This is a genomic window from Trichocoleus sp. DQ-U1, assembly GCF_039961925.1.
Lineage (GTDB): Bacteria > Cyanobacteriota > Cyanobacteriia > Cyanobacteriales > FACHB-T130 > FACHB-T130.
Genome location: NZ_JAMPKB010000008.1, coordinates 56,233 through 113,903 on the forward strand (window position 1 = coordinate 56,233; position 57,671 = coordinate 113,903).

40 protein-coding genes (2 of these 40 only partly in view) are annotated in these 57,671 nt (G+C 48.4%); 21 read left to right on the forward strand and 19 right to left on the reverse strand.

Annotated features, from left to right (window positions below; all coding sequences use genetic code 11):
- The 5 genes from NDI34_RS05365 to rpsT all read right to left on the reverse strand — a co-directional run.
- Positions 1 to 3,564 carry the 5' portion of a DNA-directed RNA polymerase subunit beta' gene (locus tag NDI34_RS05365; RefSeq protein WP_190413953.1) on the reverse strand. 510 nt of this gene lie to the left of the window's left edge, so only the first 3,564 of its 4,074 coding nucleotides appear in the window; its start codon is at positions 3,562 to 3,564; its stop codon lies beyond the left edge, outside the window.
- Between the two features lie 225 nt (positions 3,565 to 3,789).
- Positions 3,790 to 5,667 carry a DNA-directed RNA polymerase subunit gamma gene (locus NDI34_RS05370; RefSeq protein WP_190425180.1) on the reverse strand — a complete coding sequence of 626 codons (1,878 nt, stop codon included), beginning with the start codon at positions 5,665 to 5,667 and terminating at the stop codon, positions 3,790 to 3,792.
- 92 nt (positions 5,668 to 5,759) lie between these two features.
- Complete coding sequence (rpoB, locus tag NDI34_RS05375; protein ID WP_190413949.1) at positions 5,760 to 9,077, reverse strand: DNA-directed RNA polymerase subunit beta; 3,318 nt, start codon at positions 9,075 to 9,077, stop codon at positions 5,760 to 5,762.
- A 736-nt stretch (positions 9,078 to 9,813) separates the two neighbouring features.
- Positions 9,814 to 10,614, reverse strand: a complete 801-nt coding sequence (locus NDI34_RS05380) for a YchF/TatD family DNA exonuclease (RefSeq protein ID WP_190536613.1) — start codon at positions 10,612 to 10,614, stop codon at positions 9,814 to 9,816.
- A gap of 114 nt (positions 10,615 to 10,728) precedes the next feature.
- On the reverse strand, positions 10,729 to 11,061 hold the full coding sequence (gene rpsT, locus NDI34_RS05385) for a 30S ribosomal protein S20 (RefSeq protein ID WP_190425173.1): 333 nt from the start codon (positions 11,059 to 11,061) through the stop codon (positions 10,729 to 10,731).
- A gap of 204 nt (positions 11,062 to 11,265) precedes the next feature.
- Between rpsT and hisD the strand changes: the two genes are divergently transcribed.
- The 3 genes from hisD to NDI34_RS05400 all read left to right on the forward strand — a co-directional run bounded on the left by hisD (position 11,266) and on the right by NDI34_RS05400 (position 14,657).
- The gene (gene hisD / locus NDI34_RS05390; RefSeq protein WP_190425170.1) at positions 11,266 to 12,573 is read left to right on the forward strand and encodes a histidinol dehydrogenase; all 1,308 of its coding nucleotides are present in this window, start codon (positions 11,266 to 11,268) and stop codon (positions 12,571 to 12,573) included.
- A 19-nt stretch (positions 12,574 to 12,592) separates the two neighbouring features.
- The gene (locus tag NDI34_RS05395) at positions 12,593 to 13,018 is read left to right on the forward strand and encodes a universal stress protein (protein WP_190985473.1); all 426 of its coding nucleotides are present in this window, start codon (positions 12,593 to 12,595) and stop codon (positions 13,016 to 13,018) included.
- Between the two features lie 694 nt (positions 13,019 to 13,712).
- Entirely contained in the window at positions 13,713 to 14,657 is a 945-nt protein-coding gene (locus NDI34_RS05400) for a DUF928 domain-containing protein (RefSeq protein WP_190414612.1), read from the forward strand.
- 259 nt (positions 14,658 to 14,916) lie between these two features.
- Here NDI34_RS05400 and NDI34_RS05405 read toward each other — a convergent pair whose 3' ends face one another.
- Positions 14,917 to 15,300: a hypothetical protein gene (locus NDI34_RS05405; RefSeq protein ID WP_190414613.1), complete on the reverse strand. Its 384-nt coding sequence runs from the start codon at positions 15,298 to 15,300 to the stop codon at positions 14,917 to 14,919.
- 427 nt (positions 15,301 to 15,727) lie between these two features.
- Here NDI34_RS05405 and hslO point away from each other — a divergent pair, with 427 nt between their 5' ends.
- Both hslO and NDI34_RS05415 read left to right on the forward strand, forming a co-directional pair.
- Complete coding sequence (gene hslO / locus NDI34_RS05410; protein WP_190414614.1) at positions 15,728 to 16,627, forward strand: Hsp33 family molecular chaperone HslO; 900 nt, start codon at positions 15,728 to 15,730, stop codon at positions 16,625 to 16,627.
- Between the two features lie 204 nt (positions 16,628 to 16,831).
- Entirely contained in the window at positions 16,832 to 19,093 is a 2,262-nt protein-coding gene (locus tag NDI34_RS05415) for a chromosome segregation ATPase (protein WP_348232072.1), read from the forward strand.
- 83 nt (positions 19,094 to 19,176) lie between these two features.
- Here the strand turns inward: NDI34_RS05415 and NDI34_RS05420 are convergent, their stop codons facing one another.
- From NDI34_RS05420 to NDI34_RS05430, 3 genes are all read right to left on the reverse strand, one after another.
- Positions 19,177 to 22,605 carry a hypothetical protein gene (locus NDI34_RS05420; RefSeq protein ID WP_348232073.1) on the reverse strand — a complete coding sequence of 1,143 codons (3,429 nt, stop codon included), beginning with the start codon at positions 22,603 to 22,605 and terminating at the stop codon, positions 19,177 to 19,179.
- Between the two features lie 563 nt (positions 22,606 to 23,168).
- Positions 23,169 to 24,290, reverse strand: coding sequence for a response regulator (locus NDI34_RS05425; RefSeq protein WP_348232074.1), 1,122 nt, complete (start codon positions 24,288 to 24,290; stop codon positions 23,169 to 23,171).
- Positions 24,268 to 27,216: a PAS domain S-box protein gene (locus tag NDI34_RS05430; RefSeq protein WP_348232075.1), complete on the reverse strand. Its 2,949-nt coding sequence runs from the start codon at positions 27,214 to 27,216 to the stop codon at positions 24,268 to 24,270. The genes NDI34_RS05425 and NDI34_RS05430 overlap by 23 nt, the downstream gene beginning before the upstream one ends.
- Before the next feature lie 407 nt (positions 27,217 to 27,623).
- On the opposite strand from NDI34_RS05430, the gene NDI34_RS05435 reads away from it, so the two are divergent.
- Complete coding sequence (locus NDI34_RS05435; RefSeq protein WP_242047418.1) at positions 27,624 to 28,085, forward strand: DUF4383 domain-containing protein; 462 nt, start codon at positions 27,624 to 27,626, stop codon at positions 28,083 to 28,085.
- Positions 28,086 to 28,362: 277 nt separating this feature from the next.
- On the opposite strand, the gene crtD is transcribed toward NDI34_RS05435, so the two are convergent.
- Together crtD and NDI34_RS05445 are read right to left on the reverse strand one after the other, a co-directional pair.
- Entirely contained in the window at positions 28,363 to 29,892 is a 1,530-nt protein-coding gene (gene crtD / locus NDI34_RS05440; protein ID WP_190434186.1) for a C-3',4' desaturase CrtD, read from the reverse strand.
- A 48-nt stretch (positions 29,893 to 29,940) separates the two neighbouring features.
- The gene (locus NDI34_RS05445; protein ID WP_348232076.1) at positions 29,941 to 31,665 is read right to left on the reverse strand and encodes an ATP-binding protein; all 1,725 of its coding nucleotides are present in this window, start codon (positions 31,663 to 31,665) and stop codon (positions 29,941 to 29,943) included.
- 570 nt (positions 31,666 to 32,235) lie between these two features.
- Here NDI34_RS05445 and NDI34_RS05450 point away from each other — a divergent pair.
- A complete protein-coding gene (locus NDI34_RS05450; protein ID WP_348232077.1) occupies positions 32,236 to 33,534 on the forward strand; it encodes a pitrilysin family protein in 1,299 nt (432 codons plus the stop codon).
- A gap of 124 nt (positions 33,535 to 33,658) precedes the next feature.
- Positions 33,659 to 34,522 carry a fructosamine kinase family protein gene (locus tag NDI34_RS05455; RefSeq protein ID WP_348232078.1) on the forward strand — a complete coding sequence of 288 codons (864 nt, stop codon included), beginning with the start codon at positions 33,659 to 33,661 and terminating at the stop codon, positions 34,520 to 34,522.
- A gap of 45 nt (positions 34,523 to 34,567) precedes the next feature.
- Here NDI34_RS05455 and NDI34_RS05460 read toward each other — a convergent pair whose 3' ends face one another.
- The 4 genes from NDI34_RS05460 to NDI34_RS05475 form a co-directional block, all read right to left on the reverse strand.
- On the reverse strand, positions 34,568 to 35,851 hold the full coding sequence (locus NDI34_RS05460; RefSeq protein WP_348232079.1) for a S41 family peptidase: 1,284 nt from the start codon (positions 35,849 to 35,851) through the stop codon (positions 34,568 to 34,570).
- 277 nt (positions 35,852 to 36,128) lie between these two features.
- A complete protein-coding gene (locus NDI34_RS05465) occupies positions 36,129 to 36,734 on the reverse strand; it encodes a glutathione S-transferase family protein (RefSeq protein WP_348232080.1) in 606 nt (201 codons plus the stop codon).
- Positions 36,735 to 37,148: 414 nt separating this feature from the next.
- On the reverse strand, positions 37,149 to 38,051 hold the full coding sequence (locus NDI34_RS05470; RefSeq protein ID WP_190676916.1) for a S1 RNA-binding domain-containing protein: 903 nt from the start codon (positions 38,049 to 38,051) through the stop codon (positions 37,149 to 37,151).
- A gap of 63 nt (positions 38,052 to 38,114) precedes the next feature.
- On the reverse strand, positions 38,115 to 38,861 hold the full coding sequence (locus NDI34_RS05475; RefSeq protein WP_348232081.1) for a dienelactone hydrolase family protein: 747 nt from the start codon (positions 38,859 to 38,861) through the stop codon (positions 38,115 to 38,117).
- Positions 38,862 to 39,228: 367 nt separating this feature from the next.
- On the opposite strand from NDI34_RS05475, the gene NDI34_RS05480 reads away from it, so the two are divergent.
- From NDI34_RS05480 to argH, 6 genes are all read left to right on the forward strand, one after another.
- On the forward strand, positions 39,229 to 40,383 hold the full coding sequence (locus NDI34_RS05480) for a polysaccharide deacetylase family protein (protein WP_348232082.1): 1,155 nt from the start codon (positions 39,229 to 39,231) through the stop codon (positions 40,381 to 40,383).
- A gap of 232 nt (positions 40,384 to 40,615) precedes the next feature.
- Positions 40,616 to 41,599 carry a GntR family transcriptional regulator gene (locus NDI34_RS05485; RefSeq protein ID WP_348232083.1) on the forward strand — a complete coding sequence of 328 codons (984 nt, stop codon included), beginning with the start codon at positions 40,616 to 40,618 and terminating at the stop codon, positions 41,597 to 41,599.
- A gap of 258 nt (positions 41,600 to 41,857) precedes the next feature.
- Positions 41,858 to 41,989, forward strand: a complete 132-nt coding sequence (locus NDI34_RS05490) for a hypothetical protein (protein WP_277877644.1) — start codon at positions 41,858 to 41,860, stop codon at positions 41,987 to 41,989.
- A gap of 464 nt (positions 41,990 to 42,453) precedes the next feature.
- A complete protein-coding gene (locus NDI34_RS05495; protein ID WP_190414629.1) occupies positions 42,454 to 43,872 on the forward strand; it encodes a PP2C family protein-serine/threonine phosphatase in 1,419 nt (472 codons plus the stop codon).
- 172 nt (positions 43,873 to 44,044) lie between these two features.
- The gene (locus NDI34_RS05500) at positions 44,045 to 44,275 is read left to right on the forward strand and encodes a hypothetical protein (protein WP_347276913.1); all 231 of its coding nucleotides are present in this window, start codon (positions 44,045 to 44,047) and stop codon (positions 44,273 to 44,275) included.
- 206 nt (positions 44,276 to 44,481) lie between these two features.
- Positions 44,482 to 45,867: an argininosuccinate lyase gene (gene argH / locus NDI34_RS05505; RefSeq protein ID WP_348232084.1), complete on the forward strand. Its 1,386-nt coding sequence runs from the start codon at positions 44,482 to 44,484 to the stop codon at positions 45,865 to 45,867.
- A gap of 152 nt (positions 45,868 to 46,019) precedes the next feature.
- Here argH and NDI34_RS05510 read toward each other — a convergent pair whose 3' ends face one another.
- The 3 genes from NDI34_RS05510 to NDI34_RS05520 all read right to left on the reverse strand — a co-directional run bounded on the left by NDI34_RS05510 (position 46,020) and on the right by NDI34_RS05520 (position 47,177).
- On the reverse strand, positions 46,020 to 46,214 hold the full coding sequence (locus NDI34_RS05510) for a hypothetical protein (RefSeq protein ID WP_190414631.1): 195 nt from the start codon (positions 46,212 to 46,214) through the stop codon (positions 46,020 to 46,022).
- 78 nt (positions 46,215 to 46,292) lie between these two features.
- Positions 46,293 to 46,604, reverse strand: coding sequence for an RNA-binding protein (locus NDI34_RS05515; protein ID WP_348232085.1), 312 nt, complete (start codon positions 46,602 to 46,604; stop codon positions 46,293 to 46,295).
- Between the two features lie 279 nt (positions 46,605 to 46,883).
- Entirely contained in the window at positions 46,884 to 47,177 is a 294-nt protein-coding gene (locus NDI34_RS05520) for a hypothetical protein (protein ID WP_348232086.1), read from the reverse strand.
- 146 nt (positions 47,178 to 47,323) lie between these two features.
- Here NDI34_RS05520 and NDI34_RS05525 point away from each other — a divergent pair, with 146 nt between their 5' ends.
- Together NDI34_RS05525 and NDI34_RS05530 are read left to right on the forward strand one after the other, a co-directional pair.
- The gene (locus tag NDI34_RS05525; protein ID WP_190434156.1) at positions 47,324 to 47,779 is read left to right on the forward strand and encodes an NUDIX hydrolase; all 456 of its coding nucleotides are present in this window, start codon (positions 47,324 to 47,326) and stop codon (positions 47,777 to 47,779) included.
- 74 nt (positions 47,780 to 47,853) lie between these two features.
- Positions 47,854 to 48,693 (forward strand): alpha/beta hydrolase, encoded by an 840-nt coding sequence (locus NDI34_RS05530; RefSeq protein WP_348232087.1) that lies wholly within the window; start codon positions 47,854 to 47,856, stop codon positions 48,691 to 48,693.
- Positions 48,694 to 48,858: 165 nt separating this feature from the next.
- Here NDI34_RS05530 and NDI34_RS05535 read toward each other — a convergent pair whose 3' ends face one another.
- Positions 48,859 to 49,689, reverse strand: a complete 831-nt coding sequence (locus tag NDI34_RS05535; RefSeq protein ID WP_348232101.1) for a pantothenate kinase — start codon at positions 49,687 to 49,689, stop codon at positions 48,859 to 48,861.
- A gap of 163 nt (positions 49,690 to 49,852) precedes the next feature.
- Between NDI34_RS05535 and NDI34_RS05540 the strand changes: the two genes are divergently transcribed.
- The 5 genes from NDI34_RS05540 to NDI34_RS05560 form a co-directional block, all read left to right on the forward strand.
- On the forward strand, positions 49,853 to 51,571 hold the full coding sequence (locus tag NDI34_RS05540) for a diflavin flavoprotein (protein ID WP_190414637.1): 1,719 nt from the start codon (positions 49,853 to 49,855) through the stop codon (positions 51,569 to 51,571).
- Positions 51,572 to 51,679: 108 nt separating this feature from the next.
- Positions 51,680 to 53,449 carry a diflavin flavoprotein gene (locus tag NDI34_RS05545; protein ID WP_348232102.1) on the forward strand — a complete coding sequence of 590 codons (1,770 nt, stop codon included), beginning with the start codon at positions 51,680 to 51,682 and terminating at the stop codon, positions 53,447 to 53,449.
- 305 nt (positions 53,450 to 53,754) lie between these two features.
- Complete coding sequence (locus NDI34_RS05550; protein WP_348232088.1) at positions 53,755 to 55,815, forward strand: CHASE3 domain-containing protein; 2,061 nt, start codon at positions 53,755 to 53,757, stop codon at positions 55,813 to 55,815.
- A complete protein-coding gene (locus NDI34_RS05555) occupies positions 55,809 to 56,264 on the forward strand; it encodes a response regulator (RefSeq protein ID WP_348232089.1) in 456 nt (151 codons plus the stop codon). Before NDI34_RS05550 ends, NDI34_RS05555 begins: the two co-directional genes overlap by 7 nt.
- Before the next feature lie 71 nt (positions 56,265 to 56,335).
- A protein-coding gene (locus NDI34_RS05560) for a response regulator (RefSeq protein ID WP_348232090.1) crosses the window boundary here: on the forward strand, positions 56,336 to 57,671 show its 5' portion. 842 nt of this gene lie beyond the right edge of the window; the window shows 1,336 of its 2,178 coding nt (coding positions 1-1,336); the start codon lies at positions 56,336 to 56,338; its stop codon lies beyond the right edge, outside the window.

Sequence of the window (57,671 nt, forward strand, 5' to 3'; positions counted from 1 at the left end):
TCCCGGCAGCATCGTGGTATCGCCGCCATCATCCACCCGGACTTTCGAGGTCATCTGGCGCACAATCACCTCAATATGCTTATCAGAAATATCAATCCCCTGAGATTGATAAACCGACTGCACTTCATTCACCAGGAAAGTCTGAACCTTTTGCAACGCCATCAGCGCCGCTTCGTAGACTCCCATCGTTTCCCGGTAATGCTCAAAGAAAATCTCTAGAATTTCATGGGGGTTGGCAGGACCATCGGTTAGCGCCTCCGCAGTCTCTACAACCATGTCATCTCCCACAATGACGTTCTGTCCGGGACCAAGGGGATAGTCAGCCACGACGCCGTCCGATTCAATGACTTTAATCTCCTCTGCGTCCTGCTGAGGTCCGTAAACGACCTGAGCCGTTCCCGAACGCCGTGCCAAAATACACGCTTCTTTTGGCTTCCGTGCCTCCAGCAGTTCTTCAATACGTGGCAAACCTTGGATGATATCCCCAGTTTTCGCCCGCTCAAAGACTAGCAGCACTAGGTTGTCACCCCGCTGCACCAAGTCTCCATCATCGATATGCAAGACGGCTCCGGAAGACACGCGATAAGGACGAGCTAGACGCATCTGGATCGAATCCTCCAAGATGGCGGAAATTTGACCCGACTCTGGGGCAAGTACGCCAGAGGCGATCTCAGTCCCTGCCACTAACAGCGCTCCCACTTTTACGGTGGGTTTAGCGCCTTTCGTGTCAACACTTATGCGGTCGGTATCCCGAACCAGCAGCACCCGGCGAATCGAGGCTTCTCCAGCGCGAATCCCCCGGACTTCTCCGGCATCCTTGCACTGAATTTCCGTGCGAGCCACAACGGCTCCTGGCTCGATCTGCTGACCGTCAGTCACCATAATCCGTGTATGGGTACTGCCAGAAAGTGGATCTGCCGCTGTATCGCGACGAATCACCAGAGATTCCGAAACCAAGAGCTGTAAACGCATTTCTGAAGTCCGAGGCGAAAGTTCAGAACTTACGGTTGAAAGCGCGGAGCTTTCTTCGTCGTCCTTGCCTTTTGCTTCAACTCCCTTTCCTTCAATTGGCAGCAACTCAATATCCGCCGCCAGTAGTTCCAAAGCACCGATGCTCTCGGAACTGCTCTCACTTTCAGTTCCATAGCCAATTTCCAGAACCAATTGCGTCCGCAGCAGTTCCAGCCCTCCGATGGACTTCACCCGTTCCCCATCTTTGTAAGGAAGCCGCTGAACTGCCCGCAGCTCAATCTTGTAACGTCCCCTGCCAGAAATAGAAGCTTGAGACGGTACGCTCGGCTCATCGGGAACGTGAAACTCAGTCACCGGACGCAGCAACAATGCAGGGCCTTCAGGGGTTTCCACAAATTCGGTATAGCGCAACTCGCTAACCGTCAGCCCTGGCATAACTTCCTGTCCGGGATAGAACAGCGATCCATCTGTTCCCATCACTGCTTCTGGGTCATCGACCAAATGTAGTTCACCGGGCTTAATCACGATTTCCCGTAGGATATCGTTTTTCTGGGTTACTTCCACTATCCCAGCTGTTTGACAGAAGATATCTTTGACGACCTCTGTCATGGCTTCTACGTATTGACCGTCTTCCACTTGCAGGAGGGAGATATCCTTGTTCACTTCATGGGATTCTTCTGGAATCCACAGCAAGGTGCCGCCTTTGATGACTTCGTATCCTTGTTTTGCCTTGGCTTTTTTGGCAACTTCCACACCGGCGTATTTGATAATTCCCCCGGTCTGGGTGTTATAGCGATCGTCAATTAAGTCGGCTACTACCTGGTGGTTTTGAACTTTTGTCCCTGGGGTGGCCTTCAGGGAAAAGCGCTGATTGTCGGCGGTATAAATTACATAATGGTCGCGGCCTTGAGTCGCTTCCATTCGCACCCGTGCTTGGTCTAACAGCACGCTAGCGGTAATAATTTCAATTTCTCGTCCCCGCGAACCAGCGTCATCAGCTTTTAGCCGGACGACACCACCATGCTCGCTCACCAACTTGGTTTCTGCGAGTACGTCGTTGCGATCCACCACTTTACCGTTCTGCACGACGGCTTCGGCACCTGGAGGTAGGTTGTAAACTTCTCCAGACAAAATCCACAACAAACCACCCCGCGCCGCAATCCGGGTGGTGTTCCCCTGGCGGTCGGTTTTTTCTTCTGGAAGCAGACCTTCAAACTTCACTTCGCCTGCCAGGTCAGTGGTAACGTCTTTGGCGGCTTTTTCTGTATGGGCGCGAGTGGAAGAAGCGATCGCAACTTCACCCAATAGCTGTTCTGCCGTTACCGTGCTGCCATTGACACAGTACAGGGTGGAATTTTGAGTGAGCGGAATCGAGATTTGCTCCTGAGTGCTGTCTACCGGATCGAGAATCAATTCCGCATTGGTCGATTCCACCAGCAAGGCATCTTCCCCGTGCCGCGTCCGCAGTCCCCGCGTCCGCATCCCTCGGCTGAAGCGCACTTTGGCGGTCATCGGCGCACGGACTTGTCGCGCCACTTCGCCAGTGAAGACGCCGCCAGTGTGGAACGTCCGCATGGTGAGCTGGGTGCCTGGTTCGCCAATCGACTGAGCGGCAATAATTCCCACCGCTTCCCCCAGATCCACGAGATGCCCGTGGGCGAGGCTCCAGCCGTAACAATGTTGACACACGGAACGGGCGGCTTCGCAGGTCAGGGGCGATCGCACGAAAACTTCTTCTATCCCAGCCTTAACAATGTTCAGCCCCATTTCTTCTGACATCGGCTGATTGCGGGGCATGACCACTTCCCCCGTGGTGGGATGAACCGCATCTTCTACTAAAACGCGACCCAGCAGGCGATCGGACAAAGGAATCAGCACCCGATCGTCCGAAGTCATGCTGCGTAAGCGAATCCCTCGCTGGGTGCCGCAGTCCACTTCTCGAACAATTACATCCTGAGACACATCCACCAGGCGGCGGGTAAGATAGCCGGAATCCGCTGTACGTAGAGCGGTATCTACCAATCCCTTCCGTGCCCCATAAGACGAGATAATATATTCCGTGACGGTCAAACCTTCCCGGAAATTCGTCTTAATCGGCAGACCAATAATCTCTCCCTGGGGGTTTGCCATCAATCCACGCATTCCCACCAGCTGACGCACCTGAGAAATATTTCCCCGCGCCCCAGAAAACGCCATCATATAGACCGAATTCAGGGGATTTTTTTGTCTAAAGTTGCGAACCACCTCATCCTTTAGGGCTTCACTGGTGCTATTCCAGGTATCGATAACCTTTTGGAAGCGCTCCACCTCAGTGATTTCGCCCCGCGTGTAGCGTGCTTCTGTAGAGCGAATTTCAGTTTCGGCAGCGTCCAGCAACTGCCGCTTAGAATCCGGCACCTGCAAGTCATCCACACTAATCGAGACACCCGCTTTAGTCGCGTAGTGGAAGCCCAAATCTTTCAGGCGATCTGCCATTTGGGAGGTGCGGGCACTACCGAAATGCGTAAATGCCCAGGCAACCAGTTTCTTCAGTTGCCCTTTGTCCACCATCCGATTATGAAAAATATTTTTGATTTCTGGTTGCTCTGCCATAAGTTAGGACTGAGGTATAAGGACTGTTAGCGTAGCGGCGCTCTACTCGCAAAACGAGTATTTAAAGAAGACTGAGCGATGAGGCGTATTCGCGTAGGGCCATTCAACTCGCGGACTGAGCGAACACAGAACAAGCGAACACAAAACACCGGAGCGAGGACGTGAGTGAGGAGGAAAGTCAAAACTCTTTGCCCGATCCTCAATCACTCCGTCCTCAACACTGATTTATATTGCCAATGCCTCTTGAATCGTCTTATTGTAGATAATTCGACCGGGCGTCGTCCGAATGTATTGGGTCAAGACATTTCCTTCCTTGTCTTGCCGCACTCGACGGAAGTTGTAGGTTGTCCAGACGGTGCCATCAGCTAAGGTTTCCACCTTTTCCGGCTCCGCATCCGGTTTATCATTCTCTACTATCCCGTCAAAGCGCACCCAGATGTAGGCGTGTAAATCTACCGCAGACTGCTCATAGGCTAAGAGCGCATCATCCAAGCTGGCGAAATAACCTCCAGCACCCTTGGTCGCTGCTGGGTTTTCTGCCGTTAGGTAATAGCAGCCTAATACCATGTCTTGGCTAGGCGTTACAATGGGTCGGCCCGTCGCTGGAGAGAGAATGTTATTAGAAGCCAGCATCAGTAACCGCGCTTCTGCCTGAGCCTCCAAAGAAAGCGGTACGTGAACCGCCATCTGGTCGCCATCGAAGTCCGCGTTGAACGCCGGACATACCAGTGGGTGCAGCTGAATTGCTCGACCTTCTACCAGAATTGGCTCAAACGCTTGAATCCCTAGACGGTGCAGCGTTGGTGCCCGGTTTAGCATCACCGGGTGTCCGGCAATTACTTCCTCTAGCACGTCCCACACAGAGGCATCCCCGCGCTGAATCAGCTTCTTGGCTGCCTTGATATTATTGACCAGTCCGCCGCGAATCAGCCGGTGAATTACAAACGGTTGGAATAACTCAATTGCCATTTCTCGTGGCAAGCCGCATTGGTGGATTTTTAGCTTTGGTCCCACCACAATTACAGAACGTCCGGAGTAGTCTACTCGCTTACCCAACAGGTTTTGCCGGAAGCGTCCCTGCTTACCTTCAATAATGTCTGACAGAGATTTCAGGGGTCGATTATTGGCTCCTACTACCGTCCGTCCCCGACGACCATTATCGATAAGCGCATCCACAGCTTCTTGCAACATCCGCTTCTCGTTGCGAACAATGATTTCCGGTGCCAAGATTTCTTGGAGCCGTGCTAAGCGGTTGTTGCGGTTAATTACCCGACGATACAAGTCATTCAAGTCAGAAGTGGCAAATCTGCCGCCATCCAGCTGCACCATTGGACGCAAATCTGGCGGAATTACCGGAATCACCGACAGCACCATCCACTCTGGCTTAGAACCAGTCGCGATGAAGTTGTCAATCACTCTCAAGCGCTTAATCAGTTTCGCCCGCTTCTGACCCTTAGCATTGGCAATTTCCTCTCGTTGGGACTCAGCCTCTGCTTCCAAGTTAATGTCCTGCAAGAGACGTTGCAGCGCCTCAGCACCAATTCCCACCTCGACACCTTGCAGGGTAGAATCTTCGCTATAGAGCTGCTCCTCAATTTCCAGCCACTGATCTTCCGTCAGCAACTGCTTGTAACTGAGATTCTCCGCATTGCCAGGACTGAGTACCACATAGGCATTGAAATAGACAATCTGCTCCACATCCCGCAGGGGCATATCCAGCAGAATCGACATATAGCTGGGAATGCCCTTGAGATACCAAACGTGAGCCACAGGTGCCGCTAGCTTAATGTAGCCCATACGGTGACGACGCACCCGCGATTCTGTCACTTCTACGCCGCAGCGTTCGCAGACAATACCTCTGTGGCGCACCCGCTTGTACTTGCCGCAGTGGCATTCCCAATCTTTTGCGGGACCAAAAATGCGCTCGCAGAAAAGGCCATCCATTTCTGGTTTGAGCGTCCGGTAATTAATCGTTTCGGGTTTCGTAACCTCACCCACCACTTGACCATTGGGCAGGTTTCTTTGCCCCCAATCCTGAATTCGCTTTGGCGATGCCAGAGCAATTTTGACGTAGTCAAACCGCTGTTCTAGCTGATGTCTCATCTGTCGCTGCGCTCCAATTAAAAATTAAAAATGAAAAATTAAAAATTAAAGAATTCCTAATTTTTAATTTTTAATTTTCCATTTTTCATTGATTAAACTTCGTCTTCTTCCAGTTCCTCGCGGCTGAGAGATTCATAGGTGGGTCGCGTCGGCGTCCGGCGATTTGACACATCCGCCATCAAGTCAACCTCTACGTGTCCCGTGGTTCCGTCCTCGGTCGTCTCCACCTTATGGACGGCAATATCTAAACATAGAGATTGCAGTTCTCGCATCAACACCTTGAACGATTCTGGTGTTCCCGGTCGCGGAATCGCCTTGCCTTTCACGATCGCATTCAGCGCTTCGTTTCGCCCCTGCATATCGTCGGATTTCACCGTCAGCAACTCCTGCAAAATGTAGGCAGCGCCAAAAGCTTCTAGCGCCCACACTTCCATTTCGCCAAATCGCTGTCCGCCCTGCTGCGCTTTGCCTCCCAAGGGTTGCTGCGTCACCAAAGAGTAGGGTCCCGTAGAACGGGCGTGGATCTTGTCGTCTACCAGGTGTACTAGCTTCAGCATATACGCCTTGCCCACGGTAATCGGACGGTCAAAGGCTTCCCCAGTACGCCCATCAAAGACTCGGAGCTTTCCGGCTTCATCAGGGTTAAACAGCCAGTTCTTCCCGGTCTTCTTCCTCGCCTCCTCCAACTTTCCATGCACCGACTCGCGGCTTTTTTCCGCTCCGTGCATTTCATCAAAGGGAATCACTTTGAAGCGGACATTTAAGTTCTCACCAGCCCATCCCAGCAAGCACTCAAACACCTGCCCCACATTCATCCGTGAGGGCACTCCGAGTGGATTGAGCACGATGTCCACGGGGGTTCCATCTGGCAGGTAGGGCATATCTTCGGCGGGTAATATCCGGGAAATAATTCCCTTATTACCGTGCCGTCCCGCCATCTTGTCGCCCACTTGGATTTTGCGCTTCTGCGCGACGTAGACACGCACCACCATGTTCGCTCCGGGGGGCAGTTCGTCGCCCTGTTCGCGGGTGAAGACGCGCACGTCTACCACGCGCCCTTTCTCCCCGTTGGGCACTCGCAGGGAGTTGTCGCGTACATCCCGCGCCTTTTCACCGAAAATTGCCCGCAGCAGTTTCTCTTCCGGTGGCTGGTCGGATTCCCCTTTGGGCGTCACCTTTCCTACCAGAATGTCCCCAGCTTCTACCCAGGCTCCAATTCGGATAATCCCGGTTTCATCCAGGCTTCGCAAGCTATCTTCCCCGACGTTAGGAATTTCCCGCGTAATTTCTTCGGGTCCTAGCTTGGTTTGCCGTGCCTCGATTTCGTACTTCTCAATGTGGATGCTGGTGTAGACATCGTCGTAAACCAGCCGTTCGCTGATTAAGATCGCGTCCTCGTAGTTGTAGCCTTCCCAAGGCATATACGCTACCAGGATATTCTGCCCCAAAGCCAGTTCGCCCCCTTCGGTAGCAGAACCGTCGGCAAGTACCTGTCCGGCAACGATGCGATCGCCCTCATACACTAAGGGTCGCTGATTCAAGCAGGTATCCTGGTTTGAGCGCTGATACTTCTGCAACTCATACTCGATCTGCGGTCCGTTGGGTTCCCCGGTTTCGTCGAAACTCCGCACTGCGATCCGCGTCGCATCCACAAAGGTGACTTCCCCGTCGTATTTGGCAACCACGACCATCCCGGAGTCCCGCGCCGCCTGGGCTTCCAAGCCAGTCCCGACTAGGGGTCGCTCTGGCTTCAATAACGGCACTGCCTGCCGCTGCATGTTCGATCCCATCAACGCTCGGTTGGCATCGTCGTGTTCCAAAAAGGGAATCAACGATGTGGCAACCGAAATAATCTGCACCGGCGACACCGCTACATAATCCACCATGTCGGGTGTCGTGGTGGTGAAATCTTGGCGATATCTCACCGCTACCGATTCTCCCAAGATCCATCCATCCACATCCATCGGGATGTCCCCTGGCGCGACTTGCAGATCGTCTTCCTCATCTGCCGTCATATATACCGGCGCTTGTTCCTTGAGTACCCGTCCGTTTTCTACCTTCCAGAACGGCGTCTCTACAAATCCATAGGCATTCACCCGCGCATGAGTTGCCAAAGAGCCGATCAATCCAGCGTTCGGTCCTTCTGGCGTCTCAATCGGGCAAATCCGCCCGTAGTGGCTCGGATGAATATCCCGCACGGCGAACCCTGCGCGTTCCCGCGTTAGTCCTCCCGGACCCAACGCTGAGAGTCGCCGCTTGTGAGTCAATTCCGCTAAGGGATTTGTCTGATCCATAAACTGGGACAACTGGGAGGAGCCGAAAAACTCCTTAATCGCCGCTACCAAAGGCTTCGGGTTTACCAAAGAAGCGGGTGTTAGGGTTTCGGCATCCGAAACGGTCATCCGCTCCCGGATAATCCGCTCTAAGCGGTTCAAGCCGACGCGCACTTGGTTTTGCAATAGTTCGCCTACTGAGCGCACTCTTCGGTTCCCCAAGTGGTCGATATCATCGGTAATCCCGATGTCATATTCCAAGTTGATCAAGTAGTCTACCGCTGCCAGAATATCGGTTGGGGTCAGCACGCGCACTGTATCCGGCACGGAGAGCCGCAGCTTCTTGTTCAGCTTATAGCGACCAACGCGACCCAGGTCGTAACGCTTCGGATCGAAGAAGCGCGATTCCAACAACTGCTGTCCGCCAGAAACCGTTGGTGGTTCACCGGGTCGTAGTTTCCGATATAGCTCCATGAGCGCTTCTTCTTCGGAAAACTGCCCTTCTTTCTCAATGGTCTTCTGGAAATATTCTGGGTGACGCAACGCATCAAAAATCTCAGAGTCGGAAAGCCCCAAGCTCTTGAGTAATACCTGTGCCGACAGTTTGCGCGTCTTATCGATTCGTACCCACACTAAGTCGTTTTTATCGGTTTCAAACTTCAGCCACGCGCCCCGGTTGGGAATAAGAGAAGCTGAGTAGGTACGGCGTCCGTTTTTGTCGGTTTCCGATTTGTAATAAACTCCGGGGCTTCGCACGATTTGGTTAACGATCACCCGCTCGGCACCATTAATAATAAATGTGCCTCGGTCGGTCATTAGGGGCAAATCGCCGATGAAGACTTCTTGCTCTTTAATCGTGCCGTCTTCTTTATTAATGAGCCGCGTCGGAACGTACATTTGTACGGCATAGCTTGCGTCCCGACGCTTGGCTTCATCTACATCGTACTTGGGTCGCTTGAGTTTGTAGTCTTTGCCCAAGAAGTGCAACTCCAGCTTGCCGGTGTAATCGGTAATCGGCGAAAAGCTGTTAAGTTCTTCAATCAGACCTTCTTCCAGGAACCAGCGGAAGCTGGCTCGCTGAATTTCTACCAGGTCTGGCAACATATAAGCAACTGGAGTGGAGGTCTGATTAGTCATGCTTTTCCTCTTGCAAAAGAATTCAGGAATTACCTGTCGTAAGGGTGGGTTTAAGAAGAATGCCAGTGGGGAGACCCGACTTCCCAATCAACCCGATCGTCTAGAACTCAAAAGTCATCCGTTAGTAAGGATGAATCCTGAATTGATTCGTCCTCCATCGTTGATGGTTTTGAATTCGTCCTTCATCTTTAGATCCTTCCCATCTAGCGGGATGGAATTCGTGCCAAAGTAAGCAGTAGCGGCGAAGTATGCCTCACTCGTCCCCAAGGACAAGCGATTGGCAAGAACAAAATGAGCCGTTTAGTCCCCACTAGCAGGGAAGGAAACGTCTCAGGGTTGTTTTTCGTTGGTTTTATACGCGAACCAGCAGTTCGCTTTGGCTTGTTTGCTCAAAGATAATATTTAGTGCTTCTTTACCAGGTATAAGGACAGTGATTGCAGGGGTATGAAGTCTGTTTAGGTGGAGCAGGCAGCCATCCCAGTTTGCTCGCAAGAATTCTGTTCATAGAGGGTCTTTTAAATATTATGTCGCAAATTGACTTTCTTTGTTGACACCTACCTCTAAATTGGGGTAATGAAACCCAGAAGGGAGAAAAGAGATTTTCCACCAAAAGTTATTGTCTTCGGGGGATGGATGTCTCTGTCGTGGTTCTCCCTGCCTTTCCAGTGTCTACAGCACTCAGAACGGGTACGGTACGCGGCACGCGGCATGGATAAAAGCCCTTACAATTGGGCACTAAATCGCAGCACAAGGCTGAGGTACGGAAAGTCGAAACAGATTACAGGCATTCTGGGTGGTTTGCGTGGCTAGAGTCCCTAAAGAGACCCCCCTCAGATGGGCAACACACTCTGCGACATATCGGACGTAGGAAGGTTCGTTACGTTTGCCACGCTTGGGAACGGGTGCGAGGAAGGGGCAGTCGGTTTCAATTAGGAGGCGATCGCTGGGGATTCTCCTCGCCGATTCCTGAACTTGAGTGGCGTTTTTAAACGTCACGATGCCGCTGATACTAATATAGAAACCCAAATCCAAGAACCATTGCATTTCTTCCGGAGTACCCCCCCAGCAGTGCATGACGCCCCGCACAGGACCCGTGCGCTTCCAGAAATCTTGCAACAGTTCGTGCATGGTCGCAGCAGCATCTCGGCAATGAATAATTACAGGCAAATCAAGTTGCTGCGCGATCGCTAGCTGTGCTTCAAATACTTCTATTTGCCGCTCCCTATCTTCCGCTTTATAAAAATCCAGACCCATTTCGCCAATTGCTACCACTCGCTGGTCAGAACTCGCCAGCGAACGAATTTGTTCGGCAGTTTCTGATGCCCACTTCTCGGTATCGAGGGGATGTAACCCCACGGCGAAGTAAAGTTCTGGAAATCGGTTTGCCAGTGATTGAATGCTTGAAAACTCCGTAGGTTCCACGCACGAATGCACTAGCCGAACGATCCCCGCTTCGCGCCACCGAGCTTTAATTTCTTCCAGATCGGACTGGAAGAGATCGAAGTTTATATGGACGTGGGTATCGAACAACTGTATCTGTTCAGTCATTGGTCATCAAGCATTGGGTAGTGGGTAACGGGTAGTGGGAATTCTACCTACCACCGCTTTCGATAAACAACTGACTGCTGACTACTGACGAGCGGCTAGCAGCTAGGAAGCAGAAGCATCGGACGAAGCCGGGGTTGAAGTTTCTGGCTGGGGCTGCGCGCGTTTGAGCGCCTTAGCGAGATTGGATTTTTTCCGGGCACCGTTGTTGGTATGCAACACCCCCCGCTTTACCGCTTTGTCAATCTTGCTGTAGACCTCTGACATCCGCCGCTGTACTTCTTGCAGCGATTCCGCAGTGGGGTTGGCTGCGTGGGTTTGGACGGCTGCAAGATAACTCTTCATCAGCGTTTTTACGGCTGATTTATAGGTCTTGTTACGCAGCCGGTTGCGTTCGGCTACTTGGACTCGCTTTAGGGCTGACTTAGTATTGGCCACAGTCTTGAAGAAAACTCTGTACAGTTAACAAACAGAACTAGATAGATTAATATACCATCTCTCCATAAATTATAGCGATCCCTTGAAAAATCCAGGTTAAGCTATAGAAACGAGTACAGGGAATAGGCTGCCTCATCCCTTGAGATGAGGATAGTGATATACCTGAACTCAGGCGGGTAATTCCTAGATGGTGATTCCGACTCCATGCTGCGAATCATTACTCAGGTATCTGAGGCAAGAACTGAACTGCGGCGTATCTGCGATCGCACCCATGACGACCAGATTGTTCATAAAGAGGCAACTGTTCGGGAAGTCTTACAGGCTGTGAAGCGCCAGGGCGACAAAGCTCTGCTGCATTACACGGCTGAATTCGATCGACAAACTTTGAATTCCGAACAGCTGCGCGTTAGTGGCTCAGAACTGGATGCTGCCTATCAACAGGTGTCCCAGGAGTTACTCAACGCGATTCAACTGGCACGTCAACAAATAGAAGCATTCCACCGGCAGCGCGTCCCGAAATCTTGGGTTCAATTTGGGGACGATGAGATTGTTTTGGGGAAGCGTTACACGCCGGTAGATCGAGCAGGGCTTTACGTTCCTGGCGGTCGAGCGTCCTATCCAAGTACGGTATTAATGAACGCCATCCCTGCGAAGGTAGCGGGTGTGCCGAGAATTGTCATGGTGACGCCACCAGGGCAAGAAAAAACGATTAATGCCGCGGTGCTAGTGGCAGCCCAGGAAGCTGGGGTGCAAGAAATTTATCGGATTGGCGGCGCTCAAGCGATCGCGGCTTTGGCTTATGGCACCGAAACCATTCCTAAGGTAGATGTCATCACTGGTCCCGGTAATATCTACGTCACCCTGGCGAAAAAGCTCGTTTATGGCACTGTGGGGATTGACTCGCTGGCAGGGCCTTCTGAGGTACTGATTATTGCCGATGAAAACGCCAATCCCGTCTATGTGGCGGCAGATATGTTGGCGCAAGCGGAACACGATCCGATGGCAGCAGCAATTCTCCTGACAACAGAAGCTGGGTTGGCGAAGAAAGTACAGCTAGAAGTAGAACGTCAATTGGAAGATCATCCGCGACGGCTACTGACAGAGAAAGCGATCGCTCATTACGGTTTGATTGTGGTGGTTGACTCTCTGTTGGTTGCTGCCGAACTCTCCAACGAGTTTGCCCCCGAACACTTGGAACTGGAAGTCCAAGAACCCTGGGATCTGCTGGAAAAAATTCGCCACGCGGGTGCTATATTCTTGGGTTCCTCAACGCCCGAAGCTGTGGGAGACTACTTAGCAGGGCCGAATCACACGCTACCTACCTCTGGCGCTGCCCGTTACGCTTCAGCACTGGGAGTTGAAACGTTTCTGAAACACTCCAGTCTGATTCAGTACTCGCCGACAGCGCTCCAGAAGTTTGGCAACGCTATCCAGATTCTTGCCCAAGCCGAGGGTTTGACTTCCCACGCTGATTCCGTGCGGCTGCGAATCGAGAAGAGGTCTGACGAATAACGAATAAGGAGATTTTGGGGTGCTAAAAATTATTCTGGTGGCTCTCGACAGTTCAGAGCTTTCGGAGGGAGTGATTCAGTCCCTGGAAGAACTCCAACTACAGCCAACGACCAAAATCATCCTTTCCCATGTGATTCCTTCTTCGGGGTCTGAGGTGGAAATTGCTGTTGATAAGCCTCATGCCTGTCCGGAGGATCTGCCCTATCGGCAGATTGAAAAGCAGATGGAATCTTATCAGGCTGCTCTACCCTGCCACAGCGAACTAGAAATCGTCACTGGCGACCCCGCTGAAGAAATAATCCGACTTGCAAATATTTATCAAGCTGACTTGATTGTGATTGGCAGTCGGGGTTTAACAGGTGTGAAGCGAATTATAGAGGGTTCTGTCAGCAGCCAAGTTGTTGCTGATGCCCCTTGTTCCGTGCTGGTGGTGAAGCAGGCATAAAATTAAAAAAGAAGCCCTAGCGAATAGAATTCGCGGCTATACAGACAAAACTTGCCTACCCATGTTTTAGAATGATTGATTATTCTTAGTCCGCCTGCGCGGACTTTTTTTATTTAGCCGCAAATTCCATTCCTTGGATGTAGGAAATGCTAATTAAGAGAATAATTCAGGCTCAGATTCTCGATTTTGAGAGCCTGAATTATCCCTGAGGTCAGCCTTACCCTTTGCTTTTTCTTTAGATGAATTTGAAAGTAACTGGTTTCGGTTCTGATTGAAAGAATTGTTCTAAGCCAGGAATTACATCCTGAAAGCAGTCTATAAACGTGTCTCTTCAACCTAGTTTAGAGTGCTGGATTCAGCATTAATTTCATGCTAAAAGGAACTTTTTCTAATTCCTAGTCCCTAATAACTTCTAGTAAAGTAGAATAATTATTCTAGTTGAGATTGGCTGAGTAGTAGGCTAATTGCGTAATCAAGAAGCTGAGAACCTTGCAAAACTGAGTGCAAACTGAGCGATGAGTTGAGACTGTAGCATTCTGTACTGGCTTTTTAATGAATGAATAAACTCACCCAGCCTATTCGGGGCAAATTTCCGACAAATAGGCTCGGTAGCGTCATGCTCAAAGAGTGCGAACAGCAGACCGAAGTTTATCAAGTTTTGATAGAGTAATAAAAATTACAACAAATACCCGGATTGCAGTACGGGATCTGGAAACTGCGATCGCCAAATGGTCGTCTAAAAATTTATTGGCATTACATCATTTGTAGATTTATGGTGATTTCCCGTAAATTAGGGACGAAGGTAGCAGGAAGTGCATCACTGATTTTGATACAGTTTCTCGGTTTAATAGAATTTCCCCTCAATTCTCTATTGAGCCGCCTATCAATTGATTTAGGGTTTAGCTCAACCGCTTATGCAGATGTTGTGCCGAAAACGCCAACAGGTTCTGGTTACGAGCCGGGTGATGTGGGTGCTCCCGGAGGCACCATTGGAACGGGAACGCGAGTTCGTTATCAGCCACCCGATGATGGAATGATTCCCAGAGGCGGTACCAGAGGCGTTGACGAATCGCCAATAGAATGCTCTGAGTCTCAGCCTACATCTGTGACTTTGTTGGCTCCTACGACTCATACCGGATTGACTGCATCAGGTCATCCCATCTTTTACTGGTACTTGTCGGGCACCCAATCGGTACCGCTTGCTTTTACACTGGTTGATCCAGGAGTATCTAAGCCAATTATTGAGCAAACAATTCAAACACCCAAGGCGGGGATTAATCAACTCCAGATGTCCAAAGAGTTGCCAGAACTGGTTCCAGGACGGGAATATCTATGGACAGTCACTCTGAAGTGCAATCCGAAACGACGTTCTGAAGATCAGATTGCTCAAGGCTGGATTAAGCACGTACCCGCAACACCTGCTCTAGAGAAACAACTGGCAGCTGCGCGATCGCAGATTGGCAAGGCAGCAATCTATGCTCGATCGGCATACTGGTATGACACTCTAGGCGTAATTTTAGCCGCCCATGCTACTTCCCCCAAGGATCGGTTAATCCGCCAGGAGTTTCTATCGCTCTTAGAGCAAATTGGACTGACAGAGGTGAAAGAGCAAGAACAACAACGGTTGGTAAGGCAGTAGCTAGGTCATCCAACATAAATTTAAAATTGTCTCTGTCTGAATAAAAACCCGTTTTCTACCAGAAAACGGGTTTCTTTTGTTCCACAGAGTGAAAGCAAAAGTATTTGCAAATAAGCCACTGAAGAATCTACCTTCTCTGTCTCTCTTACTCAGTTTGTGTTCGTGTTAGTCTTTAATAGCGATCGCGCTACCACCAAGCATGAAAATCGTTCTTCTACCTACCCTTCAGCCCTCAGTCCTCAGTCCTCATCCCTCAATCCTAAGATCGGGATGCTAGAAATTCTCGCAAGCGCAGCAAACTGAGTGTTTGCCCCAAACTCAGCGACAGTAGAGATACTCCTTCTAGACGTGACTGTACCCAATGTTCTCCCCAGTACCACTCGTGATAACCGTCAATTCCTTGACTCAAGAGCAGGCGCAGACAGTTGGGTTGAGCCACTTCCACTTGGTGTTGTATCGCCACTGGCCCCACCCAACTGGTGTAAATTAACCCCTCAGACAGTTGTTCCGGTAGCCCTGCGGAAAGGCGCAGGGGCCACAACCACTGGCTTTGCTGGCTGGGGCGAAGCAGACTGTCGCCGATGGCTGCTGCGGGGGAATTTACTTCTATTCTCAGATGGCTTTGTTGAAAGTTTCCTAGCATAAACAGTTGCGGTTTCTTTGTTATTAGTTGTTACTGGTACAGAAGTTTCTATTTACTGTTCCTAATCTTAATGTAATCGTTTTTCTTGAGAGTAGCGGCTAAATAGTCCTGGCAGCTAAGAATTATCATGCATACTCTAAATTCAGATTTGCATCAACAACAAAAGGATGATTTTAATATAATATCTGTTTTTAAATTAGCTAAAACAACATGAAAAATGATTTTTAAAAATGTTAATTATATTTCAATCCTTATTTTTAGCCTGTTTATCCATCTGTGCCTGATAGAAGATTCAGGTTCTTATCTCTTATTTGAAAAACTAGCTGTTTTTGGCGGTTCTGATAATTAGCACCGCAAATACCACCTCACTATTAACTGCCATGCCTACAATAAAAGTATAGTGTGTTAAGAAATGTAAGGTTTTTTCATGGCTGATCAGTTAATCCGTGCCACGGCGGCAGAGGGTGGAATTCGCGCCGTTGGGGTCATTACCACACGCCTCACACAAGAAGCCAGACAGCGTCATAATCTTTCATACGTGGCAACCGCTGCACTGGGACGCACCCTGTCATCTGGGCTATTACTTGCCTCTAGCATGAAGCGAGAGGGGTCAAGGGTCAACATTCGCATAAAAGGAAATGGGCCACTCGGCGGGCTTCTCGTTGACGCCGGATTGGACGGAACCGCACGAGGGTATGTAGATAACCCAAGCGTGGAACTGCCCCCAAATGCCAAAGGAAAACTAGATGTCGGGGGAGCAATCGGTCGGGAGGGATACCTCTATGTCGTGCGCGATGTGGGATACGGCTACCCGTATTCGAGTACCGTTGAGCTGGTGTCGGGTGAAATTGGGGATGACGTTGCCCACTATCTGGTGACTTCCGAACAAACGCCCTCAGCGCTAGCGGTGGGTGTATTTATAGAAGCGGGTACAGTCCGGGCTTCTGGTGGGTTACTGGTGCAAGTCCTGCCCAAGGCGGCGAGCGACGAGAGCTTAGTGCAACTTTTGGAATCTCGAATGGAAGCACTGGCGGGCTTTACACCCTTGTTACAGGCAGGCAAGACGTTGCCGGAGATTTTGGAACAACTACTAGGAGATATGGGTCTGGTCATCCTACCAGAAGTCCAGATGCTGCAATTTCACTGTGGTTGCTCGATGAGCCGTGTCTTGGGTGCTTTGAAGATGCTGGGCGAAGCCGAACTGCAAGACATGATTGAAAAAGATGATGGAGCCGAAGCGACTTGCCATTTTTGTGGAGAGGTTTACAACGCCAGCAGTGACGAATTGGCGGCGCTAATTGAGGATTTACGTGCCGAGTCTGTTTAGGAATCAGAAGTTAGAAGTCACAAGGTAAGAAAAAATTCTAGATTCTGTAGCTGAATTGAAAATTTCCTTGTGAATGATGAATTATAGATTTTGACTTCTGGATGAGAATATAGCTTTTTGCGGCTGAGGGGAGTAGGATTGCAACTACTGCCTGTGCTAAAAAGCATTCGTCCCAGGCGAAGCGCGTTGTGGTGTGAATAAGCTATGACTAGAAATCCCGAAATTCCAGATGGCGGGCGGAGCGGCAAGTCTTCAAATTCGGCTGGGTGGACATCCCAAAAACGAGTGCCTGCGTCTGGGCGTCCGAGCGATCGCAAACCACACACGAGCGAGAACTCCTCTCAGCCCGTCCCCAGAAAAGCACCGCGTCCGGGGAAACAGCCACTTCCTCCACCAACGGATCGTCCTCAGCGTCCGGCGGGTAGTACTGCACCAGCAGAGGGGGGTCAGCAAATTCCGGCTACACTGCCGAACTCTCCGTCAGAAGCACCCAAGCCACCTCGACCTAAACGTTTTTTACGCTTGCCGACTAGCTGGGCATTCTGGGGCATCTTGGTGGTGCTGCTCTCTGGGGGGCTGGGTTTTACAGCGGTAGCGCTGTTGTTTAACCTGCCAGCGCTTCCCAACTGCCCAGCCATTTTTTGGCCTACGGCTTCGGCATCGCTGCGCCTCAGCTGCGCTCAGATAGCGGCTTCTAAGCAGACGGCAAAAGATTTGCTAGAAGCGATCGCGCTGGTGAATGGTTTGCCAGAAGATCACCCGCTACGCCCAGAAATTGACAAGCATCTGGAAGAGTGGTCGCGGGAGATTTTGAAATTGGGAGAGGAATCCTTCCAAGCGGGTCAATTGTCCGAAGCGATCGCAATGGCTCGCAAAATCCCCACGGGCGTACCAGCGTACAAGTTGGTGGATGAGCGTGTAAATCGCTGGCAATCCATCTGGTCGAAGGCAGAAAGCCTTTACAAAAAAGCCGAGGACGAGGTGCGCGAGTCTAACTGGACTCAGGCTTTTCGCGATGCGGTGCAACTGGTCTATATCGGCAATAACTACTGGGCAACAACCAAGTACGACCAACTTGTAAATCTAATTCAGTCGGCGCGGGAAGAAAGCGCCAAGTTGGATAAAGCGTTCCAACTTTCTAAGAGCGGAGGATTAGATAATCTGTTGGAGGCGATCAAACTGGCACAGGCAATTCCGCCCAGCAGTTTGGCATACAAGGAAGCTCAAGGCGCGGTGACAGAATTTGGGCGCAAATTAATCGATATGGCTCAAGAGGCGCTCGATCGAAAAGACTGGCAAACGGTCATCCTCATTACCAGTAAAATTCCCGAAAGTCTGAATTTACAAAGCGAAGCGCAAGATTTGAACGACCTGGCAAGTGCCCAGTCTCGCGCTCAGAAGGGAACGGTTTCAGATTTGGAAGATGCGATCGCCCTTGCCCAAAAGCTAAATCCCGGACGCCCTCTATACGATAAAGCCCAAGATTTGATTGTTCTCTGGCAGCGAGAAATTGAAGATGTCGCCCATTTAGATCGGGCGCGGGAACTGGCAAAAGGGGGAACGGTGGGTGATTTAAATGCAGCGATCGCAGAAGCACAACTGGTTCCTAGCACGAATCCCCGCTCCTCAGAAGCAAAATCCCTGGTCAATAACTGGACGAGTCAAATAGAGACGGTAGAAGATCGTCCCTATATCGCTCGCGCCGATCAACTGGCAAGTTTGGGGGATATGAGTTCCCTGCAAGAAGCCATTAACGAAGCGAGTCAAGTAGGTCAAGGACGCGCTCTTTATACAGAGGCGAGGCGCAAAATCCGACAGTGGACTGACAAAATCGAGCGAATGCAAGACCAGCCTTATTTGGATCAAGCGACTGGTTTGGCGAATGCAGGGGATCTTTCCGGCGCGATCGCCGCAGCGGGACAGATTCAAGCGGGACGAGCGCTCTACGGTGAAGCTCAAGGTAAGATCCGACGGTGGCAGGACAGAGTTGAGCGAGTACAAGACCAGCCTTATTTGGATCAAGCGCAAGCTTTGGCGAGTTCGGGCAATCTTCCGGGCGCAATTACCGCAGCGGGACAGATTCGATCGGGACGAGCGCTCTACGGAGAAGCTCAGGAAAAAATTAAAAGTTGGCGGACAGAACTGCGATCGCAAGAGATTTTGCAGTCCGCTTATCAGTTAGCGAATCCAGGAACACCGGATGCGATCGCGCAAGCAGTTCAAACGGCTCGTCAGGTGCGTAACTCAACGCGAGTCGGAGCTGAAGCCAGAGAGGTCATTAATCGCTGGAGTTATCAACTGTTGGCGATGGCACAGGATCAGGCTCGGAATGATGTACAAAGAGCGATCGCGATCGCTCGAAACATCCCCGACGGTTCATCTGCCTATAACGACGCTCAACGGGCAATTGAAGGTTGGAAACAAAGTCTAGAGCCTCAGTCCCTTGAGAACTCACCATCCTTTTAGTCATTACTCAGAGTTCGTTAGTCATTAGCCGGTTGTTAGGTGTTTTGCCACCTCAGAACTAATCAGTAATGACCGATCGCTCATTACCGCTTTTTCTGTTTCGCCTTTGTTGCCGTACCGCTCTTTCTTTTTCCTTTTTCTAGTATTGGCGCAACATACTTTAACCACAACTGAGTGTGAGGTCTGCCAGCCTGATTCCACTCATTAACAATCTGCTCAGATTCCCCGGCTTTTTCTAAATACTCCAAACCCTTTGGCAAACCGAGAACCGAAGCTTTAGCCAGATAATATTTACGCTGTTGAGTAGAATCACACCGTTCCCAACATTGCACGGCACGTTCATAGTTCTTGGCGCGGTAAAAGCAAGTTCCAGCCCGGTAGAGCATCCCATTCCAGCCTTCTCCTAAAGCTTCCAGAACCTCTCCAAATCGCTGCCATTCATTCGAGTGGAGATTTGGCCCGGTAATTAAAGCCCCAATTCCCTTCGCATATTCCTCTAAGGCTATTTTCCACTGTCGGCTGTTGCGGTGAATCTCCAACTGGTTGCTTTTGATGTAGTTCTGGAGGAAGCGAGTGAACTCCTTTAAAGAAGCTTGGCTCAATTTTTTGTCCATGAATTGGGCAATTTGCCGCTCTAATTCTCGACCTGGCGGAGCCTTGTCATGCTTCAACAATGCTGACCAACACATCCCCTGCCAAAAACAATCCCAAGCGTCTTCTGACGCGCCCAGCTTGAGAAAACGTTGACCCGCATCGCTAAATTTCTGCTCAAATTTGAGTGCCCAAGCTTCACAAATTTCTGCTTTTTTAGCGTAGGCGCGATCGCTATAGCACTGTCTGGCACGTCTCATGAAATCTGGATCTTCCGAGTTCATTCCCCGACTCTCGAACTCCTGCGCGATCGAGTACCAATCATCTTCTTGTAGATCCCGTGCGCTTTCAGGCGTTCCCAACCGGATGGGTTGAACGTTTTCTCGCCAAGCAGGGTTTTGTGAACGCTGTAAAAGCACTTCTAAATAAGTTTCTGTAACCCCCCAAAGCCGCTGATTTCCGATTTGAGAATCAACGACAAATAGACGTTCTTTGGCTCTGGAAGCAGCCACATAGAGTTTATTAAAGAAAAATTCAAATTCGTATAAACGATCTGCAAAAAGGTCTTTTGAGTCTTCCCGTCTATTGACCAGATTCCAGACAGCTTTGTTACATTCCTCGCCAAATTTGTAGAGAACGACTCGTTTAAATTCCAATCCTTTAACCGCACTGGCACTTAATACATTTTTTAGCGGTTCTGACTCTGGTATCTCTGCCAAAATTTGAGAAAGAACCGCATCGTTTTGAGCATAAGCAAGCTCTCCCCCTTCTTCACAAGGCACGATAATAATCGTGTCTCTCAGGTAGCGTTTGAGTTGCTCGATTTGAATATTCCGACCAATAATAAATTTTTGCGGACTGGGAAAGTGAGCTTGTTTCCAGGCGGTTTGCGGCTGAAGTGCCGGAATTTTAAACAGAACCTGACGACACAATTGGATCAGGTTAATCGCTTGCACAACCGCAGCACAGGAGCGGTAGTTAGACTTCAGCTCCGGGAAATACATCCGCAGATTTAATCGCTGTGTCGGATCGAGTGCAGCGATCGCTTCATTGTAAAATGCTGCCTGTACGCTCTCCCAACGAAATCCCGTCGGGTTCAGGGTTTGGAAAGGATCTCCAGCAAAAGCAAAAGGCAGGTTACGCATAGGCTGGTATCCCAGATCGCACTGAGAGAATGCAGACAGCCGCATAATCAACTGAAGCTCTATCCGGGTGAAATCTTGCGCTTCGTCGCAGAAAATGGCGGTGTACTCAGCACGGTAACACTTGAGTTCCAGCACCAATCTAATCAAGTCTTGATCGTCCCAGTACCCTAGCTCGGTTGTTAGCCGCTTATACCAACGTCCCCAGATGGTTTTGTAAATTTCTTGGAACTGAGCGACTGGAACCGTGCGTTCCTGAGTCGGCACTTCATCTTGGTAGTCTTCTGGAGTCATGTACCTGAGACTGTACCCCTTGATGAAGGTTCTGATAACGTGCCAGGAAAGTTCCGGGGAATACACCTGTGCTTGTGGCAGCTTCGAGTCTCGGTAAAGCTGTCGGAAGCGATGGAAAGAAATGTATTTCTGGGAATCGAAACGCTCCTGGAGTGTGTGCCGGTAGCCGGTAGGGTTTCCCGCAGAGTAGGGTTGCTGGATCATCCGGTTAGCCAGCAACGCATCGTCCGCTTCTAAAGGGAGTAAGTTTAAAAGAAATGTCCCAAACGGCTGAAAGAATGCACTGACATCGGGGATTTCCGAACCTTCTGTCCGATCTGCAACAAAGCGGTGATGGAATGTATGCAGACAGCGCACGAACTCTTTAGCAACCTCTAATAGCCGCTTATTATAAGTGAGAAAAAGTGGCTTTCCAGGAAGTTCTTTTCCCGCCTCGTAGTAATATTTTCGATAACAATAATCTGCAAACAAATACAACAGCATAGTAGATTTACCGCTACCCGCCCGCCCATTTAAGAAAAGCGGCAGACAATTATTTCCCCGCGCTGATGTTGTTGACACCGAGTTAAGAATTGCCTCTTCTTCTGCTGAAAGGGCTAGATTTACCTCGGCTCCTCTTTGAATGGCAAGCCAACTTTGTTTATCTGTTATTAAGTAACTCGGGTAAGAACGTCGCGCAAAGGGAGTGAGTTCATCCAGCGTTAAAGGCTTAGATAAAACATTTTTAGAACTGTCAAATAAATTAGTTGCCTGCCCTACTTGGGCTATCTCTTCCATAGAAGGACGATGAGCAAAAGATGCTAGGAGAAATAATACTTTTCGAGCTGGCGTATCAGCGGTTTCAAGCTGGCTAAATAGCACATACCCATTATTTTCGCCACACAGATACACACCGGGCCATGCAGCAATTTTCTCAGCATTCCTAGATTTTTCTTCTATTCCAGAGATAATTTGATAGTAAATTTCCCAGTCTTCACCAATTTCTGGACTCTTGAACCTGGCAATCCACTCATCGCTTTCGTAGAGGATTGCCCAAGAGTCTTTATCCTTTTCTATCTCCCAGCCTGGAGGTTCTAGCCAGGGAAGCAAATCGTCTGGAAGCGGTTCGCGTCTTGAAGACACGTTGCTAGCTGACGGTTGCTGTTGTTGAAGCCAACCAGTTAGCGCTTCCTCATCTAATTGGCAGTCGAGATTCTTTTTACCGTACTCTTCTGGGGTTCGCAGGAACTTTTTGTATTCTTTAGAGCCACGGAGAAAAATGTCTAGTAGACATAGCACCAGGTCGTCCTGTACGGGTCGAATTCTGGCAATGAGGCGTAAATTGTTTTCCCCTCTCCGCTTTAAGTAGGGATAAACCCTCTCAAAACGTGCCTGTGACTCATCAATACTCAAAGGCTCAAGTTCGTTGCATAATTTATCTACTTGAGCCTGAACACCATAGCACAGAGTCTTTCGGTTAAATTGGGAGGTGCGATAGACGTACATAAACTTGTCTGTAGCTGTTTCTGAAAAAAACAGGCTGAAGCCACTATTACTTATTGTTATGCAGTAGAGAAATTGCTGTGTAGAATTTTTGTTACATCTTACACAGAATCGCAGTTTTTGCCTCAAATAGTTCTAATTTGCCTATCCTTCCAGGTCGTGTCATTATCCACTTGTGTTGAAACTTGAGCTTTGTTTCAATCCCGCCAGAGAATAAAATTTCCCTTCTAATTGCTCAGAGAATGGTTTAAAAACTGAATTTTTCTAACATTAGTCTGTTTCAACTCACATTTTGCACCAGTCGCATTACCTGTCTGTAGTTTCAACCCCTTGCTAACAGAATCAAGTCTTCGCTTAGAAGACTAAGTAGAAATTTAAGCCCATTTCAAGGGACTTAAGCTATGAGCCTTGGACTGAATTTCAAAGCAGACTCTCAGCTTCCTGCGAATGGTGCAATATGTCCTTATGCTTAAGGTAATGACAAACTTTCCAGGGTGCGCCAGGAAAGGAGAAATCACCGATATTCTAGTACCTATGTCAATTGGTATTTAATTACATTTTTCTACTTAAGCACTTGTCTGAATGGGTAGTTGCACGGTAAATGTAGTCCATCCTTGTGTGCTTTGAGCCTGAATGGTTCCTCCTATTTTTTCGACCAAATTTTGCACTAAATATAGCCCTAATCCACTTCCTCCCTCTTTCCAGATATCACCATTAGGAATGCGGTAAAATTTTTCAAAAATTCGAGGTAATTCTGTATTTAAAATTTCTGCTTGATTGGTAATTTTAAAGTTTACTCTTGAATTTGAGTTTAAATTAATATTTATTGAATAATCCACATAGACACTAATGGATATTTCACCAAAAGAGGGGGTATATTTACAAGCATTTCCAATCAACTCTATTAATATTTGCTCCAGACAAACTCGGTCTGAAATCAGTGGAGGAAGAACGGGAGAACAATCAATATTAAAAATTTGCTGGCGCTGAGCTATTCCTGGTTTAAATGGCTCAATTAAAGTCGGAAGCCAGTATTTTAGAATTAAAGTTTCTGGAGAAATTAATTTTTTTTCCGCTCCTAAACGATGCAAATCTAAGATATTATTAACTAGTTCTATTTCCCGAATACATTCAGCTTCTAATAGCGCTCTATAGTGTTGCTGTTGTTCTTCATTAGAAATGATTTCCAACATTTGGATAATCAGCTTCATGTTGGCTAGAGGGGTTCGCAAATCGTGAGAAGCTCTAGCAAGCAAATCATCTTTTTGAATATTGAGCTGCTGGAGTTCTTGGATTTTCCCTTGCAGGAGTGTCACAGCTTCTTGTTTTTTTAGCCGAGTAGCGATCGCGCCTAGCAATTCTGCTCTGGTAAACGGCTTCGTCAGATAATCATCGGCTCCCAGTTGCATCCCTTGGCGCAAGTCTTCTCTCTCCGTTTTAGCGGTGAGAAAAATGAACGGAATCATTGCCGTTATCTGGTCTTGGCGCAATTGAGTTAGCACGCTGTAACCATCAAAATTGGGCATCATGATATCACAAATAATTAAATCGGGTTCGTGTTCCCTCGCTAACTGCACTCCCACCAAACCGTTTTCCGCACCAATGGCATCAAACTCCTCAGCCTTGAGGAGTTTGAGAAGGTTGCTTCTAACTGCTGGCTCATCTTCAATCACCAGAATCTTTTTCACAGGTCTGACTCGTCAATCTGTTATTTAAAGGAAGAACGACTTTAAATGTCGTGCCAATCCCAATTTTACTGGCTAATATGATCCTACCCTGATGTAAGTCTACACACCTTTTAACAATTGCCAGTCCTAATCCCGTACCATTGATGTTGCCGACATTTGTTCCCCGGTGAAACGGTTCAAACAATCGGGATCGATCTGCCAGAGGAATCCCGATTCCTTCATCTTGTATTTCTAAAATAGCCTCTCCGTCTTGGGAACTAACTTCAAAATAAATATTGCTGTTATTTGGTGAATAATTAATAGCGTTTGAGAGCAAATTATTTAAAATTTGTCGCAGCAACGTTCTATCCATACCAGCACTCAGAAATTGGTATCGGCTGGTAAAGACAATCTTATGCCCACGGCTCGCGGTAAGTTGGATTTCGGCAATAATTGTCCGACAAAATTCAATTAGGTCAAGGGATACCGGATTAAAGTTTAATCTTGCTGCGTCGGCTCTCCCTAATGTCAGCACATCATTTAACAGATGGGTCATGTGGTTAACAGAGGATTGAATGAGATGAAGTTGTTCTAATCTTTCCTCTTGAGTCCAGCGATCGCCATAATATTCTAGTAATTCGGAAGAAGACAGAATAATGCTTAAAGGCGTGCGGAACTCGTGAGAAGTCATAGAGACAAAGCGAGATTTCAGTTCGCTCAGTTCTTTCTCTTTTGCCAAAGCATTCAAAATCTCTTCTTCTGCCTGTTTGCGCTCCGTAATATCTATGCACGAGCCGATGTAACCCGCAAAGCTGCCATCAGGTGTGAAGCGCGGAATCCCCGTATCTAAAACCCAGCGATAATTCCCATCAGCACGCTTGAGGCGGTATTCCACTCGCACTGGTTGGCGAGTATTGAAGGCTGATTTATAGGTGTCCAAGCAACATCGTAAATCATCAGGATGTACACTTTCTAACCAACCGTTGCCCAGTTCTTGTTCAAGATTGCGTCCTGTAAAATCTAACCAAGCTTTGTTGAAAAATGTTCCCTTGTAATTAAGGTCTGACATCCAAATCAAGGCAGGCACGTTGTCAGCCATAATCCGGAAGCGGGTTTCGCTTTCCCGCAACGCTTCCTCCATCTGTTTGCGCTTAGTTACATCCAGAGTTAGAGACAGCACTGATACTAAATTGCCCGATTTATCTAATAATGCCGAGTTGTACCATTCGCAATAAACAACCGAACCATTCTTAGTGTAATTGCGGTTGCGGGAAACATTACGCTGTTCGCTGCTATCGATTAGCCGCTGAGTAACACTATCGACAGTTGGCACGTCTTCAGAAAAGACAAACTGCCACTCAACGGGATGTTTGCCAATGACTTCCTCTGCTTTCCACCCGAAAATTTTTTCTGCTTCCGACGACCAACGCGACACCCGAAAATTACAATCCCACTCTATGACCGCTAGGGGTGAGTTTTCAAAATGAAAGTTTAGTCTCTGAAGTGCATCCCGGAGCGCTTCCTCTGTCTGCTTTTGCTCAGTAATGTCACGAGCGACACTTAACACAGACTCCACTGACCCATCTAAAGCAAATTCCGGGACGATACGAGCTTGATAGCATTTTCCGCTGACTGAGGACTTGCTTTCAAAAACGTGTGGCTGACCTGTTGTAAACACATCTTGAAGAATTTGTTGAAAAGGAATATAAATTTCTGGTTGGATTCCTAACTCTGGATGAGTTTTGCCGATAAAGATTTGTGGGGATATTCCGATTGCTCGTTCTACAGCGGAATTGACATATAAATGTTGCAATTGTTTGCCAAATCTGGAAATGATATCAGGAGAATTGTCAGCCAGTGCTTTAAACTCTTGTTCCCGGCGGTGGAGTGCTTCCTCTGACTGCTTGCGCTCGGTGATATCGACTGCAATCCCGGTTGTTCCGATTACCTCCCCGGTGTTATTAAAAATTGGGGTTTTAATTGTTTCTGTCCATAGCATTTTTCCTTCTTGGTAGACTGCGGGTTCTTCGACACGCTTGTGCTTGCCGATTTTCATCACCTCTCGATCGTCCTCTCGATATCTTTCGGCTAAATCTGGATGCCAAATATCTAAATCTGTCTTCCCAATTAAGTCTTCTGGTTCGAGTCCGCAGGCGTTACCAAATGCCTCGTTGACGGCAATGAATCTGCTTTCTTTGTCTTTTAACCAAGCTAAATGGGGAATGTTATCGAGGATGGCTTTCTGCTGGCTGCGCTGCTGTGTTAGCTGTTCCTCTGCTTGCTGGCGTAGCGTAGCGTGCCGCAGGCTTTCACTAATGTCTTCTAAAATTCCAACATGACCGATAAATTCTCCTCGATCGGAGAACATCGGTGAAGACCGAACGCGAACCCAACGCACAATTCCTTCCTTAGTTTGAAAGCGAAACTCGTCAGAGTATTCTCTCCGTTCACGAGTATGTGCCAACCAATCTGCAAAGACGCGATCGCGATCGCTTGAGTGAACCACCTGCAACCACCCTTCTTGCAAACTCTCCTCCAAGGTAAAGCCACAGATGGCTTGACAGCGGAGATTTGTGTAGATGCAACACCCCTCCATATTTGCCAAAAAAATCCCCACTGGCGAGTAGCTACTCAAACAACGGAACCGTTCTTCACTTTCTCGCAACTCATCCAGAGCTTTTTTGCCTTCGATAATTTCTTGCCGCAATTGCTTGTTGGTTTGTGTTAATGCAGTGGTACGTTCCTCGACTCGAATTTCTAAGGATTCGTTCGCTTGATTCAGTGCAGCTTCGGCAGCTTTACGTTTGGTGATATCGCGTGAATTAGCAACAAAGTCTGCGATCAATGGGTTAGCTAGCGAATTATGATATTTGTGCAGTAGTTTAGCTTTTTCAGCTTTGAGTTGGCGGATTAATTGTGGTTTTAGCGCAGCCTGCACGGATCTCACTCGTCTTCCCAATCTACGCATATTCTTTTGACCTTCGGAGTAAGTTTAATTGTTGCCACTGGTGATATTTTTACCTACCTTAACCGCCTCAATACCCAGAATTACCTAATTGTAGTGAAGGGTACACTGCTATCTAATTCGCGTTAATTAATTTCTAACAGCGCCTCTTTGTATTCATCGAATTTACAAATTTAATTTACAAACACTTACTTAAATTAAGACAAGCCAAGCGATCCGTGTAGGTTGGTAGTCTAAGTTGGCTACAGTTGTACGATCGACTACATTCGCCTTTAACATAAACCCTTTCTCTGGGTAGATTCAAGACCTCTTCCTTAGGAAAGGCGAATGAGCTGATAATCCTGCTTAGATTAAATACAAATTTGTACGGGAAGTTAATGATGAGAGGCATGAACCCAGCGCAAAAATTTGCGTTAATTATCGGCATTTTCTTTTTCCTTTGTGGTGTAATGGGATTTATTCCCGCCTTTGTGAAAGCGCCTACAGTTACGCCTGATATGGCGGGTCTTGGATACACAAGTGGATACGGTTACTTACTGGGGTTATTCCCCATCAATGTCTTACATAATGTTGTTCACCTTGTCGTAGGACTTCTGGGAATTTTTGCATCCATCGCCTTAGACAGTTCTCGTCTCTATAGTGGAGTTTTGGGAATTTTCTATGGGGTGCTAACGCTAATGGGGCTTTTTCCGGCTACCCAGTCAACCTTGGGCTTGATCCCAATCTTTGGCAACGATGTCTGGCTTCATGCAGTCACCGCCGCGATCGCAGTGTACTTTGGCTTTATTGCTACACCGGATTTGTTGGAACTAAGCACACCACAACAGGGCGGTACTCGTAACGAGGGCTAAAAAAGGGTGGCGTTTAATAGCGGGTCCATTGTCGAATCCGATTGAGTTTTACGTCGCTGATTGCCTTACAGAAAATCAGTATGCCTTTACCTTAGCCGAGGTATTCTGGTTTTCTGTAAGCTTTAAACGGAATTACAGCGCATATTAATAACACTTAGATCCAGTCCTAAATGATTCGTAAACGCGAGATCCCCGACTTCGAGAAAGAAGTCGGAGATCTGAAAGGCTGGCTCACAACTCTAATAGGATTGCTATATTTGTAACACTTGCATCTGAATCAATTCTTGGTATTTTCGATTTGGCGCACCACGGTGAGGGCGGAGTAGCTGACGCCTGCGGTTCCTTCGCCGGGATGGGTGGAATCTCCCACTAGCCACAAATGATTCACGGGTGTGCGATTGGCAAAGCCAAAGGGACCAAAGGTGGAAACTCGCTGACCAATCCCGCCGACAATGCCGCGATCGCGTGCTGTGAAGCGGGCAAAGGTGCGGGGTGTAGCGGCTTCTTGATGGACGATGGTTTCTGGTGTCAAGTGAAAAAATTGGCTCAGACGAGCGATCGCTTCCTCGGTATATTGTTGCTTTCGCTGTTCATAATCTTCCGATTGCCACCAATTCCGAGTGTCAACGAAGGAAGACGCAATGATAGTTGCTTTACCTTCTGGCGCGCGACCATCTTTAGGGTGGCTCACTGAGACAAATAGGGAGTTATTTTCTCCAATCGGGCCGTCATAATCGTAGAGAAACTGCAAATGAGGCGGACATCCTGAGGGAATCGCGCTTCGATCGACACCGAGATACACTACAAATGCTCCCGACGATGGGGGAAGTTTATCGACTCGACGACGATAGCGATTTTGGGTTTTGGGTTCCGAACTAGGAATTCCTGCTGGTATCTCGGCTTCCAAAAGTTGCACCAAATTTTGCGCGGTGACATTGGCAACAACGTGGTCGGCGGGTTCCGTCCAGACAACGCCGGTTTTTTGATTGCGAATGACGACACCAGTGGCTTTGCCATTTGTGGTGTGGATACGTTCAACGGTGTGGCGCATCAACAGCTTGCCACCATCTCTCTCTAAAGAGGAGACTAGGCGATCGCTCAACACCTGCATACTGCCTTGAAGATGAAATAGTCCCTGCGGCTCTTGGGACACACTCAAAGCCGTCGCTGCATAGAGCAGAGCCGTTTCTTCAGCATCTACCTGAGAATAAAGCTTGAGCTGCAAATCCAGAAACGTTCTTAGACGCTGATTATCGCCCAAACCATACCCCCGCAAAGCGTCCCCCACTGTCAAAAAAGTGTAGGGCAAAGTAATCAAAGTATCGGGACGAACAGCCGATACCAGTTGCCATAAGTCCCACAAATTTCGCGGCGGTAGCACCGGATCGCGCGATTGAAATGCAAAGCTGGCTCGGAATAAAGTCGCCAACAACTCCCAAAATGGTTCGCTTCCGGGAAACTGCCGAATTCGCTCCGCCTTCCACTTTTGGGGGTCGCGCCAGACGTTAATCGGTTCAGTTTCTCCCGGTAGATACACGGCACAAGCTGGATCGCAAGGCGTCGCTGCTGGGATTTCAATTTCTAGTTCCTGAAAAATCCGGTGATGAATCCCCCCCGGTTCCAGTCCAGCCACCTGAGTCGCTCCCACATCAAAGGTAAATCCTTTGCGTTTGAACGTGGAAGCACATCCCCCAGGCACCAGAGCTTGATCTAAAACTAAGACTGAGTAGCCTCGACGAGCCAGTAATGCCCCAGCCGTGAGACCACCAATTCCAGCACCGATAACGACAACATGACAGCTTGGCATGAATTGAGAACGAGGATTCCCTCTTCCGAGACTTAATATTACGTTACATTAAGTTTCGGCTTCCTGACAGGTTCGCGCTCGACGATGAACAATCGGGATTTCAATGTAAAACTCTGTTCCTTGTCCGGGTTCTGAGGAACACGTTAGAACCCCGCCGTGCTTCTCGACCACAATTTGATGGCTAATGGATAAACCCAAGCCTGTCCCCTTGCCAACAGGTTTCGTGGTGAAGAAAGGGTCAAATAGTCGTGTTATCGCCTCTGGGGGGATGCCAGAGCCATTATCTCGAATCCGAATCACCACCTGAGGACAGTCATTAATTTCGACAACCTCAGTGCGAATTCTAATCGAAGCAACTGGCACTTGAGTATTGGAAATGGGGGGAGTTTGACCTAACTGAAGAGAGTGCGTATGCAAATTCTCGATGGTTGCGATCGCTAAGTGCTGATAGCTGTACGCCTCTAAAACATCAATCGCATTGTTGAGGATATTCATAAACACCTGGTTCATCTGTCCAGCATGACACTCCACAAGCGGAAGATCGCCGTACTCTTTGATCAGCTCAATTCCCTGATTTCCCCCCTTTGCTTTCATTCGATGCTGTAAAATCAGCAGCGTACTATCTAACCCCTCATGAATATCGACCGCCTTCATTTCTGCTTGATCGAGCCGAGAAAAATTCCGCAAACTCAGAACAATCTGGCGAATGCGGTCTGCTCCTAGCTTCATGGAAGAGAGTATCTTCGATAGGTCTTCTATGACAAAAGTCAGATCGATATTTTCCTTATACGCTTCGATTTCTGGGACTGGATCGGGATAATAACGCTGGTAGAGTTGTAGCAGGTGCAGCAAATTTTGGGTGTACTGATCTGCGTAAGCGAGATTGCCGTAAATAAAGCTGACTGGATTATTGATTTCGTGAGCAACACCCGCAACTAACTGCCCCAGACTGGACATTTTTTCGCTCTGAACCAGTTGGGATTGGCTGCTTTGCAGCGTCTGCATCGCTTTTTTCATCTGGACTGCTTGTTGTTGCAGAGCTGCGATCGCGCTGCTTTGTGCAGCTTCCGATTCTCCTAAAGCCTCCAGCGCTTGCTTGCGCTCGGTGATATCTTCGGAAATGCCCAACAAATATTGGGGAGTTCCCGCTTCGTCGAAAATCGGGATTTTTTTAGTGTGCAGAATCCTCAAACCTTGATGTTTTGTCTGGATTGGCTCTTCCAGAATCTCCAGAAGTTTCCCAGATGCCAACACTTCGCGATCGCGACTTGTGAAGAAATCAGCTTGCTCTGGCGGGAAAATGCCATAGTCGTTCTTGCCTAACACTTCTTCCTGAGAATAACCAGTGAGTTCCTCGTTGGCTTTGTTCCAGAATACAAATCGCAATTCATTCACTTCTTTAATAAAAATTCCAAGTGGCAGATTTTCTACGATGGAATTCAATAAATTATGAGTATGTGCCGTTGCTTTTTGTGCCTGTTTGCGTTCAATTATTTCCCTTTCTAATTGTTGATTAGTCTGCAATAAGTTTTTAGCACGAGCTGCCAAAACTTCCAAATTGGCGTTCGCTCTTTCCAACTCAGCCTTAGCCTGAGCCAGTTGATTTTTCGTGTTTTTTTGGATTCGGAAGTTTTCAACCAGGAGCGAGTAGTAACGCCTCAGAGCAATGAAAGCTCCCGCGACTAAAGCCATGATTAGAACAACTCCTCCCTGAATTGTCAGTATCATTGGAGAGCCGTTTTGCCCACCGAAGACTAATGTTAAAAGCTGCACTGAATGTTCTATAGCACAGCTCAAGAAGATTGCTACAGTTACGAGTACTAATGGATTGCTGAGTAGATGCTGCCCTCGAAGAAAACCGCGATAAATCAAAAACGCAGTTGTATAATAACCAGCTGCAATGATGGTATTTGTACTTCCTGAAAATCCACTCAGCATGAGTACAACTGACTCCAGTTAAATGAAGCTTTAGTCTGGTCTATCAGACTAAGCCATAGTATCTGTCTCTAGACTGATAAAGCCTCTGAAATTCTTAAATTTATCTAAAAATACAGAGTTTCTTTCAAGCTTTTAAAAATTTAAAATAAATCTTTCATAATCAAGGTATTTCCCAATACATAAATAAACAAATTTTAATCAATAAGGCAAATTTTAAAGAATGATTGACTTTCTTAATTAACTTGAAAAAATGGCACGGAAAGGAAATATGTGTTAAAGGCGAAAGGAGCGGGCAACTTTTTAAAAACATCTAGAGAGCGATCGCGCAATGCTGGGGAGCTGGCTGAGGAGACAGGTGCAGACTGAGTAAGATAAAAGGAGAAATAGTCCAGCGCCGAAGAACACATGACCTCAACTCTGCTCAAATCTACGCCACTCACCGCCCCGACTCTCCACCGCCTACCTAACGGTTTAACGATTGTGGCGGAGCAGATGCCCGTCGAAGCCGTTAACCTAAACGTGTGGATTAATGTCGGCTCATCCGATGAGCCAGACCCCATCAACGGCATGGCTCACTTTCTAGAACACATGGTGTTTAAGGGGACGCCAAGGCTCAACAGTGGAGAATTCGAGCGACTGATTGAAGAGCGGGGTGCCGTAACAAACGCAGCCACCAGTCAGGACTATACCCACTACTACATCACAACAGCTCCCAAAGATTTTGCCCATTTGGCACCATTGCAACTAGATGTAGTGCTAAATCCCAGCATTCCAGAGGATGCCTTTCAAAGAGAGCGATTGGTCGTTTTAGAAGAAATTCGCCGCTCGGAAGACAATCCTCGCCGCCGGACTTACCAGCGGGCGATGGAGGTGGCATTTGACACCCTGCCCTACCGCCGTCAGGTACTCGGCCCAGCAGCGGTGATTGAGCAGCTGACGGCGCAGCAGATGCGCGATTTCCACGCCAGTCAGTATCAACCCAAATCGATAACAGCGGCAGTTGTGGGCAATTTGCCGGTTGAGGAATTAATTGAAATTGTGGCACAGGGCTTGACGGAGATAGGCGTCAGCACTCAGCCGCCAGAAGTCAAAAGTCAGGAAGCGATCGCTTCAACCCTCACTCCCGAACCTGCTTTTAGGGAAATTGTCCGCCGCGAGTATGTTGATGAAAGCTTGCAGCAAGCGCGGTTAGTGATGATGTGGCGAGTGCCTGGAATGACGCACTTATCCGATACTTACGCGCTGGATGTGTTGAGCGTGATTCTGGGACAAGGTCGGATGTCGCGGCTGTTCCGAGATTTGCGGGAAGACAGGCACCTGGTGACGAATATTGGGGTGAGCAATATGAGCCATCGGCATCAAGGCGTCTTCTATATTGGCGCGCAGTTGCCGATAGAGAATTTGGCAGAGGTAGAAGCGGCGATTCTTGCTCATATTCGCACCCTCCAGACAGAACCCGCGAGTGAGGCAGAGATTTCCCGCTTCCGGACGCAAGTAGCGAATCGGTTTGTCTTTGGCAATGAAACGCCGAGCGATCGCGCTAACTTATACGGCTACTATCAAACCATGATGGGTGATTTGGCTCCAGCATTGAATTACCCGGCTCGGATTCAAGCCTTGGAAGCGGCGGATCTCCAGTCAGCAGCTCAACAGTATCTCTCTTGTGATGCTTATGGTGTGGTTGCGATCAAGCCAGCTAGCTAGTTTTTTTTAACGCAAAGGTACGCAAAGGTTAACGCAAAGGTACGCAAAGGTTAACGCAAAGGTACGCAAAGAAGTCAATCTTGTTTCGCGTACCTTCGCATGACTCTGGGTTAAAATTTCTCCCATGTGGACTGAAATAGACGCTCAAATTACTCGCCTAACGGGTGAAAAGTTTCAAAGTCAGCAGCGGCAGTCGCTGAGTGGTGGTTGCATCAATCAAGGCTATGCTGTCAGCGATGGGCAACGCACCTACTTCATCAAAATCAACCAAGCGTCTTTGGTTGATATGTTTGAGGCGGAAGCGCTGGGACTCCAGCAAATGCAGGAAACTCACACGATTCGGGTTCCAAAACCGATTGGCTGGGGCACCGGAGGCAATTCTGCCTATATCGTACTGGAGTGGCTGGAAATGGGGCGCGGCGACACCCATTCTTGGGAAGAAATGGGACGGAAGTTAGCGGCGATGCACAAATGCGCTGGAAAAGACTCCTTTGGCTGGGATAGAAATAACACGATTGGTTCGACGCTGCAAATTAACACTTGGACAGCAGATTGGGCGGAATTCTATGCCAAGCATCGTCTCGGCTATCAATTTCAGCTAGCAAAGCGTCGCGGCGGTCATTTTCCCCAACAGGAGCAATTGCTGGCAGCAATTCCCGAACTGCTAGCGGATTATCATCCTCAACCATCTCTAGTTCACGGCGATTTGTGGGGGGGAAATGCAGGCTTTACGGCATCGGGAGAACCCCTCATTTTCGATCCGGCGGCGTATTATAGCGATCGCGAGGTTGATATCGCCATGACAGAACTTTTCGGTGGCTTCCCCGCAGCCTTTTATGGCGGCTATAACGAAGTATTTCCTCTAGATCCAGGCTACGAGCGTCGGAAAACACTCTACAATCTCTATCACATTCTCAATCACTTTAATTTGTTTGGCGGCGGCTATAGTTCGCAAGCCAATGGAATGATTGAGCGTATTTTGAGATAGTAAAGACACGATTAATTGCGTCTCTACAAGAAGTTAACAATGCAATTATGCCCCTCGATTCTGATTCTTAACAGATTCAGCCAGAACCTCTACAGCTTTCGCTTTTTGAGGGTCTTTTCCTTGAGCATATTCTAACTGAAACGGCACTTCAATATCGGGTTTCACTCCCTTACCTTCTAAGCGTTCTCCATTCACGTAGATATCAACAACCGCAAGATAAAGAAGGTTTCCATCTTTGAGCAAGAAAGGACGAGCCGCAACAACTGCGCCTGCTGTTTGACTCCCAACGACTTTTCCAATTCCATACTGCTCAAAACCGTAAGCTAAAATTTCCTTTCCGCTTCTGGTTCCCTTATTCACCAGCATCACAACGGGTTTTCTCCATTGATAATCCAAGGTAGTTTTTATTCCATCTCTAGGAATTTGGGTTAATACTGGAACTTTTTCGGAAAAAATACTTAGATAATTCGGAGTAGCTCCACCCCAGCCATCTCTTAAGTCTAAAATCAACCCATCCGCGTCTTTAAGCCGTCCATAAGCAATTTCTTCTTCCAGTAATTCCTGATATTGATCGCCAGCATACGACCAAATATGGACATAACCTAGTTTTCTACCATTGCTTTCGATGATTTCAATACTCGACCGCATTGCGTCTAAGAAAACTGTAGTAGGTTTTATTATTTTTGGAACTACAGTTACATTCTTATTGCTATTTGAATCTGGAGTTCGTTGAATTGATATACTGACTTGTTTCCCTGCCTTATTAACAAAAGATTCGATTGGCTGATACGGATTGCCATCAACTGCTAATATTTGGTCGCCTACTTTGAGTCCCGCTTGAGCAGCAGAACTGTTATCAAGAATAGCAGTGATAAAGGTCTTCCCATCGATCTCTTTAGTGAAAGCTCCAATTCCGGTGTACTCTAAGCCTTTGGGAAATAACTTTTGTATTTTTTCTAAGAAATGACCTTGATTAAATATACCCAAAAGTTGGTAGTAAGCGGGTTGTGACTTCGGATAAAAGCCTATATGAGAAGTATGCAACTCAGCTAGCATTTGATTGATGACAACGGATGCTTCATCAATAGACTTTGCCTGCTTGACTGAAGGTTTATACTTCTCTCGCATGGCTTTCCAGTCAACCCCATTAAATTTTGGGTCAAAAAAGTTGTCATTGACAGTTTGCCAAACTTCTTCAAATACAGCTAATATCGGTGACTCTTGAAGTTTTGAACTAACGGGTAGGAGGAAAAAAGATAAGGTAAGAATAACTAAAACGCTAATGCTTAAATTAGCCAAAAAGCGGTTAAGTTTTTTAAGTTTTATCATTGTTTTAATATTTAAAGTTAACTTCAGCCAGTATAGCTTATCAGCTACTTAAAGCAGGGTGGAACCCATCCCATTTTTACAAATATATGCTGGCGGTTAGAAACCGCGCCTACACAGACAAAACCCGCCTACGCGGGTTTCAAACTCATCACTAGATGTTCTAGAGTAGGCGCTGCTAATCAATAGTTTTACAGATAGGTTTGTTTAGGTACAGTTACCTAAAATACGGGATGCGAATGAAGCGATCGCGTATCCGAGATCCCCATACCGAACTCTATTATAATTGCGTGATACTAATGTGCCGAGGCTGAGCTTTAACTCGTTCCAGCCAAGCTTGGATTGCTGGAAATCTTGCTAAATCAAATCCCCCTTCATCCGCGACATGAGTATAAGCAAACAACCCAATATCAGCAATCGTATAGCGTTCTCCCACAAAAAAATTACAATCTGTTAAATGTTTTTCCATAATTGTTAGCGCTGCATAACCGGGTTTGCGCTTTTGGTTCAGTGCCTCCTTATATTCCTCCGCCTTGCCAAGGATAGAAATCCAGAATCGGGAAGTAGCAATATAAGGCTCATGGCTATACTGCTCAAAGAATAACCATTGCAACACTTTTGCCTTTTCAAAATTATCCTTTGGCAAAAAATCAGTTCTTTCGCTCAGATAAAAAAGAATTGCGTTGGATTCCGCCAGAAATTGACCTGATTCCGTTTCCAATACTGGAATTCGACCATTGGGATTTTTATTTAAAAATTCTGGAGTCCGAGTTTCACCTTTGAGAATATTCAGTTCTATGCTTTCAAAGGGAATTTCTAGTTGAGTCAATAAAAGACGAATTTTATAGCAATTTCCAGAAGAGAAAAATTGATACAATTTGAGCATATTTATACCTAAACTACTTTAATAGTAGATTTGGGGACGCGATCGCAAGTGCGCGATCGTTAGCAATAAGTATTGTCACAGGCGAAGCTTGCCCGAAGCATAAGCTAGCACATATCGCTTTTATCAGTAAAACCGAGAGCCAGCCCTCCACACCCAGCAAATAAATCGATAACTAAGGGTTCAGTTGCTGACTGTTGAGGGAGTCGAAGCTCTTTTTCGATAAAATCAAGGCAAGAAAGACGGTTGCTGAAGATTTTCGTCTTCATCAAATCAAGATTAGGGTGAGGAAACACTTAGGGAATAAATCGGGTACGCGGAGATGCGTCTAGGCGCAGGGCGGCGATCGCACCCTTCACATCAAAAGCGATCGCACTCTTTATTACCAAGTGCGATCGCTTCTTATCTTCCGAACACCTATCTGGTGAGATTTTTCCTCGCCCGTTCAGAACGCGACTCAGCTGATTCCATGACCTCAGCCATATTTTCCAGCACTTCCCCTGGATGATTTTCTAAGACTCTGGTAGACAAAGAAACCCGACCTTTACCTTCATCGATATCAACAATCAGCGCTTTAATTACTTGACCCACCTGAAACAATGATGCTAGAGATTCGATGTAGGTTTGGCTTACTTGCTTAATATGCAGTAAACCAGTGATCCCATCCAAATCAACAAACACACCGAAGGGCTTCACACCAGTAATTTTCCCTTCGACTAACTGCCCGACTTCTATCTGAGTGATGGCAACAGAACGAGTCGCTTGCCGTTGCGAAAGCACCAGTTTGTTAGTGTCAGCAGAAACCTCCAAAAAGCTAGCAGTTAGCTTCTCACCAACCAGGGACTCCAGGTTATCGCGTTCCACCAAGTGCGATCGCGGAATAAACCCCCGCAACCCTTGCACTTCTACCGTAACGCCCCCCTTATTGATGCCAGTGACACGGGCTTGGACTGTTTGATTCGCTTCCTGCATATCAGCCAGGTTATCCCACGCCTGCTTGATCTCCATCTGCCGCACTGAAAGCGTCACCTGACCATCTGCATCTTGCTCTCGGATAATCAGGAAATCCCGTTCTTCCTGCAACGGCAGCACAATGGATAAATCTGTTACCCGTCTCAACGACGCCTCATCAACAGGTAAAAAAGCCAAAGACTTGCCGCCAATGTCTACATAGGCACCATCACTTTCGTGGGTTTCCACTTTACCGCGCACGACTTGCCCCTTGTGAAATTGGTAGTCGTGTTGTTCGAGAGCTTTGGCAAAATCGTCCATAGAAAATGACGATTTTGCATCTTGAGAAGAGGTCGATTTGGAATTCATGACAACTTAGTTGATTGAAAAAAAGTAATTCCCGACTCGCTGATTGCTAGTGTGGGAAAAAATTTATGCCGCTTGAAGTTCTTGTTCAAACAGCTGTTTTACCTGCTTCCAGGCATCGGCGGCTGTGGTGTCATTGTAACTGGCGCGATGGTCGCAGAAAAACCCATGTTCAGCTCCATCGTAGCGAAAGACACGATGGGGAATGTGATGTTTCTCTAGCTCCGCTTCAATTTGATCTACCTGTTCGGCGGGGATGCTGGCGTCCTCCATGCCGAAAAAGGCGTAAAGCGTGCCCTTGATGTCTTTTGTGCGTGCGATCGTTGGTTCGCCGCCGCCAGGAGTGTTAGTAGCAACGCCAGCACCGTAGAATGAGGCTGTGGCTTTGATATCGGGTAAAGTCGCGGCGAGGTAAGCAACGTGACCCCCAAAGCAGAAGCCGATGCAGCCAAAGACAGGTTTGACTTCGGGCAGGGTTTTGAGGTAATTAATTGCCGCCTGGATATCGCCCAGTAATTCTGAGGCTTGAGTTTGCTCTTTGTACTGTCTGCCAATTTGAATGTCTTCCGGAGTGTAGCCGGTTTCAAAACCCGGTGCTTGGCGTTGAAAGATAGCAGGCGCGATCGCTACATAGCCTTCCTTGGCAATTCGTTCTGTTACCTCCCGGATGTGAGCATTCACTCCAAAAATTTCCTGCAACACCACAATGCCTGGAAAAGGCCCCTCCCCTTCCGGCATTGCCAGGTAAGCCGCAATTTCTAGATCGCCATTGGCAATTTTGAGGTGTTTTGTCCGAATCTTGCTCTCTGTCATGATAATTCTTCTGTATCCTCTGCCGTTTTTTTAGCAGATAGTGCTACTATTTTGTCTACCAGCAAATTACCCTATTTTTTACAGGAATAAAGTATTTAAAAGTTCATGACAGTGCTGCACAAATTATCGCATTCTTTTATCAAGAAAATTTATATAAATCAAACCATAACTTTTTTGTTTAAAATATTCCAATTTTTAAATAATTTGTAATGCTAGCTAGTTTTATTGTGTAGTTTTGTGCGGCTATTGAAGAGTTGCTGACTGTCGAGAAAAGGGATTTTTGGTTAAATGAGTCAAGAACGATAGCTGTTTTTTGTAATCATTAAAAACTCAAAAATTATCAAGGACTAAGGGAAGGAGTTCGACCTTGGCAGACTGGAGAGAAAAAGAAAAACCGACCGGATTATTCACTCGGCAACTTACCTTCATCGCTATCGTTACCTTAACAGCGCTTATCGTCAATAAAATCATCGAGCCGTCACCTCAACCTTCCCCTCAACATCAGTTTGCGATAGAGGTTCGTCAGGACAAGCCGGAAGCTCAACAACTCCCCAGCGTCAAACCCGAAAATTCGCCACCGAGGGAAATAATACCGCCAGCGAGTAGCGCGATCGCTGACACGGCAGAGGCTTCTCCATCGCCAAGTGTATGGGCGATCGCACCATCTATCCCAGTTCAGCAGACACTCCCCATTGTCGAAGCGGAAAATTCGCCCAGTGAAACAACGCCTTGGGCGATCGCTCTCTCACCCGCAGCCGAAAAAACCTTCCCAGTGCCTACCGAGTATCGGGGAAAAACCATTTATCAGGTAAAGCCGAAGAATCAGAAAAAAGTCATCGCCCTCACCTTTGATGATGGCCCTTGGGGGGAAACGACATTGCAAGTGCTGGACATCCTCAAGAAAAACGACATCAAAGCCACATTTTTTTGGGTAGGAGAGCAACTGCAAAGTTATCCAGCCGTAGCGCGACGAGTGGTTGCTGAAGGTCACGCCATTGGCAACCATACCTGGCATCACTCCTATCGTCAGATGGACGAGGCTACGGCGGCAAAGGAAATAGATGATACAGCCGCACTCATCTACAAGACAACCGGAGTCACAACCGCTTACTTCCGCCCTCCCGGCGGCAACTTGCAAAATGGGTTAGCGGCTTACGCCCAAAAGAACAACTACGCCGTGATGATGTGGTCGATTAACTCAGCGGACAGTCGCCGCCACCGCCTCACCGCGCCCAAATTGGTCACAAACATTCTCAAGAGTGCTTTCCCCGGTTCTATTGTGCTGATGCATGATGGTGGCGGCAACCATTCGACAACGGTTCAAGCTTTACCCCAGATCGTTGAAAAACTCAAAAAGCAGGGATATCAGTTTGTCACCTTGCCGGAACTACTAAAGAGGCAAGAGACAACAGACGCTACTGATTCCGTTTCTAGCGGGGAAGCAGAAACACAGATTCCCCCTCGATTAGAGGAATTTCCGCACTCCCCCGGAGAACAACCCGAACAGTATTTCCCTGGCTGAGAGCGTTTTAGACTTTTTTGGAGTTTAGATGCTGGCTTGTAGAAGACTTGCAGCAAGTAGCGCTAAGAGCGTATGTGCTGATGCGATCGCGTCTCTATTAGATAGAGCAAGTGAGAAGGAGGCAGAATCTTGAAAAACCAGAGCGATAACTCAGCTTCTGTAGCGCATTATGCTATTAAAGAATTGCCCTTCTCACAGCTTCATGAGAATCAGAGTCCTTGGAGGCTCGTAAATGGTTCAGTTTCATATTCAACCAGACAGTGAAATTCCAGCGTCAAAACAGCTATTTGACCAAATGCAGTTTGCGATCGCCTCGCGACAGTTTCCCCCAGGTCATCGATTGCCCAGCACTCGGCAGCTAGCAATGCAGACAGGTCTGCACCGGAATACCATTAGCAAGGTGTACCGGCAGCTAGAAGACACTGGATTAGTAGAATCCCAAGCTGGATCGGGAATTTATGTCAAAGCCCAAGGAAACGAGGGCGGCACTGGACATAGCGGCCCCATACACGAACAATATCCCCATGCCTACAAGCTGGTGCAGCACAGCCTGGATGAACTGCTCAACCAAGGTTGCACCCTCAACCAAGCCAGAGAACTATTTCTAGCAGAAGTTGACTGGCGCTTACGCTGTAGTGCGCGAGTGCTGGTCACGGTTCCGTCACGAGACATCGGTGCTGGGGAATTGATGGTTCAGGAACTGGAAAAATCTTTAGGGATACCCGTACAGTTGGTGCCGATGGAGGAACTCAGTAAAATACTCGATCAAACCCACTCCGGCACCGTGGTGACTAGCCGCTATTTTATTGGGGATGCGGAAGCGATCGCTGCCCCACGAGCGGTGCGCGTCATCCCCGTCGATATTTACGACTACGCTCAAGAACTCCAGCTGGTTCAACGCCTGCCTAAAGACAGCTGTATGGGTCTGGTGAGTCTCAGCTCAGGCATTCTCGGAGTTGCAGAAATTCTTATCCACAGTCTGCGCGGGGATGATTTACTGGTGATGACAGCTCAGGTAAAAGACACCTACAAACTCAACGCGATCGTTCGCAGCGCCCAAACGATTGTTAGCGATCGCGCCAGTTTTGCCACCGTCAAAGCGGCAGTCAGCGCCGCCCGTGAAGACATTATTCGTCCTCCGGAGCTATTATGTAGCGAAAATTATATTGGCACCAAGTCAATTAACTTGCTCAAGCGCGAACTCGGTTTAGGTTGACAATTTTGGATTTTGGATTTCAACGATCGGATTTCGACGCTCAGACAGTCTAGCTCATCCCATTTGGCAGCCTAAAGTGCCGATTCAGGTGGGATTACCCACCTGCACCCTTCGGTTCAGGCTGAACTTTTGGACGATCCAGATGCTCTAGGGTCTTCATCAGAGATTCAAGTTTTTCACTCAGAAACCCCTTCTAAAATTGGCAATTCTCGGCTGAAAAATCGGCAAGAAGCAATCGGAGCAAAGATGACGATTTAGATGAAACCTTCGATGGGTTTAAAAGATGCCATTGAGAAACACCGTGCTGCTAAAGCTTTCCAACCCGATCCCATTCCAGACTTTCGTTTGGAAGAAATCTTTACTTTAGGGATACACGCGCCATCCGGTTAAAATTTACAGTCTTGGCTTGTAAAATCACTCCACACGTATATGTTTGCTGTCTGCTACTCTTAGGCGATGCCGCCGATGAACCAATCAAACATAATAAGGGGCGCTTTGGTATAGATCGGGTTTACTATAGCGACAGTTATGGTGATTTCCGTCTATAGACTTATGCAGAAGTTTTCAAAAAGCCCCTCCGGGTGATTGGCATAACCTGCAATTAAGGGTATATTTACACCTCAAGAACAGCCGGCTCCTTTTGCTTAGCGATCGCGTCCGGACGGCTAGCTGCAACTGGCAACTGTTGCGATAGTAATCGGGAACAATTTTGCTCTAACGCCTTCTTAATTTTTTTTAAATCAAAGGCGTTTTCCCCAAACCGTTGCCAAAACTGGCAATTCTTAAGCCAGAATCTGTAAAGATATCCTGACAGCTAAAACAAACTTTTGTGCGGAACTCTAACTCCTGATGCTATGACTGCTGTGCCCCTTCCTCGCCAGCCATCTCCCTTACCTGACGGCGGTACCACCGCCGAAACGACGCCTGTTTTCGCGCTCAAAGAACTGGTGGCGCGTTTGCATCGAGAACAGCGCAAGATTCAAGACTTGCTCTCGTCGTTAGGGTTTGCCCTGCGTAGCTTCAATAACTTGAATCAGTTTTTGGAGTTGATTCCGCTGATGGCAACGCGGGTCACAGATGCCGATGGCGGCATTCTCATCCGGTTTTTGCCGAATGGTCAGGTGCGGCTAGAACGCCTGCACTGTCAGGAAGGTCAATCTTGTCAGGATATTCGCAAGGCGCTTAACGCCGCAACCCGTCAGGCGAGTAATCCCTCGACAACGGCAGAGGGGGTCGCTACACCGCCATCATTGGATTCTCAACTGAGCCGGTTTTTGGGGCCAGACATTCAGGTATTTGGCACTCCGATTCTGGTGAAAAATACAGAGCGGGGACGTCTTTATGTGTTCAGCCGCGATCCCAAATATATTTGGACAGACACCCGGCAGAAGTTGGTGCGCTTAGTTGCCGATCAAACAGCAGTTGCGATCGCAAACGATGAACTTACCGTCGAACTACGCCAAAAAGAACGCCTAGATAAAGAATTAGAAATTGGTGCCGATATCCAGCTGCGCCTACTACCGCGACAATGTCCGAATATTTATGGAGTCGAACTAGCGGCAAAGTGCCAAACGGCTAGTCGCGTCGGCGGAGATTACTATGATTTTATTCCCGCCAATTATGACCAGCTGCGCCCCCAAACAGACAGCGATTCGGAAGTGGAAACTGCCCGAAGAGGATCGGTTCCGTGGAGCCTGGTAATCGGGGATGTCATGGGCAAAGGCGTCCCCGCGGGTCTAATCATGACGATGACGCGGGGGATGCTGCGAGCCGAAGTGCTAAACAGGCACTCACCGGCGAAGATCCTGCAACATTTAAACCGGGTAATGTATGCCGATTTGGAAAACTCCCATCGGTTTGTCACCCTGTTTTATTCCGAATACGATCCGCAAACCCGGATTCTGTCTTACAGTAATGCCGCCCACCATCCTCCCTTGTTATGGCAGGCATCAACCCGTTCCATCAAGCGCTTGGATACCTGGGGAATGCTGATTGGTCTGGATGCCGATTCCCAGTATGAAGATGCCCAAGTCCAGCTGTATCCTGGGGACACGATTATTTATTACACCGATGGTTTTACCGATGCGGCAAATCAAAATGGCGATCGCTTTGACGAAGAAAAGCTGAGCCGCACCTTCCAGTGGGCTTGCCAGCATTGCAACAGCACCCAAGCGATTTTAGATTACCTATTTGAGCAAGTACAGCAGTTTATCGGTCCATCCAGCCGGAACGGAGATGATATGACGCTAGTGGTGATGCAGGTCAAAAGTTAATCGGTAATGAGTCATTGGTCATTTCCTATACCCATGACTCATTACCCATCACTGACTCCCCCACTAGCAAAGACATCAGCTTTGTGTTAATACAATCTGAACGGATGCGCGAGCAACCTTTGCCAACATCTCTCTTTGTTGTGAGGAAATCAGAGTCATGGTGCTTAATGAAATGCACGAAATAATCGGTTGGTTGCCCAACTTGACCCACGGTTACGATACGGTATCGCTTTGGTTTTCGCACTCGCCGGTCAATTGGCCCGTCTTGGCGCAAGAAATCAGAGACCCAAAAGTGTTAGACCAGATGCAGAATGCCTTTAACTACTTCATTAAATCAGGGCAAGTCTGGGCGCTGTTAATCGGGCTGTTTTTTGGCTACCTGATTCGAGGGATTACGGCTTAGTGGATAGCGTTTGAAGGTTTAATAAAGTTAAAGGTTGAAGGTTGAAAGTTGAATGTTTGGATACAGCTTGCTCGTCCTGAAATTTGCTAAAGAGTAAGATGCTTGCCTTTGCAAGCTACAACCTTCTCGACGAGCCAACTTTCAACCTGCTCGCCTTTCAAGCTGCTCGCCTTTGAATCTGTTAATCCAACGTTACCAAGAAGCTCGTGACTCAACAAAAAACTTGGAGCCAACGGTTTGAATCGGCGTTGCATCCTGCGATCGCTCGCTTCAACGCTAGTATCGGCTTCGACATCGAACTCATCGAATACGACCTCACCGGCTCGATTGCCCATGCCAAAATGCTCGCTCACACCGGCATTATTTCAGAGTCGGAGGCACAACAGCTAGTCGCAGGCTTAGAACAAATCCGCCAAGAATACCGAGAAGGAAACTTCAATCCAGGGATAGATGCAGAAGACGTTCATTTTGCGGTGGAGCGTAGGCTGACAGAAATTACCGGAGATGTCGGTAAAAAATTGCACACGGCGCGATCGCGCAACGATCAAGTAGGCACCGACACCCGCCTCTACTTGCGAGATCAAATTTCCCAAATTCGCAGCCAGTTGCGCGAATTTCAGGGAGTTCTCATCAACCTTGCCCAGAATCACGTCGAAACCCTGATTCCCGGCTATACGCACCTACAACGCGCCCAGCCAGTCTCTTTAGCTCACCACCTCCTCGCCTACTTTCAAATGCTAGAACGGGACTGGGAGCGCCTAGGAGAAGTATATCAGCGCGTCAATATCTCACCTTTGGGGAGTGGCGCACTTGCCGGAACCACTTTTCCCATCGATCGGCACTACACTGCCAAACTACTGAACTTCGATGGGGTGTATGCCAACAGCATGGATGGTGTGAGCGATCGCGACTTTGCGATTGAATTTCTCTGTAGCGCCAGCCTGATCATGGTTCACCTCAGCCGTCTATCGGAAGAAGTCATCCTCTGGTCATCGCAAGAATTTGGCTTTGTCACCCTCAAAGATAGCTGCGCCACCGGCTCCAGCATCATGCCCCAAAAGAAAAACCCCGACGTGCCTGAACTCGTGCGGGGCAAAACAGGTCGTGTTTTCGGGCATCTGCAAGGAATGCTAGTGCTGATGAAAGGGCTACCTTTGGCTTACAACAAAGACTTACAAGACGACAAAGAAAGCCTATTTGACAGTGTAAAGACCGTTAAAGGCTGCCTAGAAGCAATGACCATTTTGTTTCGCGAAGGGCTAGAATTTCGTACCGCTCGCCTTGCAGAAGCCGTCGCGGAAGATTTCTCCAACGCGACCGATGTTGCTGATTACCTAGCAGCGCGGGGTGTCCCCTTCCGGGAAGCTTACAATCTCGTGGGTAAGGTTGTAAAAACTTCCCTCGCTGCCGGTAAACTTCTCAAGGATTTGAGCTTGGAAGAATGGAAGGAATTGCACCCAGCTTTTGAGCCAGACATCTATGAAGCCATCTCTCCAAGACAAGTAGTTGCCGCTCGTAACAGCTACGGCGGTACCGGATTCGAGCAAGTGAGACAAGCGATTCAAGCTGCTCAGTCTCGGCTGAGTGGTTAGGACTGAGTAATTAGGACTGAGGACTGAGTAGTTAGGGCTGAGGGCTAAATAGGGGATTTCTCAATTTCGCAAAAGAGTTAGTAGCTGAGGAAAAATATTTTTTTTCCTCAGTCCTCAATCCTCAGCCCTCAACCCTCAGAACCGAGCAATGGCTAACCCATCGCGCCGCCCATTGCTCCCATTCCTCCTCCCATCTTGTCTTCATCCTCCTCATTGGTTCTCTCTCCGGGCGATCTTTGACGCCGGAATTTAGAGAACCGACCCGTAGTTTGACGTTTACGAAACTTGCGGGCGTATGCTTGATTACGCTGCGCCTTTTCTTTCTTAGGGTTACGGCGCTTCGCCATGTTCACCTCTTTGATATACGACTAAAAAATGGTGCCTTTGGGTTTTCCCCTGCACCTGATGCTTGTTAGTGTTGTCAGTCACACCCAAGGCTTGGAAAAACAGTTGCTAGAATCTGCCAATCTACCGCGATCTCCCTCTTTTCGAGGGTTCTCCTTCGGTCTGGCTTGGTTGATCTGCATCTGACGCCCCATCCATTTTGCACCATCCAGCACCGAAATAGCTGTCTTTTTTTGCGGAGCTTCTACCCTCTCTACGAAAGCAAAGCCCCGCACTTTGCCTGTCTTCTGGTCGCTTGGTATCGCCACACTTTTGGCTGAACCAGATGCAGAGACTTGTTTAAGGTCTTCTGGAGTAACCTGCGAAGACAGACTTTCGATGTAAATAGTCATCCAACAATATCCATCCGAACAGTTGATTCAGATGAAAGCCGAGAGAGGAGAGCGACCTAGAAGCGCAAAATTAAAGCGTCTCTAGCAACTTCTCAGAACCTACTCTTGTCCAAGCGAATCTAGACAGACAGTGTGTTGCTCTCCCAGAGCATTTTTTGGCGCTGGAAGCCTCTGCCTTCAAACCTGTGGAAGAAACACCGAAACAGGCTAGCCTAAAAACGGCGGGTCGCTGACTGACGTGACCGAACTTGCATCTGTAACGTATATCATAACAGCCTGTCAGTAGCCTACTAAAAAGCGCTGACTTGCTGCGGTTGAAAACATCCCAATGTCCCTAAAACTCAGCGATACTGCTTCTTTGCTGGGTAAAATTGCCAGCCGTAACCGCAGCAAAAAGCTAAAAAATTCCGCACCAAGCAATTGATACGCCTTCAGCGCCGCACATGAATGCGATCGGCTCGGATGGTAACATTGAGAAGATTTATCTTCAGGTGACTGAATCTCAAAAAGCGGAAATTCTCGCAGATTTAAAATTTTAATTTGTAGAGGTGGATGAATAAGCAATTCTGGCATCCCCAGAACTATGCGGATTCAGCCCTTGGGGAAACCCTCCTTTTGCAAAGTTTTAAATTTTATCTGGAATCGGAGAACTTCCTGCTCATCAATTGACTCTAAAAGTAAAAGTTCCTTTCTGCGTTGAAGTAAAGCTTCTTTTGCCTATGCGTCGGTCATGGCGATTTATACAAACAGTGCTAGGGATTATTTTCCGCCATCCCATTATCGGCACAACTATCATCCCGATTTTGCCAGATGGTCGAATTGTGTTCATTCGACGCGGAGACACAGGTGAATGGGGTTTTCCTGGCGGTATTGTTGATTGGGGTGAGGACATTCCGACATCAGCGCGGCGGGAGTTGGCGGAAGAAACTGGACTGGAGTTAGTAAAAATTCGCCGGTTAGTGGGAGTTTATTCTTCGCCAGACCGCGATCCCAGAATTCATTCGATTTGTGTAGCGCTAGAAGCGGAAGTGCAGGGAGAAATGCAGGTTCGGGATACGCTGGAAATTATGGAAGTCAAAGCTTTCTCTGTGGCATCCTTGCCTCAAGGGAAACTCTGCCATGACCACGACCAGCAGTTGCAGGACTACTTGAACGGCTTGACAACCCTCGCATAAGCAGGATTTTCGATTTTGGATGAGTCAATCCATCGTCAATCTAAAATCTAAAATCTAAAAATCTAAAATCTAGGATGACTCTACCGTTACGCAATTCTCGAATTAAGCTGTCTCAAGGACAAATCTTCTGGCGCGAAGTTGGTCAAGGGCCAGTTTTGGTTTTTTTACACGGATCGGCTCACGATAGCAGTCAATGGCTAGCTGTCATCGATTGTTTGAGTCGGGATTACCACTGCTTTGCCCCGGATTTACTCGGCTTTGGTGACTCCGAACGCCCGGATGTTCACTACTCAATTGAGTTGGAGATGGAATGTCTTGCTGAATTGTTAGAAGCATTGAATCAGCGAGAAGTTTTTTTAATTGGTCACTCGCTGGGAGGGTGGATTGGGGCAAGTTTCGCGCTGAAATATTTGGAACAGGTGCGCGGATTAGTGCTGTTAGCTCCAATTGGGGTGGAAGCGGAGGGATTAAGAACCGAGCGATCGCGCCCCTCTCTATTTACATCTCTATTTAAGCGGCTGTCTAAGGTGGTATCCTCCGGGTGGCAATCGCTCATAGATGCGATCGCTCGTGTCTCCAATAATCGCCTGTTTCCCCGCAAGCAGACTGGGCAAAAGAAGCGGCGACAAGAACAGCCGGTGCAGTTTCCCACTACCGACAAGCTATTATTTCAACGCCGCCGCGCCGAAATTCAAGCAGAATTATTGAAAGAAAGACTGGAGTGGCTGAAAGTCCCCGTTATGATTTTGCAAGGCGATCGCGACAGTCGTTCTAGAATTGCCGAAAGTCAAGCCTACGCGGACTTAACTCCATCAGCTCAGTTGGAAATTATTAGCTTTGCGGGAAACGATCTACCCGAAGCGTTGCCAGATGTCGTGGCTCAGTATATTCGAGATTTCGTTAGTAAGCATTAGGGGCGCATAGGCTGTGCGCTTGTAGTGGAGTTAATAAAAGAACCTCACCCCCCAACCCCTCTCCGCAAGCGGAGAGGGGAGCCGGAGCCGCAGGTGGAGGCGGGGTAAGGTTTTTCTCAATTGTGGAGAATCAAGCGGATTTGATGCGAGTCGCTTTATTAAGGACTAAGAACTAAGGACGACTGACCGCATTCCCATAAATATCAGATTCGGGTCGCTAATTATCTGACTGGCTATTTCAGGAAACTGGATTTGGAGATAAGCAAATAAAGTAGCGCGATCGCCTCCCGTCAAAATCACCCGACTACCTGGAAATTTCTGCCACCAAGCCTGGATAAAGTCTCTGATTCCAGCCAAGACAGTGTAGATAACGCCACTCTGAATCGCCTCCGGTGTGTTTACAGCAAAACGCGGCGGCATTTCCTGGGGCAATTCTATCGGTGGTAACGCAGCAGTTCTTTGGGTTAGAGACTGTAGCTGTAACCTTAACCCAGGCAAAATCGCCCCACCCACTAGCCGATGGTTGACATCTGCACTCGTAAATGTCAAAGCAGTTCCGGCGTCAATCACCAGCACTGGGAAACCCCAAACTTCAGCAGCACCCAATACTGCTAAAGCTCGGTCAATTCCCAACGTCGGATAAAGTCCCTGAAGAGGCAACTGCTCTAAAGTAATGACGCGGATATCTGGGTAACATTGCCAAAGTGCCGTTTGCTCCGGTACAACGGAAGCCAGATAAATAGGCAAAGCGCGATCGCGATACCCAAATCCATCACCAACCTCCTTCTGAACAGCTTCCAACTGCCTAATTAAACTCGACGGCAAAATTTGTCTCCATTCACCCCCACCCCAAGGCTGGTTTAGCTGTTCCACCACAGATGCTGGTAGATATTGCGTATCCCAGGCATCGCAAAACGTTTTGCCCTTAAACCAAGCCCAGTGCAACCGCGAATTCCCTACCATCAAAGCTATCCAGAAGTTTTCTCTAAGCTTGATAGCTTGCCAAATTGCCTTTGCCCGTTTTCTGCGCCTGCGCCGATTTGGCACTTTTAAAACTCTTAACTCACTCATAGGTTTTTTAATAAATCTTTACAAGAGACTCGTGGCAGAATGAAAGAAGAAAAAATACCTAATGGGTTGCAACAGAAGGAGACCAGAGATGGTAGCGCTCACCGACCGAACCCAAAAACGCCTCACCATGCAGACTGGCGAAATCGCCCCTGACACGACAACGATTCGCTCGCTCGACTGGGATCGCGATCGCTTCGACATTGAATTTGGGCTGCAAAACGGCACCACCTATAATTCCTTCATCATTCGGGGTGAGCAGACGGCTTTAGTGGATACCTCCCATGAAAAGTTCCGCCAGCTATATCTGGATGCATTACATGGACTCATCGACCCAAAAGAAATTGATTACCTGATTATCAGCCACACCGAGCCAGACCACAGCGGATTAGTCAAAGACATCTTGAAACTGGCTCCTCAGGTAACGGTGGTTGGGTCAAAAGTCGCAATCCAGTTTATCGAAGATTTTGTGCATCAGCCGTTTGAGCGGCGAATTGTCAAAAATGGCGACAAGTTAGATTTAGGCAACGGACACGAATTGGAATTCGTGATTGCTCCCAACTTGCACTGGCCCGACACGATTTTCACCTTCGACCACAAAACCCAAATCCTGTATACCTGCGACGCCTTTGGCTTGCACTATTGCTCGGATAGCACCTTCGATGAAGATTTAGCCGCCATCGAAGCCGATTATCGCTTTTACTACGAATGTCTGATGGCTCCGAATGCTCGTTCAGTGCTATCTGCACTGAAACGGATGGGAGAACTACCAGAAGTACACACCATCGCCACTGGACACGGCCCGCTGCTACGCCACAACGTTGTGGAACTGACGGGACGCTATCGCCAGTGGAGTCAAGCGCAAACCAAGGGAGAGACGACTGTAGCAGTATTTTACGTCTCCGATTACGGATATAGCGATCGCCTTTCCCAATCCCTCGCTAAAGGCATCACCAAAACAGGCGTCGCCGTCGAGACACTCGACCTAAAATCCGCCGATCCGCAGGAAGTGCAAGAACTGGTAGGGCGTTCATCTGGGTTAGTCATTGCCACACCCCCAGCCGCCTCTGCCGCCGCCCAAGCTGCGATTGGCACCGTTTTAGCCGCTGCTAAGGAAAAACAAGTAGTCGGGATTCTGGAGTCCTACGGAGGAGATGACGAACCCGTCGATCCGCTGGTGAGTAAATTTAGAGAGTTAGGGCTGACAGTCGCATTTCCAGCAATTCGGATTAAAGATACACCCGGAGAAGCCACCTATCAGTTGTGTGAAGAAGCGGGTACAGACTTAGGACAATTGCTCACCCGCGATCGCAACATCAAACAGATTAAATCTCTTGATGCCGAATTAGAAAAAGCCCTGGGACGCATCAGCGGTGGATTGTACATCATCACTGCCAAAAAAGGCGAAGTCAAAGGTGCCATGTTAGCTTCCTGGGTGGCACAAGCCAGCTTCCAACCCCTAGGATTCACAATCGCTGTCGCAAAAGACCGGGCTATTGAGTCCATGATGCAAGTAGGCGATCGCTTTGTCCTCAATGTCTTAGAAGAAGGAAATTATCAAAATTTGATGCGGCACTTTTTAAAACGATTCCCCCCTGGCGCGGATCGATTTGCCGGGATCAAATCTCAGCCTGCGGAGAATGGTTCCCCGATTCTGACGGAAGCCCTCGCATACATGGAGTGTGAAGTCTCTAGCCGCATGGAATGCAGCGATCATTGGATAGTTTACAGCACCGTTCAATCCGGTCGCGTCTCCAAACCCGACGCCCTCACAGCGGTTCACCATCGCAAGATCGGAAATTATTATTAACGCTCTTGATGCGCCAAGGTTAGCGCTCTCGGTACGCAAAGAAGCAGCTTTAACTTTGCGTATGAGAGTGTACCTTTGCGTTTAAAAAAATTACCGTTTTAACTTATGATGACAGCCACAAAACCCCGCGATGTTCAGGTTCTCCCGATTGGTGCAGATACAACTGTGTTGCGATCGCGCACTTGGGACAGACTTAAGTTTGAAATCGAATATGCTCTACAACGGGGCACAACGGCGAATTCTTATGTGATTCAAGCGGATAAAACAGCGCTCATCGATCCGCCGGGAGAATCATTTACAGGCATTTTTCTTTCCGCTTTACAGCAGCGATTTGACTTAAAAAAGCTGGATTACGTGATTTTAGGACACGTCAACCCCAACCGAGTTTTTACGCTGAATGCTTTACTAAAACTGGCTCCTCAAATTACTTTTGTTTGCTCGAATCCAGGGTCAATTCTGCTGCGAAATCTTTTTGAAAGCACTTTCCCGGAAACTTTACAAGAACACAATCTACAAATTGCCGTAATGCGGGGGGAAGAAACCCTCGATTTAGGCAAAGGTCATCACTTACAATTTATCCCCACGCCCAGTCCCCGTTGGCCTGACGCCCTTTGCACCCACGACTCCCTAACCGAAATTTTGTATACGGATAAGCTTTTCGGGGCGCACGTTTGTGGCGATCAGGTGTTTGATGAAGGGTGGACGGTGTTTAGCGAAGATCGGCGCTACTATTACGATTGTCTGATGGCTCCCCACGCTCGGCAAGTCGAAACAGCGCTAGACAAACTCACACAGGATTTGCCAGCCAGACTCTATGGGACGGGTCATGGCCCCTTGGTGCGCTACAGTCTAATTCCGCTGACGCAAGCTTACCGTCAATGGAACCAGCAGCAAAGGGCAACTGAAACAAGCGTGGCGCTGCTCTATGCTTCAGCTTATGGAAATACGGCAACCTTGGCGCAAGCGATCGCTAGTGGTATTACCAAAGCAGGCGTTGCTGTCGAATCAATTAACTGCGAATTTGCCGAACCCTCGGAAATTCAAGAAGCTGTAGAAAAATCAGATGGGTTTATCATGGGTTCTCCTACCCTCGGCGGTCATGCTCCCACGCCGATTCAAACTGCCTTGGGCATTGTCCTATCCAACGCGAGCAAAGGCAAGCTGGCGGGTGTTTTTGGTTCTTATGGCTGGAGTGGGGAAGCGATCGATCTACTAGAAGGCAAGTTAAAAGATGCTGGATATCGCTTTGGCTTCGACCCGATTCGAGTCAAATTTAAACCCACCGAGGTGACGCTGAAATATTGCGAAGAAGCCGGGACAGACTTCGCCCAAGCGTTGAAAAAAGCTAAAAAAGCCAAAATGGCTCGACAACAGTTAAGCGTGCAACCGATTTCACCTTCGCAATCTGCCAGGATCGAACAAGCGGTAGGGCATCTGGTTGGCTCTCTTTCCGTTGTAACAACGAAACAAGGCGAACTCAGCGGGGCGATGTTGGCTTCTTGGGTGTCTCAGGCAACTTTTAATCCCCCCGGTTTAACCATTGCTGTCGCCAAGGATCGAGCGATTGAATCGCTGATGCATTCTGGCGGAAAATTTGTTTTAAATATTTTGGGAGAAGGCAAGCACATCGGCTTGATGAAGCATTTTCTCAAACCTTTTGGTCCCGGTGAAGACCGATTTGCGGGTGTCGCTACGCAAGACGCCCAAAATGGTTGTCCGATTCTCACCGATGCCCTTGCTTATCTGGAATGTACTGCCCGCAACCGGATGGAATGTGGCGATCACTGGTTGGTCTACGCTGTGGTGGAAAATGGCAAGGTGTTACAGCAGGAAGGCGTCACCGCCGTTCATCACCGAAAATCGGGTAGCCATTATTAAATAACGCCCAGTGCATAACGCCCAGTGCAACTTTTTCTGAGCAACCGATTTATCAGGAGTTTGGAGAGGGAAATCTCACTCGAATGAGTGGGGAAGACATCCCGAAAGTTGCACAACGTTTTAACTAATAATTAATTGGGCATTGCTATTGTGCTGTAAGTTGTTAGCGTGGAAGATAGCGATCGCTCTGTTTGGATCTACTAACTCAGTATTTTTTCAAGGAGACATCATCGCTGGTGTTTACGGCTCCCGTCCTAGCGATCGCCAAAGCATACTACTAGACCCGAAAAGCTTGAAGGGTTGAAATGGCGCTATTTGAGACTGCCCAAACCAACTTTCGACACAGGCTAACTCGTGCGATCGCGTTGCCGTTGATTTTGATGCTAGCGCTCTCCGGCATCTTATTTTTGCAGCTCAACCACCTACTTTCGGTAACGCGGTGGGTTGACCACACCAATCGAGTTATTGCCCAAGCGAACTATACTCAGAGATTGCTATTAGATATGGAAACCGGGATTCGCGGGTATCTGATCACCGGCAATCCGGCTTTTTTAGCGCCTTACCGACAGTCAAGTTTGTTAATCAATCCGGCTTTTAATGACTTGCGTTCTTTAATTTCGGACAACCCGCGACAAACTCAGCGTCTCAAAGAGTTGCGGGCAATTTATGAACAGTGGAATCGATATGCCCCCTCCCAGATCGCTCGCAAGCAGCGCAGTAGCGATTATCAATTCTCTGTGCTTAACACTCGTAGACAGCTAATGGACGCGATGCGGAGTCAGCTTGCCTCGTTCATCGAAACCGAGGAGGTTCTGCGGGATGTTCGCACCGACACCGCTCAAAAAACAACCCAACTGACAATCGGCAGCACTCTCGGCTTAACCATTGGGTTGGGAAGCCTGCTGGCATTGTTCACCAACCGTCAGTTGATGGCAGTAGCAAAAACCTACAAACACGCCCTCGCGATCGCCCAAGAGCAAACAAACGCGCTGCGTCGATCTGCCCAGCGGTTGGAAGCATTGCATGAGATCGACCAGGCGATTCTGGCAGCACATTCACGGGCAGCACTTGTCCGCGCGGCATTGTCCCGGATGCGGCGCTTAGTGCCCTGCCAGCAGGCTTTTGTGGTGTTGTTTAACTTTGAAACTGGCGTTGCCCAAGTGATAGCCGGAAGTGTCAACGGAGATTTGTGGTTCAAAGAAGGCGCTACGCTTCCCATTGACGAGTTTGTGCCTGGATTTGTCTTAGAGCAACAGAGAACCTATTCTCTAGAGAACGCGGCACTCAATCGTTGTCCGCCTGCCATGAAGCGAATGGGGGAAGGGCAAAGCAGCTGCATGACTGTACCCCTGCGGGTCGAAGAAAATCTGCTCGGCGAACTGATTCTAAGTGCCACGGAACCGGCAACGTTTAATCCGGAACACCAAGAGATTGCCACTGAGGTTGCCAACCAACTTGCGATCGCAATGCAGCAAGCTGAGTTACGAGAACAGCTCGAACAGAACAATGCACAACTAGAGCAGCGCGTTAGCGATCGCACTGTCCAATTGCAGGAAGCAAATGCTGAATTAGAAGCGTTTGCCTATTCCGTTTCTCACGACCTCCGTGCGCCATTGCGTGCTATGCAGGGTTTCAGTCACGCTTTGTTAGAAGACTATAGCGACTCCTTAGATGCCATCGGGCAAGATTATGCCCAGCGCATTATTACGGCTTCTCAGCGCATGGATACCTTAATCCAGGATCTGCTCGACTATAGTCGCCTCAGCCGCACGGAGATCCGTCTCCAGCCGATTTCCCTAGAAACTTTGGTGGTGGAAGTCCTCGCTCAACTAGAGCCAGAACTGCGGCAAAAACAAGTCCAAGTGACAGTAGAACCACTGCTGCCTCAAATCGTCGGGCATCGCACCACCTTGATTCAAGTCTTGACAAATTTGCTAAATAATGCAATAAAATTTATCGCTCCTGGAGTCCAACCGCAGGTGCGAGTATGGGCAGAAGTTAGGGAGAGAGGGGAAGCCGAGAAACAGGGTATTGTAGAGACAAGAGTAGAGACAAGAGTAGAGACAAGAGCGATCGCATCTAGAGCCGAAGAGCCAGAGAGTAATCAACCTTCAGCAAGTTCCCAATTTTGGGTACGCTTGTGGATAGAAGACAACGGCATCGGCATTGCTCCAGAACATCAACAACGCATTTTTCGCGTCTTCGAGCGCCTACACGGAATTGAAAGTTACCCCGGCACCGGCATTGGGTTGGCAATTGTGCGGAAAGGGTTAGAACGCATGGGAGGTCATGCCGGAGTCGAGTCGCAAGCTAATCAGGGAAGCAGATTTTGGATAGACCTGCCCAAGGCTAGAGACGAATGTTGAACGTGTCTAACTATACTATTTTGCTGGTGGAAGACGACTCCAATGACATTTTCCTGATCCAGCGAGCTTTTCGGAAAGCTAACCTGCTTAACCCATTGCAAGTGGTGGAAAATGGGGAGGCAGCCGTGTTTTACCTTGCGGGCGAACCGCCTTACACCGATCGCGATCGCTACCCCCTACCCGTTTTGATCCTGCTAGACCTGAAACTCCCTCGCAAGTCGGGTCTTGAGGTGCTGGAATGGTTACGGCAGCAGCCAGACCTGAAGCGCCTGCCGGTTGTTGTTCTAACTTCCTCCGAGGAAAATCGTGACATCAACCAAGCCTATGACCTGGGAGCCAACTCTTACTTGGTTAAACCAGTTGCTTTTGAAGCGTTGCTGGATATGGTGAAAACACTGAATTCATATTGGCTCATTTTCAACCAGAAGCCAAAATTAGAGGAGAGTTGAAAGTTGGAAAGACTTTGAAAGCTGAAAGCTTAAATCTTCAACCCTTTCAACCTTCCAACTAAATAGCGGATATGAGCCAGACCTTACGTATTTTACTGATCGATGACAACCCTGATGACCGCCTTCTAGCAGCTCGTCAGCTCAGCCGAGCCTTTTCCGATCTCCAAATTCAGGAGATTGCAGAAATCAATGGCTTAAACCAGGCGCTGGCGGCAGATGGCTTCGATGCCGTTGTCACTGACTATCAACTGCGCTGGAGTGATGGTCTACAGGTGTTGCGTGCCGTTAAAGATCGGTATCCTGACTGCCCCGTGGTGATGTTTACCAATACAGGCAGCGAAGAGATTGCTGTAGAAGCGATGAAGGCGGGGCTGTCCGACTACGTTCTGAAGTTGCCCAAATATTACAACCGTCTGCCCGCTGCGGTGCAGTTAGCCTTAGAACGAGCCGAAACTCAGCGAAGAGCCGCTCGTCTGGAAGCGCATCGGCAAGCTTTGAGCGAGGTATCGCGAGCTTTTGCTGAGAAAATTCCGGAATTTCAAGCAGTTCTAGAACTGGTCAGTCAGCAAATAGCTCAGCGACTGGGAAATCTGTGCGTAGTTCGCATCCTATCAGATGATGGAAAGTACCTCAACCCGGTAGCAATTTATCATCCAAACCCAGAAGCCCTCGCCTGCTTGCAAGAAACCCTCGCCACGGAGGCACACCGCGTTGATGAGGGTTTGACGGGTCGGGTCTTTAAAACGGGCGAGACGCTACTGATTCCAGTCGTGTCGCCAGAGGAGATACAACCTTTGCGCGAGTCAAAGTATTTGCCCTACTTAGAGCGCTTTGGGATGTACAGCATTTTGATCGCACCCTTAGAGGTACGAGGTCGGCGGATTGGGACTTTATTCGTTTCGCGCGATCGCCCCGGATATTCCTATACTCGTGATGACCAATTCTTTCTGCAAGACCTCGCGGAGCGGGCTGCTTTGGCAATTGACAATGCCCGACTCTACCGGGAAGCACAGGAGGTAAATCGCCTCAAGGACGAGTTCCTTGCCACCCTGTCTCACGAACTCCGCACTCCCCTGAACTCTATCCTCGGATGGGCAACACTACTCCGCACTCAGAAGCTAGATCCCTCTGTTATCTCTCGCGCCCTTGAGAGTATTGAGCGCAACGCCAAGGCGCAGGTAAAACTCACCGATGAAATTTTAGATGTCTCGCGGATTATTCGGGGCAAGCTGCACCTGAATATTCGCTCGATCGAGCTGATACCTATCATTGATGAAGCGATTAATATCTTGCGTCCGGCAGCGGATGCCAAGGGGATTCGAGTCAAGGCGGTACTAGACCGCTCAGTCGGCTTGGTCGCTGCCGATCCAGATCGCTTGCAGCAAGTCGTTTGGAATCTACTCTCCA

Coding starts and splice junctions, on each gene's coding strand:
- NDI34_RS05490 (WP_277877644.1), top strand. CDS start 41,858: ATGAAACCTTCGATGGGTTTAAAAGATGCCATTGAGAAACACCGTGCT.
- NDI34_RS05500 (WP_347276913.1), top strand. CDS start 44,045: ATGCACGAAATAATCGGTTGGTTGCCCAACTTGACCCACGGTTACGAT.
- NDI34_RS05450 (WP_348232077.1), top strand. CDS start 32,236: ATGACCTCAACTCTGCTCAAATCTACGCCACTCACCGCCCCGACTCTC.
- NDI34_RS05525 (WP_190434156.1), top strand. CDS start 47,324: ATGCGTCGGTCATGGCGATTTATACAAACAGTGCTAGGGATTATTTTC.
- NDI34_RS05510 (WP_190414631.1), bottom strand. CDS start 46,214: ATGGCGAAGCGCCGTAACCCTAAGAAAGAAAAGGCGCAGCGTAATCAA.
- NDI34_RS05530 (WP_348232087.1), top strand. CDS start 47,854: ATGACTCTACCGTTACGCAATTCTCGAATTAAGCTGTCTCAAGGACAA.
- hslO (WP_190414614.1), top strand. CDS start 15,728: ATGGCTGATCAGTTAATCCGTGCCACGGCGGCAGAGGGTGGAATTCGC.
- NDI34_RS05435 (WP_242047418.1), top strand. CDS start 27,624: ATGAACCCAGCGCAAAAATTTGCGTTAATTATCGGCATTTTCTTTTTC.
- NDI34_RS05475 (WP_348232081.1), bottom strand. CDS start 38,861: ATGACAGAGAGCAAGATTCGGACAAAACACCTCAAAATTGCCAATGGC.
- crtD (WP_190434186.1), bottom strand. CDS start 29,892: ATGCCAAGCTGTCATGTTGTCGTTATCGGTGCTGGAATTGGTGGTCTC.
- NDI34_RS05420 (WP_348232073.1), bottom strand. CDS start 22,605: ATGTACGTCTATCGCACCTCCCAATTTAACCGAAAGACTCTGTGCTAT.
- NDI34_RS05415 (WP_348232072.1), top strand. CDS start 16,832: ATGACTAGAAATCCCGAAATTCCAGATGGCGGGCGGAGCGGCAAGTCT.
- NDI34_RS05555 (WP_348232089.1), top strand. CDS start 55,809: ATGTTGAACGTGTCTAACTATACTATTTTGCTGGTGGAAGACGACTCC.
- NDI34_RS05460 (WP_348232079.1), bottom strand. CDS start 35,851: ATGATAAAACTTAAAAAACTTAACCGCTTTTTGGCTAATTTAAGCATT.
- NDI34_RS05455 (WP_348232078.1), top strand. CDS start 33,659: ATGTGGACTGAAATAGACGCTCAAATTACTCGCCTAACGGGTGAAAAG.
- rpoB (WP_190413949.1), bottom strand. CDS start 9,077: ATGACTAATCAGACCTCCACTCCAGTTGCTTATATGTTGCCAGACCTG.
- hisD (WP_190425170.1), top strand. CDS start 11,266: ATGCTGCGAATCATTACTCAGGTATCTGAGGCAAGAACTGAACTGCGG.
- NDI34_RS05485 (WP_348232083.1), top strand. CDS start 40,616: ATGGTTCAGTTTCATATTCAACCAGACAGTGAAATTCCAGCGTCAAAA.
- NDI34_RS05465 (WP_348232080.1), bottom strand. CDS start 36,734: ATGCTCAAATTGTATCAATTTTTCTCTTCTGGAAATTGCTATAAAATT.
- NDI34_RS05470 (WP_190676916.1), bottom strand. CDS start 38,051: ATGAATTCCAAATCGACCTCTTCTCAAGATGCAAAATCGTCATTTTCT.
- NDI34_RS05495 (WP_190414629.1), top strand. CDS start 42,454: ATGACTGCTGTGCCCCTTCCTCGCCAGCCATCTCCCTTACCTGACGGC.
- NDI34_RS05370 (WP_190425180.1), bottom strand. CDS start 5,667: ATGAGACATCAGCTAGAACAGCGGTTTGACTACGTCAAAATTGCTCTG.
- NDI34_RS05550 (WP_348232088.1), top strand. CDS start 53,755: ATGGCGCTATTTGAGACTGCCCAAACCAACTTTCGACACAGGCTAACT.
- NDI34_RS05520 (WP_348232086.1), bottom strand. CDS start 47,177: ATGCCAGAATTGCTTATTCATCCACCTCTACAAATTAAAATTTTAAAT.
- NDI34_RS05515 (WP_348232085.1), bottom strand. CDS start 46,604: ATGACTATTTACATCGAAAGTCTGTCTTCGCAGGTTACTCCAGAAGAC.
- NDI34_RS05540 (WP_190414637.1), top strand. CDS start 49,853: ATGGTAGCGCTCACCGACCGAACCCAAAAACGCCTCACCATGCAGACT.
- NDI34_RS05405 (WP_190414613.1), bottom strand. CDS start 15,300: ATGCTAGGAAACTTTCAACAAAGCCATCTGAGAATAGAAGTAAATTCC.
- NDI34_RS05545 (WP_348232102.1), top strand. CDS start 51,680: ATGACAGCCACAAAACCCCGCGATGTTCAGGTTCTCCCGATTGGTGCA.